Annotated in this window: 54 protein-coding genes, 1 tRNA gene and 1 pseudogene; 39 read left to right on the top strand and 17 right to left on the bottom strand. The window is 65.1% G+C overall.

Annotation, left to right across the window (positions count from 1 at the left end):
* Positions 1–287: 287 nt before the first annotated feature.
* From AB4083_RS20345 to AB4083_RS20330, 4 genes are read right to left on the bottom strand one after another with little or no spacing between them, the layout of a single operon-like run.
* Entirely contained in the window at positions 288–3,383 is a 3,096-nt protein-coding gene (locus AB4083_RS20345) for an error-prone DNA polymerase (RefSeq protein ID WP_441610329.1), read from the bottom strand.
* Entirely contained in the window at positions 3,380–4,792 is a 1,413-nt protein-coding gene (locus tag AB4083_RS20340) for a Y-family DNA polymerase (protein ID WP_441610328.1), read from the bottom strand. The genes AB4083_RS20345 and AB4083_RS20340 overlap by 4 nt, the downstream gene beginning before the upstream one ends.
* 4 nt (positions 4,793–4,796) lie before the next feature.
* On the bottom strand, positions 4,797–5,429 hold the full coding sequence (gene imuA / locus AB4083_RS20335; protein WP_441610327.1) for a translesion DNA synthesis-associated protein ImuA: 633 nt from the start codon (positions 5,427–5,429) through the stop codon (positions 4,797–4,799).
* Positions 5,430–5,436: 7 nt separating this feature from the next.
* A complete protein-coding gene (locus AB4083_RS20330) occupies positions 5,437–6,006 on the bottom strand; it encodes a LexA family protein (RefSeq protein WP_441610326.1) in 570 nt (189 codons plus the stop codon).
* A 167-nt stretch (positions 6,007–6,173) separates the two neighbouring features.
* Here AB4083_RS20330 and AB4083_RS20325 point away from each other — a divergent pair, with 167 nt between their 5' ends.
* From AB4083_RS20325 to chrA, 5 genes are all read left to right on the top strand, one after another.
* Positions 6,174–6,605 carry a hypothetical protein gene (locus AB4083_RS20325; RefSeq protein WP_441610325.1) on the top strand — a complete coding sequence of 144 codons (432 nt, stop codon included), beginning with the start codon at positions 6,174–6,176 and terminating at the stop codon, positions 6,603–6,605.
* Positions 6,598–6,810, top strand: a complete 213-nt coding sequence (locus AB4083_RS20320) for a helix-turn-helix transcriptional regulator (RefSeq protein WP_441610324.1) — start codon at positions 6,598–6,600, stop codon at positions 6,808–6,810. The genes AB4083_RS20325 and AB4083_RS20320 overlap by 8 nt, the downstream gene beginning before the upstream one ends.
* A gap of 251 nt (positions 6,811–7,061) precedes the next feature.
* Complete coding sequence (locus AB4083_RS20315; RefSeq protein ID WP_441610323.1) at positions 7,062–8,447, top strand: serine hydrolase domain-containing protein; 1,386 nt, start codon at positions 7,062–7,064, stop codon at positions 8,445–8,447.
* A 19-nt stretch (positions 8,448–8,466) separates the two neighbouring features.
* Positions 8,467–9,042 carry a hypothetical protein gene (locus tag AB4083_RS20310; protein ID WP_441610322.1) on the top strand — a complete coding sequence of 192 codons (576 nt, stop codon included), beginning with the start codon at positions 8,467–8,469 and terminating at the stop codon, positions 9,040–9,042.
* A 64-nt stretch (positions 9,043–9,106) separates the two neighbouring features.
* Positions 9,107–10,315, top strand: coding sequence for a chromate efflux transporter (gene chrA, locus AB4083_RS20305; protein WP_441610321.1), 1,209 nt, complete (start codon positions 9,107–9,109; stop codon positions 10,313–10,315).
* Between the two features lie 48 nt (positions 10,316–10,363).
* Here chrA and AB4083_RS20300 read toward each other — a convergent pair whose 3' ends face one another.
* The gene (locus AB4083_RS20300) at positions 10,364–10,603 is read right to left on the bottom strand and encodes a hypothetical protein (protein ID WP_441610320.1); all 240 of its coding nucleotides are present in this window, start codon (positions 10,601–10,603) and stop codon (positions 10,364–10,366) included.
* Between the two features lie 152 nt (positions 10,604–10,755).
* On the opposite strand from AB4083_RS20300, the gene AB4083_RS20295 reads away from it, so the two are divergent.
* The 3 genes from AB4083_RS20295 to AB4083_RS20285 all read left to right on the top strand — a co-directional run bounded on the left by AB4083_RS20295 (position 10,756) and on the right by AB4083_RS20285 (position 13,490).
* Positions 10,756–11,364, top strand: a complete 609-nt coding sequence (locus AB4083_RS20295; protein WP_441610319.1) for a TetR/AcrR family transcriptional regulator — start codon at positions 10,756–10,758, stop codon at positions 11,362–11,364.
* A gap of 76 nt (positions 11,365–11,440) precedes the next feature.
* Complete coding sequence (locus AB4083_RS20290) at positions 11,441–12,607, top strand: M23 family metallopeptidase (RefSeq protein ID WP_441610318.1); 1,167 nt, start codon at positions 11,441–11,443, stop codon at positions 12,605–12,607.
* Positions 12,608–13,193: 586 nt separating this feature from the next.
* Complete coding sequence (locus tag AB4083_RS20285) at positions 13,194–13,490, top strand: hypothetical protein (RefSeq protein ID WP_441610317.1); 297 nt, start codon at positions 13,194–13,196, stop codon at positions 13,488–13,490.
* 440 nt (positions 13,491–13,930) lie between these two features.
* Here the strand turns inward: AB4083_RS20285 and AB4083_RS20280 are convergent, their stop codons facing one another.
* Positions 13,931–14,866 carry an alpha/beta fold hydrolase gene (locus tag AB4083_RS20280; protein ID WP_441610316.1) on the bottom strand — a complete coding sequence of 312 codons (936 nt, stop codon included), beginning with the start codon at positions 14,864–14,866 and terminating at the stop codon, positions 13,931–13,933.
* Positions 14,867–15,241: 375 nt separating this feature from the next.
* Here AB4083_RS20280 and AB4083_RS20275 point away from each other — a divergent pair, with 375 nt between their 5' ends.
* The gene (locus AB4083_RS20275; RefSeq protein WP_441610315.1) at positions 15,242–15,517 is read left to right on the top strand and encodes a hypothetical protein; all 276 of its coding nucleotides are present in this window, start codon (positions 15,242–15,244) and stop codon (positions 15,515–15,517) included.
* A 210-nt stretch (positions 15,518–15,727) separates the two neighbouring features.
* On the top strand, positions 15,728–16,417 hold the full coding sequence (locus AB4083_RS20270) for a hypothetical protein (protein WP_441610314.1): 690 nt from the start codon (positions 15,728–15,730) through the stop codon (positions 16,415–16,417).
* A gap of 61 nt (positions 16,418–16,478) precedes the next feature.
* Here the strand turns inward: AB4083_RS20270 and AB4083_RS20265 are convergent, their stop codons facing one another.
* The gene (locus tag AB4083_RS20265) at positions 16,479–17,171 is read right to left on the bottom strand and encodes an alpha/beta hydrolase (protein ID WP_441610313.1); all 693 of its coding nucleotides are present in this window, start codon (positions 17,169–17,171) and stop codon (positions 16,479–16,481) included.
* 316 nt (positions 17,172–17,487) lie between these two features.
* Between AB4083_RS20265 and AB4083_RS20260 the strand changes: the two genes are divergently transcribed.
* Entirely contained in the window at positions 17,488–17,925 is a 438-nt protein-coding gene (locus AB4083_RS20260) for a hypothetical protein (protein WP_441610312.1), read from the top strand.
* Positions 17,926–18,180: 255 nt separating this feature from the next.
* Entirely contained in the window at positions 18,181–18,939 is a 759-nt protein-coding gene (locus AB4083_RS20255) for a hypothetical protein (protein ID WP_441610311.1), read from the top strand.
* Positions 18,940–19,091: 152 nt separating this feature from the next.
* On the opposite strand, the gene AB4083_RS20250 is transcribed toward AB4083_RS20255, so the two are convergent.
* Both AB4083_RS20250 and AB4083_RS20245 read right to left on the bottom strand, forming a co-directional pair.
* Complete coding sequence (locus AB4083_RS20250) at positions 19,092–19,802, bottom strand: rRNA pseudouridine synthase (RefSeq protein ID WP_441610331.1); 711 nt, start codon at positions 19,800–19,802, stop codon at positions 19,092–19,094.
* Positions 19,803–19,983: 181 nt separating this feature from the next.
* Positions 19,984–20,913: a LysR substrate-binding domain-containing protein gene (locus AB4083_RS20245; protein WP_441610310.1), complete on the bottom strand. Its 930-nt coding sequence runs from the start codon at positions 20,911–20,913 to the stop codon at positions 19,984–19,986.
* Positions 20,914–21,042: 129 nt separating this feature from the next.
* On the opposite strand from AB4083_RS20245, the gene AB4083_RS20240 reads away from it, so the two are divergent.
* The 3 genes from AB4083_RS20240 (at position 21,043) to AB4083_RS20230 (ending at position 22,646) form a co-directional block, all read left to right on the top strand.
* Positions 21,043–21,438, top strand: coding sequence for a RidA family protein (locus AB4083_RS20240; RefSeq protein ID WP_441610309.1), 396 nt, complete (start codon positions 21,043–21,045; stop codon positions 21,436–21,438).
* 144 nt (positions 21,439–21,582) lie between these two features.
* Complete coding sequence (locus AB4083_RS20235) at positions 21,583–22,233, top strand: dihydrofolate reductase family protein (RefSeq protein WP_441610308.1); 651 nt, start codon at positions 21,583–21,585, stop codon at positions 22,231–22,233.
* Between the two features lie 50 nt (positions 22,234–22,283).
* On the top strand, positions 22,284–22,646 hold the full coding sequence (locus tag AB4083_RS20230; protein ID WP_441610307.1) for a hypothetical protein: 363 nt from the start codon (positions 22,284–22,286) through the stop codon (positions 22,644–22,646).
* An 826-nt stretch (positions 22,647–23,472) separates the two neighbouring features.
* On the opposite strand, the gene AB4083_RS20225 is transcribed toward AB4083_RS20230, so the two are convergent.
* Positions 23,473–24,366 carry an NAD(P)/FAD-dependent oxidoreductase gene (locus AB4083_RS20225; RefSeq protein ID WP_441610306.1) on the bottom strand — a complete coding sequence of 298 codons (894 nt, stop codon included), beginning with the start codon at positions 24,364–24,366 and terminating at the stop codon, positions 23,473–23,475.
* A 112-nt stretch (positions 24,367–24,478) separates the two neighbouring features.
* On the opposite strand from AB4083_RS20225, the gene AB4083_RS20220 reads away from it, so the two are divergent.
* From AB4083_RS20220 to AB4083_RS20195, 6 genes are all read left to right on the top strand, one after another.
* A complete protein-coding gene (locus tag AB4083_RS20220) occupies positions 24,479–25,129 on the top strand; it encodes a TetR/AcrR family transcriptional regulator (protein ID WP_441610305.1) in 651 nt (216 codons plus the stop codon).
* Positions 25,130–25,137: 8 nt separating this feature from the next.
* Complete coding sequence (locus AB4083_RS20215; protein ID WP_441610304.1) at positions 25,138–25,320, top strand: ATP-binding protein; 183 nt, start codon at positions 25,138–25,140, stop codon at positions 25,318–25,320.
* Positions 25,321–25,491: 171 nt separating this feature from the next.
* Positions 25,492–26,475: a tRNA dihydrouridine(20/20a) synthase DusA gene (gene dusA / locus AB4083_RS20210; protein WP_441610303.1), complete on the top strand. Its 984-nt coding sequence runs from the start codon at positions 25,492–25,494 to the stop codon at positions 26,473–26,475.
* Between the two features lie 87 nt (positions 26,476–26,562).
* Positions 26,563–26,877 carry a PepSY domain-containing protein gene (locus AB4083_RS20205; RefSeq protein WP_441610302.1) on the top strand — a complete coding sequence of 105 codons (315 nt, stop codon included), beginning with the start codon at positions 26,563–26,565 and terminating at the stop codon, positions 26,875–26,877.
* Positions 26,877–27,569, top strand: coding sequence for a response regulator transcription factor (locus tag AB4083_RS20200; RefSeq protein WP_441610301.1), 693 nt, complete (start codon positions 26,877–26,879; stop codon positions 27,567–27,569). The genes AB4083_RS20205 and AB4083_RS20200 overlap by 1 nt, the downstream gene beginning before the upstream one ends.
* Before the next feature lie 46 nt (positions 27,570–27,615).
* Positions 27,616–28,953, top strand: coding sequence for an ATP-binding protein (locus AB4083_RS20195; RefSeq protein WP_441610330.1), 1,338 nt, complete (start codon positions 27,616–27,618; stop codon positions 28,951–28,953).
* Between the two features lie 3 nt (positions 28,954–28,956).
* On the opposite strand, the gene AB4083_RS20190 is transcribed toward AB4083_RS20195, so the two are convergent.
* Positions 28,957–29,724: a zinc-dependent peptidase gene (locus AB4083_RS20190; protein ID WP_441610300.1), complete on the bottom strand. Its 768-nt coding sequence runs from the start codon at positions 29,722–29,724 to the stop codon at positions 28,957–28,959.
* 9 nt (positions 29,725–29,733) lie between these two features.
* Positions 29,734–30,051, bottom strand: coding sequence for a hypothetical protein (locus AB4083_RS20185; RefSeq protein WP_441610299.1), 318 nt, complete (start codon positions 30,049–30,051; stop codon positions 29,734–29,736).
* 240 nt (positions 30,052–30,291) lie between these two features.
* Here AB4083_RS20185 and AB4083_RS20180 point away from each other — a divergent pair, with 240 nt between their 5' ends.
* The 10 genes from AB4083_RS20180 to AB4083_RS20135 all read left to right on the top strand — a co-directional run bounded on the left by AB4083_RS20180 (position 30,292) and on the right by AB4083_RS20135 (position 39,518).
* Positions 30,292–31,263, top strand: coding sequence for a biotin--[acetyl-CoA-carboxylase] ligase (locus AB4083_RS20180; RefSeq protein ID WP_441610298.1), 972 nt, complete (start codon positions 30,292–30,294; stop codon positions 31,261–31,263).
* Positions 31,260–32,018: a type III pantothenate kinase gene (locus AB4083_RS20175; RefSeq protein WP_441610297.1), complete on the top strand. Its 759-nt coding sequence runs from the start codon at positions 31,260–31,262 to the stop codon at positions 32,016–32,018. Before AB4083_RS20180 ends, AB4083_RS20175 begins: the two co-directional genes overlap by 4 nt.
* A gap of 36 nt (positions 32,019–32,054) precedes the next feature.
* Positions 32,055–32,786: an SPOR domain-containing protein gene (locus AB4083_RS20170; protein WP_441610296.1), complete on the top strand. Its 732-nt coding sequence runs from the start codon at positions 32,055–32,057 to the stop codon at positions 32,784–32,786.
* Positions 32,787–32,827: 41 nt separating this feature from the next.
* Positions 32,828–32,903: transfer RNA gene (locus AB4083_RS20165), tRNA-Thr, on the top strand.
* A gap of 324 nt (positions 32,904–33,227) precedes the next feature.
* Complete coding sequence (locus tag AB4083_RS20160; RefSeq protein WP_441610295.1) at positions 33,228–35,390, top strand: diguanylate cyclase domain-containing protein; 2,163 nt, start codon at positions 33,228–33,230, stop codon at positions 35,388–35,390.
* 87 nt (positions 35,391–35,477) lie between these two features.
* A complete protein-coding gene (locus tag AB4083_RS20155; protein WP_441610294.1) occupies positions 35,478–36,446 on the top strand; it encodes a patatin-like phospholipase family protein in 969 nt (322 codons plus the stop codon).
* A 108-nt stretch (positions 36,447–36,554) separates the two neighbouring features.
* Positions 36,555–37,469 carry an arginase gene (gene rocF / locus AB4083_RS20150; RefSeq protein ID WP_441610293.1) on the top strand — a complete coding sequence of 305 codons (915 nt, stop codon included), beginning with the start codon at positions 36,555–36,557 and terminating at the stop codon, positions 37,467–37,469.
* A gap of 34 nt (positions 37,470–37,503) precedes the next feature.
* Positions 37,504–38,874 carry a tryptophan--tRNA ligase gene (locus tag AB4083_RS20145; protein ID WP_441610292.1) on the top strand — a complete coding sequence of 457 codons (1,371 nt, stop codon included), beginning with the start codon at positions 37,504–37,506 and terminating at the stop codon, positions 38,872–38,874.
* Between the two features lie 69 nt (positions 38,875–38,943).
* Positions 38,944–39,285, top strand: a complete 342-nt coding sequence (locus AB4083_RS20140; RefSeq protein WP_441610291.1) for a hypothetical protein — start codon at positions 38,944–38,946, stop codon at positions 39,283–39,285.
* Positions 39,286–39,323: 38 nt separating this feature from the next.
* Complete coding sequence (locus AB4083_RS20135) at positions 39,324–39,518, top strand: hypothetical protein (protein ID WP_441610290.1); 195 nt, start codon at positions 39,324–39,326, stop codon at positions 39,516–39,518.
* Between the two features lie 160 nt (positions 39,519–39,678).
* On the opposite strand, the gene AB4083_RS20130 is transcribed toward AB4083_RS20135, so the two are convergent.
* The 4 genes from AB4083_RS20130 to pdhA all read right to left on the bottom strand — a co-directional run bounded on the left by AB4083_RS20130 (position 39,679) and on the right by pdhA (position 43,799).
* Entirely contained in the window at positions 39,679–40,062 is a 384-nt protein-coding gene (locus tag AB4083_RS20130; protein ID WP_441610289.1) for a VOC family protein, read from the bottom strand.
* 113 nt (positions 40,063–40,175) lie between these two features.
* Entirely contained in the window at positions 40,176–41,561 is a 1,386-nt protein-coding gene (locus AB4083_RS20125) for a dihydrolipoamide acetyltransferase family protein (protein WP_441610288.1), read from the bottom strand.
* A 168-nt stretch (positions 41,562–41,729) separates the two neighbouring features.
* Positions 41,730–42,710, bottom strand: coding sequence for an alpha-ketoacid dehydrogenase subunit beta (locus tag AB4083_RS20120; protein WP_441610287.1), 981 nt, complete (start codon positions 42,708–42,710; stop codon positions 41,730–41,732).
* Positions 42,711–42,713: 3 nt separating this feature from the next.
* Positions 42,714–43,799 carry a pyruvate dehydrogenase (acetyl-transferring) E1 component subunit alpha gene (pdhA, locus tag AB4083_RS20115; protein ID WP_441610286.1) on the bottom strand — a complete coding sequence of 362 codons (1,086 nt, stop codon included), beginning with the start codon at positions 43,797–43,799 and terminating at the stop codon, positions 42,714–42,716.
* A gap of 221 nt (positions 43,800–44,020) precedes the next feature.
* On the opposite strand from pdhA, the gene AB4083_RS20110 reads away from it, so the two are divergent.
* Positions 44,021–44,869 (top strand): tryptophan 2,3-dioxygenase, encoded by an 849-nt coding sequence (locus AB4083_RS20110; protein WP_441610285.1) that lies wholly within the window; start codon positions 44,021–44,023, stop codon positions 44,867–44,869.
* Between the two features lie 219 nt (positions 44,870–45,088).
* Complete coding sequence (locus AB4083_RS20105) at positions 45,089–46,609, top strand: peptide MFS transporter (RefSeq protein WP_441610284.1); 1,521 nt, start codon at positions 45,089–45,091, stop codon at positions 46,607–46,609.
* A 57-nt stretch (positions 46,610–46,666) separates the two neighbouring features.
* Here the strand turns inward: AB4083_RS20105 and AB4083_RS20100 are convergent, their stop codons facing one another.
* Positions 46,667–47,170, bottom strand: coding sequence for a MarR family winged helix-turn-helix transcriptional regulator (locus tag AB4083_RS20100; RefSeq protein ID WP_441610283.1), 504 nt, complete (start codon positions 47,168–47,170; stop codon positions 46,667–46,669).
* 139 nt (positions 47,171–47,309) lie between these two features.
* Between AB4083_RS20100 and hppD the strand changes: the two genes are divergently transcribed.
* From hppD to AB4083_RS20070, 6 genes and pseudogenes are all read left to right on the top strand, one after another.
* Positions 47,310–48,404, top strand: a complete 1,095-nt coding sequence (hppD, locus tag AB4083_RS20095; RefSeq protein ID WP_441610282.1) for a 4-hydroxyphenylpyruvate dioxygenase — start codon at positions 47,310–47,312, stop codon at positions 48,402–48,404.
* Positions 48,405–48,463: 59 nt separating this feature from the next.
* Complete coding sequence (gene hmgA, locus AB4083_RS20090) at positions 48,464–49,756, top strand: homogentisate 1,2-dioxygenase (RefSeq protein ID WP_441610281.1); 1,293 nt, start codon at positions 48,464–48,466, stop codon at positions 49,754–49,756.
* 91 nt (positions 49,757–49,847) lie between these two features.
* Positions 49,848–50,834 carry a fumarylacetoacetate hydrolase family protein gene (locus AB4083_RS20085; protein WP_441610280.1) on the top strand — a complete coding sequence of 329 codons (987 nt, stop codon included), beginning with the start codon at positions 49,848–49,850 and terminating at the stop codon, positions 50,832–50,834.
* Positions 50,835–51,132: 298 nt separating this feature from the next.
* Positions 51,133–51,597, top strand: coding sequence for a low molecular weight protein-tyrosine-phosphatase (locus tag AB4083_RS20080; protein WP_441610279.1), 465 nt, complete (start codon positions 51,133–51,135; stop codon positions 51,595–51,597).
* Positions 51,594–53,795, top strand: coding sequence for a polysaccharide biosynthesis tyrosine autokinase (locus tag AB4083_RS20075; RefSeq protein WP_441610278.1), 2,202 nt, complete (start codon positions 51,594–51,596; stop codon positions 53,793–53,795). Before AB4083_RS20080 ends, AB4083_RS20075 begins: the two co-directional genes overlap by 4 nt.
* A gap of 357 nt (positions 53,796–54,152) precedes the next feature.
* Positions 54,153–54,589 (top strand): annotated as a pseudogene (locus AB4083_RS20070) (Vi polysaccharide biosynthesis UDP-N-acetylglucosamine C-6 dehydrogenase TviB); the annotation flags it as partial.

Below are 54,589 nucleotides of genomic sequence, written 5' to 3'. Positions count from 1 at the left end.
CCAACGAGATCTTCGGGCTTCTGATAGTTGGCTAACAGACTGCTAAGCAGCTCGTCGGGCACTTCGTGTTTGCGTGGACTCATGGTGTCTCCGGGTCAGATGGCAGTTTCCTGCCAATGCCCCGTTTACACAAAATCTAGGATAGGCCCATAACGCGAAAACCAAGCGATACCGCTACTGGATGATTCGCTTCGCTCACCCCTTCGGGGCCGCCCTGCGGGCGTTCTTCGCGCTACGCGCTCGTCCGGCCTACGCCGGAATGACGCCCTCGTCGCGGCACGCGGCACCTAATGAAAATCCCGCGAACGCGCATCCAACTCCCCGAGCAACGGACTCAAGTCCAACAACCGCCTCGCGATCAAATGGCAAACGCCATCCACCGTCTCCCAATACCCATCCACGCCAAGCAATCGCGCCTCCAGATAAGCGCGATGCTGCCGCTCCGCGACATGCCGCCACACCACCACATTCACCGGCCCATGCTCGTCCTCAAGCGTAATGAAGGTGACACCGCTGGCCGTCTGCGGCTGCTGTCGCTGCGTGACCAGGCCGGCGACGCGCGTGGGGGTCTTATGGCGCAGACTGATCAGTTGCCGGGAATCCAGGAAACGTTGCGCCTGCAGGCGTGAGCGCAACAGGCGTAGTGGATGCGGGCCTAGGCTCAAGCCTGTATGCGCGTAATCGGCGAGCAGGTTCTCCGCCGAGGTGGGTGGTGGCAGTGCGATCGCTTCTTCGGCGGGGCTGCTGCGGCCGAACAGCGGTAGCTGGGGTTCGACGCCGCTGACTGCCCATTTGGCGCGATGGCGATGGCCGGCCAGGCCGCGCAAGGCGCCGGCGTCGGCGAACAGGTCCTGGTGGCGGCGGTCCAGGCTGGCGCGGGTGCACAGGTCGACGATGTCGGCGAACGGTGCTTGTGCGCGTGTCTGCTCGATGCGCCGCGCCATCATTGCGGAGCAGCCGCGTACCTGGCGCAAGCCCAGGCGCAGGGCGAAGCCGCCCTTGCTGCGGGTGTCGCGTTCGAGGGTGCAGTCCCAATCGCTGTAGCGCACGTCCACCGGCAGTGCGGCGACATCGTGGCGTCTGACGTCCTGCACGATCTGGCTGGCGCTGTAGAAACCCATCGGCTGCGCATTGAGCAGGGCGCAGGCGAAGGCGGCGGGGTAGTGGCATTTCAGCCAGGCGCTGGCGTAGGCCAGTTTGGCGAAGCCGGCGGCGTGGCTCTCGGGGAAGCCGTAGCTGCCGAAGCCTTTGATCTGTTCGAAGATCTGTGCGGCGAAGGTTTCGCTGTAGCCGTTGCGGGCCATGCCTGCGAAAAGGCGGTCGCGGTGTTTCTCCATGCCGCCGTGGCGTTTCCATGCGGCCATGGCGCGACGGAGTTCGTCAGCCTGTGGGCCGGTGTAGTCAGCAGCGACCATGGCTATGCGCATGACCTGCTCCTGGAACAGCGGCACCCCAAGCGTGCGTTCGAGTACTTCTTTCAGCGCGTCCGAAGGATAGGTGACTTTTTCTTCTTTACGGCGACGGCGCAAGTAGGGATGCACCATGTCGCCCTGAATCGGTCCGGGGCGGACGATCGCCACCTGGATCACCAGGTCGTAGAAATTGTTTGGCTTCAGCCGCGGCAGCATCGACATCTGCGCGCGGCTTTCGATCTGGAACACGCCGATGGTGTCGGCCTGCTGGACCATGGTGTAGGTCGGCTCGTCGTCCAGCGGAATGGAGGCCAGATGGTGCGACACGCCTTCATGCTGCTTCATCAGATCGAAGCACTTGCGCACGCAGGTCAGCATGCCCAGCGCCAGGCAATCCACCTTCAGCAAATTCATCCGATCCAGATCGTCCTTGTCCCACTGGATGATGGTGCGATCGGGCATCGCCGCATTCTCCACCGGCACCAGTTGCGACAGTGGCGCGTCGGAGATCACGAAGCCGCCCACATGCTGCGAAAGATGCCGCGGAAAGCCACGCAATTCCTCGGTCAGCCGGACCACACGCTGCAGTAGCGGACTCTCCGGATCGAGACCGGCTTCACGCAGATGCTCGCCCTGTTCACCGCCATTGCGCCAGGCGAACACATCGCTCAACGCCGCCACCTGATCGGTCGACAGCCCCAGCGCCTTGCCCACGTCGCGCGCGGCGCTGCGGCCGCGATAGCTGATCACCGTGGCGGCCAGCGCGGTGCGCTCGCGGCCGTACTTGCGGTAGATGTACTGGATCACTTCCTCGCGCCGCTCGTGCTCGAAATCGATATCGATATCGGGCGGCTCGGGGCGGTTGTATTTGTGGTCCTTGCGGCTGGCCGACATGAAGCGCTCGGTCAGCAGCTGTGCCTCGTCCGGGCTGACGCTGGTCACGCCCAGCACGTAGCACACCACCGAGTTGGCGGCCGAGCCGCGCCCCTGGCACAGGATGTCGATGCTGCGGGCGTAACGGACGATATCTTCCACAGTAAGGAAGTAATGCTCGTATTCCAGTTCGCGGATCAGCGCCAGCTCGATCTCGATCTGCTTGCGGTTCTTCTCGGTGATCCCGTCCGGCCAGCGCCGCTGGATGCCTTCCTCGGTGAGCTTGCGCAACCACGATGCGGCCGTGTGGCCTTCCGGCACCAGTTCAGCCGGATAGCGGTACTGCAACTGGTCCATATGGAAGCTGCAGCGCTCCGCGATCCGCACCGTTTCGGCCAGCAGATGCGCCGGATAGATCTCCGCCAACGCATCGCGCGCCCGCAGATGCCGCTCTCCATTCTTGAACAGCACCGCCCCGGCTTGCGCCACGGTAAGACGATGACGGATCGCGGTCAGTGTGTCCTGCAACGCGCGGCGTCCGCGCACGTGCATATGCACGTCGCCGGCTGCAACGGCAGGAATGCCCAGTTCCGCGGCCAGTGCTTCGAGCCGGCGCAGGCGCGCGGCGTCATCCGGGCCGCGGTGCAGTTCCACCGCCAGCCACAGGCGGCCGGGGAAGCGTTCGGCCAGCCAGCGGCCGTCGGCGGCATGGGGTTCGGTGTCCGGCAGCCATAGGGCCAGCGTGCCGGGCAGGCCGTCGGCGAGATCGGCGCGGGTGAGGTGATAGGTGCCCTTGGTGGAGGCGCGGCGGCCGCGCGTGATCAGGGCGCACAGCGAGGCATAGCCCTCGCGCGTTTCGCACAGCAGCACGAAACGTAATTCGTCATTCAATTTGAATTGAGCGCCGACGATCAACGGCAGCTCGAATTCCAGCGATGCCTCGTACGCACGCACGATGCCGGCCAGCGAGCATTCGTCGGTGATCGCCAGGGCGCGGTAGCCGCAGGCCTTGGCGCGTTCGAACAGTTCGCCGGCGCTGGACGCGCCGTGCTGGAAGGTGAAGTTCGACAGGCAATGCAGTTCGGCGTAGTCGGTCATGCGAACCACCCGTGCAGCATCCAGCGTCCTTGTTCGCCGATGGCGCAGAACACCCAGGCGCGCTGGCCTTGCGCGGTTTCCACCACGTAGTAGTCGCGGCGCAGGCCGTCGCCGTCCCACCAGCCGGTTTCCAGCCGCTCGGGGCCGGCGAGGATGCGCGGCGGCGTGCCGCGCAGCGGGATCGGCGTGTCCAGCAGCCAGGTGGGGCGCGGCAGCGGCGTGGGCGTGCCGATGAATTGCGCCTGCATATCGCCGGTCTGCGCGCGCTCCGGGCGCGGGTCGGTGCTGGCGCGCAGCTTGCTCACGGCCCGGTCGCCCAGCCGCGCGCGCAGGCGTTCGCGCAATTGCTCCGCCGGCAGTGCATGCAGCGGGCGCGTGTCGAACAGATCGCGTCCGGCCGGCACGAACGGCGGCAGCTCGTGCGCCACCAGCCGCATCGCCACCACCGGTTGCGGCAGCGTGGTGCGGTCCAGGCGGCCGCGCGCGTGTTCGAACAGCATCGCCGGTTGGCGCTCGGGGGCGAGCAGGCCGATCGAGACATCGGTGGAACTGCCGTCGCGATGGATCAGCCGCAGCATGAAGCGCTGCACGCCGCCGTCGCGTCCGGCCAGGTACGCGCCGAGATCGCCGGTGAGGCGGCGCAGCGGAAACACCAGCGCTTCCACGTGTTCGATCTCGTGCGTCCATTCCATGCCCAGGTCCAGCCGGTCCGGCGGGCGATAGAACGGCAGTACTTCCTGGGTGGCGCCGGTGAGGTAATCCAGATGCGTCGTGAGTTCGTCGCCGAAGCGGCGGCGCAGGCCATCGCGCGGCGCGCGCAGTACCTGGCCCAGCGTGCGCAGGCCCATGCCGGCCAGGCTGTCGGCCGCCTGCCCGGGCAGGCGCGCCTTGCCGACGGGAACGGACAGCAGTGCGCTATGCAAGGTATCCGGCGTGGTGACCGCGAGACCATCCTGCAGGCCGGCCAGCACGTGCGCGCCGCGCGCGGTGGGCGCGAGCGCGATGTGGTGGCGGAAGCCCAGTTCGGTCAGGTCGTTGCGCAGTTGGCGTTCGAATTTCGGCCAGGGCCCGAACAGGCCGAGGCTCTTGCTGACTTCGAGCACGATCGCGCGTGGCGACAACGCCACTTCGGCGCTGTAGCGATAGGCCCAGGCGGCGAGCAGGCGATGCCAGCGTTCGGTGGCCGTGGGGTCGTACTCGACCGCATCGAAGCGCGCCAGCAAAGCCTGCGCCGCCGCAAGCCGCTGTCCAGCGCGCAAGCCTGCGGCGCGCGCGGCGGCATTGGCAGCGTAGACGGTGCGCGCCTGCGCATGGCCGGTGACCAGCACCAGCGGCTCGTCCGACGGCGGGCGTCGGCGCAGCACGCCGTCCAGCGCCAGATGCGGAAGAAGAATGCAGGCCCAGAGCATGGCTTCACCGCACGCCGTCGACGGGGAAGGGCAGTGCCTGCGCCGGCGGTTGGCCGCCGCGGCATTTGCGGATGCGCAGTTGCCGCGTCGGCGTGGTTTCCACTTCCACGCGCAGTGCCGCCGGCGAAGATTGCGCGGCGTGGCGGCGATCGCGGAACAGGAAGCCGAGCGCGCGGCCGTGATCGGCGGCGACCTGCAGGCGGCGCAGCGCGCGATCGTCGGCCTGCTGCGGCCAGGCCAGCACCGCCGCGCAACTGCCGGAGCGCAGGCATTGCTCAGCGGCCCACAGCGCATCGCGCGGCGTATCGGTACGCACGATGTCCACCCGCGCCATCGCCACGCCGCGGTTTTCCCAGCCGGCGACACAGGGCGCATAGGGCGGGGCGATCACGGCGACGATGCCGTCGGCCTGGGTCAGCCGCGCCAGCGTGGGCAATACCAATTGCAATTCGCCCACGCCATCGGCGGGCAGCAGGATCTCGCTCAGCGCATGTTCCGGCCAGCCGCCGGCCGGCAGTGCGGCGTCCAGTTCCGCCCAGCCCGTAGGCTGGCTGCCCGGTTCGGAGGTGGGGGCGGCGCGGCCGTGCCAGACCTGGCGACCGGCGAACAGCGCATCGAGGGCGACGACCTGGCCCATGTTCCGCTCAACGCAGCTGGCGCAGGCAGCGGGTGACGACGCCCCACAGCTCCAGCGTTTCGCCTTCCTTGAACACGATGGGCTTGAAGTGCGCGTTTTCCGGCAGCAGGGCGACCTTGCCGTCGACCTGGCCCAGCCGCTTGATCGACAGCTCGCCGTTGACGATGGCCACCACGATGTCGCCCTGGCGCGCCTTAAGCGCGCGGTCCACCAGCACTTCGTCGCCGTCGAAGATGCCTGCGCCGATCATCGACCAGCCGGACACGCGCACGATGAAGGTGCTCGGCTCATGCCCCGCGATGACCAGGTATTGGTTGAGATCGACTACGTCGGCCACGTCGTCGTCCGCCGGACTGGGCAGGCCCGCCGGCACGCGGCTGCTGAAAGCGGTGAGCGCCACCGTCGAGGGCAGCAGCGACAGCGGCCGCGGCGTATCCAGCGAGCTGCCTTGCCGGTAGGCGTCCAGATAGGCCAGCACGGTCGGCACCTGGCTTTCCGGTACGCGCAGGCGCTGGGTCGCTTCGCTGGTGGGGCGGCCGGCGCCGGGGCGGGAGCCACCGTGGGAGGGAGGGGACATGGCTGCGGCGGCTTGAATAGCGGGTCGGTAATCAAGATAGCACCGGCATCATCTCAGCGCTTGAGATACCTCTGTTCTGGCGATAAGAAATTTCTTTAAGTAAAAAATATTTGACATCAAGTCATGTTTGGCGGACATTGCGGCCACACCTGAAGGGGGTCGCACACATGCTTCCGAGAGAACGCTTTGCCTGGGTCTGGACCATCGCGCTGGTCGTTATCGGCGCGGCCTATTTCATCGCGGTGGCGGTGCAGCAGCAGGCGCACGCCGAACTCAGTTTCCTGACCCGCATCGCCACCCTGGCGGTGGCCCTGGGGTCGCTGGGCGTGATCGCCGGCGGCGAGCGGCTGTACGCCCGACTGGGCGGTGGCGGCCAACGCTACGAGGCGCCGGACGAGCGCGAGCGCTTCATGGATGCGCGTTCGTCCACCTTTGCTTACTACGTGCTGATGGCCGGCATGCTCGTTGTCGGTTTCTACATGCCGTTCCGCCATGCCGGCTGGGACATCGTGCACGGCGCCTTGCTGGCCGTGATCGCCGCCGAAGTCGTCCACTATGGCTCGCTCGCCCTTGCCTATCGCCGAGGCTGGCGTGCCTGAGAAGCGCCTGACCAACCACATCCGCACGCTGCGCTTCATGACCGGCGAGATGACCCAGGCGGACCTCGGCCAGCGCGTGGGCCTGACCCGGCAGACCATTGCCGCCGTCGAGGCGGGCAAGTATTCGCCGACGCTGGAGACGGCGTTCCGCATCGCCGAGGTGTTCGGCAAGCCGCTGGATGAAGTGTTCCGCTGGGAAAGCTGACGCGGCAGGGGTGACGAACGGGGCAGGCTTAAGTTCACGCGTCTGGCTACGCTCACTGGAATGCCGCTCAACGCCAGGTTTTGAATCCTTCTCCCTCCGGCGACCCGAAGGTAGTCCCCGTGGGAGAGAAGGTGGCGGCAGCCGGATGAGGGTTCGGGCGGAGTGGGGCGCCTCGCTCCGGCCGTACCCTCACCCCAACCCCTCTCCCGATGGGAGAGGGGCTAGGCCAAGCTTCGATTATGAGGGGCGATATGTTTCGTCGTAGCCTGATCGCATTCGTTCTGCTGATTGCGTCGGTGGCATCCGCATCGGACGCCAACCTCACCAACCAAACCCGCGCCGCGCTGGAACACGCGGTCCCCGCCGCCGACGGTCCGGGCGTCGTAGTGCTGATCGCCAAGGGCGACACGGTGGTATTCCGCCAAGCGCGCGGACAGGCGCAGATCGAGCTGGGCGTGCCGCTCGCCGCCGACCAGGTATTCCGCATCGCATCCATCACCAAGATCTTCACCGCCGCGACGGTGCTGAAACTGGCTGAGCAGGGAAAGCTTTCCGTCGACGATAAGTTGGCAAAGTATGTCCCCGCCATTCCTTCGGCCGATCGCATCACGCTGCGCCAATTGCTGAACCACACGGCCGGCGTTTCCAACGTCGCCAAGAATCCGCAGCCAGGTTTCATGCGGCGCGATATCGATACGGCCACCCAGGTAGCCGAGATCGCCAAGCGCGACCCCGCGTTCGAACCCGGCACTCGCTGGGCCTATTCCAACGCCGGTTACATCTTGCTCGGCGCGGTGATCGAGAAGGTAACCGGGCAGCCTTGGCATGAAGCGATGCGGCAGCTCTCGCTGGAACCGGCGGGGTTGACACATATCCGCTATGGCGATGGCGCCGCGCTGATCCCGGGACGTGTCGATGGCTACACCACCGACAATCCTGCGCATCGCGTCGAAAATGCATCCTTTATCAGTTCGAGCGTTCCGGCCGCGGCAGGCGGGCTGGTCGCCACGGCCGACGATCTGATGCGCTGGATGCGCGCGCTTGCCGGTGGGCGCGTAGTGAGCGCGAAGAGTTTCCGCGCGATGACGACACCGGCAAAGCCCCTTGAACCATCGACGCACCACTATGGTTTAGGCATGTACCTATGGCAGGTGCGAGGCAGCGAGATGGTCGGCCATACCGGCCAGATCGACGGCTTCGCGTCCGCGCTGGCCTATCTTCCGAAAGAAGACATCACCGTGGTGGTCCTCGCCAACGACGACAACTTCGATGCGCGCACGATGGCGCGGCGCCTTGCGGCCATCGCGCTGGGCAAGCCTTACGTGGATCCGGTGGGCGTGACGCCATCGGCTGAAACATTGACGGCCCTGGTGGGGGATTACCGGGTCGACGATAAGACGGTGGAGACCGTGTCGGTGAAGGATGGACGGCTATATACCCAACGCAGCCACCACAACCTCGTCCCGGTGCAGATGACGGCGGCTGGAAAGTTTTATTTCGTGCCGGACGAACTGAGCTACTTCGAGCCTGTGCGTGACAAGAGCGGCAAGGTGGTGCGGCTCGATTACTTCGATGGCGGCGATGCGCCGGCACAGCCGATGCCGAGGTTGGCAGAGGGCGTTGCGCCATCACCGTAACTCGATAAAGAGGCGTGTCATGTTGAAGCGTCTGCGGTGGTCGGTTGCGTTAATCGGTGTGCTTTCGATGGCTGATGGGTTCGCGGCCGAAGCTGGTCCGCAAGCTCCATCCGAAATGGCCGCGCTCTATCCCAGAATCGGCACCTGGCAGGTGGTCATGCGCAGCGCACCCAGCGCCAGTCTGCCCAAGGGCGGCATCGACAAGGGCGTGATGGTGATGAAGAAAGGGCCGGGCGGATTTTCCATCGTGCAGGAGTTCTCCTCGCATGGCGCCAGCGGCGATGTGGTGGGTCAGAGCTATGCGTGGTGGGATGCCAAGGCGAAGGCGTACAAGAGCGTGTGGTGCGACAACATGCAGGGCTGCGTGGACTTCACCACCACCGTTACCGGCAACTCGTGGATGGTGGAACTCAATGGCGAGGCGAGCGGCAAGAAGGTGCACACCACCATCCGCGCGACGATGAGCGCGGACCACAACAGTATTCATGAGGAAGTGGCAAACGCTTACGACGGTGGCCCGGCGCGGGTGGAGACGGTCAGCGACTACAAGCGTGTCGTGGGCCATGGCGCGGCCAGGGAAACCCATCCGCAATAGGGTTGTGGTACGAAGCCGTGCAGTTGGATAAGGGTGACGGCTATATGGGCTTGTCGGCTGAGGCATGAATACGGCTGCGAAAACTGCGCTCCCCGGAAGCGCGTGGGAAGTCGGCGCGGTCTTCCTGCGCCTGGGGCTCACCTCGTTCGGCGGACCGATCGCCCACCTGGGCTACTTCCGTCGCGAGTTCGTGCAGCGGCGCCGTTGGCTCGATGAGGAACACTTCGCGCAGCTGCTGGCGCTGTGCCAGTTCCTGCCCGGTCCGGCCAGCAGCCAGCTCGGTTTCTCGATTGGCCTGCTGCGTGCCGGTTGGGCTGGTGCGCTGGCAGCGTTCGTCGCGTTTACCTTGCCCTCGGCGCTGTTGCTGTTTGCATTCGCCGAGTTCAGTGGGCAATGGGCGGGGCCGTGGGGACAGGCGGTGGTTCATGGCCTGAAGCTGGTGGCCGTGGCGGTCGTCGCCCAGGGCGTGCTCGGCATGGCGCGCAGCTTGTGTCCCGATGTGCCGCGCGCCTTGTTGGCCGTTGCTGCCACGGCGTTGATGGTCGTCAGTACGCTTCCAGCGATGCAACTGCTGGTGGTGGCAGGCGGTGCGGTGCTTGGACCCTTGATCTGCCGGCAGGTGGTGGCGAAGCAGGGCGAGACGTTTGCGCTGGCCTATGGATCGCGCACGGGCCTGGTGCTTTTGATCGCGTACGGCGTGCTGCTGGTGGCAGCGCTGGCTCTGTCGCCTTTGCTCCCGCCCTTGGGGCAAATGGCTGGCGCCTTCTATCGAACCGGTGCGCTGGTCTTCGGCGGCGGCCACGTGGTGCTGCCGCTGCTCAAGCACGCCATCGTCGATCCCGGCTGGGTCAGCCCCGACACCTTCCTTGCCGGCTACGGCGCCGCACAGGCGGTGCCGGGGCCGATGTTCACCCTGTCCTCGTTCCTGGGTAAGCAGATGTATGGCGGGCAGGGCGGGGTAGCCGGAGCACTGATCGGCGTGCTGTCGATCTTCCTGCCGGGCTTGCTGGTGGTGTCGGGAACGCTGCCGTTCTGGCGCGCATTGGCGGCGCGCGACCAGGCGGCGCGGATGCTGGCCGGCGTCAATGCGGCGGTGGTCGGCTTGCTGGCGGCGGCGCTCTACGATCCCGTGTGGGTCAGCGCGGTGGGCAATGTCGGCGACTTCGCGATCGCCGCGGTGGGCTTCGCCGGTCTGGTGGCGATGCGTTGGCCCGCCTGGGCCGTGGTGATCTGGTGCGTGGGCGCCTCGTTGGCGCGCCATGCGATCGGCTGACGGTGGGCTTGAAGAGGCGTCCGTCCCCACGCATCGCGATTAATTAATTCAAATTACTTGATCGGTGATGCGCACATGCGCATGGGTGATGTGGAATCCGTACCTGGCGATATCGTCCAGGCATTCGCCCGAGTCGATCCCGGGCATGGCCCGCTCGCGCTCCAGCTCCGCCGATTTGATGGAATTCCATGGCGCGAACTGCGCGGGCAGGTTCGCCCCCGTCTCATCCGCCGTTACGCCGAACACGCGGCCAGGGCCGCGGAAAACATGGACCAGCATCGTGCTCACTCCCGGATTTGGTCATTCAAATTGATTTGTCATTCGCAGGCGTGCGTGCGTCGGCGAACCGGGCATGGCTACCATGGGTCTGGATGTCACGCCGTTCCTGCCGTTGGCGATATTGACTATACAGGCGTATATGTAATTTACAAGTGGCCACGATGACTACCCGTTCCTACTCCAGCCCCGTCCGCGCCGCCGCCGCCGCTGAAAAGCGCGAGCGCGTGCTTCAAGCGGCCACGCAATTTCTTCGCGAGTCGGACAGCGCAGCCAACTTTTCCCTGGACATGGTCGCCAAGCTCGCAGGCGTGACGCGCTTGACCGTGTACAACCAGTTCGGTTCGCGCCGCGGGCTGATGGAAGCGGTCTTCGACGAGATCGCATTGCGCGGCCAGATGGGCCGGTTGAGGCATGTGCGGGAACAGGCCGATCCGCGCGAAGGGCTCGACCAGCTGATCCAGATCTGCTGCGAGTTCTGGAGCAGCGACCCTGCCTTGCAACGCATCTACGACGCGATGGCGCCCGATCAGGAACTTGCGCAGGCGCTGACGGCGCGCAATGAGCGGCGCCGCCAGTTGATCGCAAGCCTGGTCGAGAAGATCGCCGGCAAGGGGACGCGCGCCCAGGTCCGCCGCGATACCGTCGATCTGATCTTTGCCCTGACCAGCTTTGCCATGTTCCGCCAGCTTGCGGACGGCCGCTCCGCCACTGAGGTCGGTGTTCTGATCCGGGCCTCCGCGCATGCAGCGCTGGATCGACTAGGGCACTGATACCCCGGGGCGCCATTGCCCATCCCGCCTGCTGCTAAGGTAGGGAATACCAATGTGCTTCAGGGGGAAGTACCGAATGATTCGCCGCTCTGCTCTTGCAGTCCTGGTCGCCTTGTCTTGTTGCATGGCGGCGGTCCATGCCGGGAAGGCGCTTGCTCCGGTCGAAGCACGGGTGCCGTTCGCTCCCGAGGGATTTACCGGTACCGATGGCGCGGTCCATCTGGCTTACGAACTGCATATCAGCAATTTCTACGGCGATACCGGCGTGCTGAAGCCCAAGGGTCTGCAGGTCTTTGCCGATGATGCGAAGACGCCGCTGCTGACGCTGGACAAGAACCAGTTGTCCCAGTTCGTCCGGCCCACGCCTGCTGAACATGTGCCGGTGTCGATCGCTCCCGGAAAGCGCGCAGTCGTCTTCGTGTGGATCACGCTGCCTGCGGGCGCGGCTGTACCGCACACGTTGCGGCACCATATCGAATTCGATACCGAGAAAAAGACCGTCACTACGCTCGATGGCGCGGCGACAAAGGTCGGTAGCCAGAAGCCGATGACGCTGGGGCCGCCCCTGCGCGGCGGTCGTTGGCTGGCGCACGAAGGGCCCGGCAACGCGCACTCGCATCACTGGGGCAGCCTGGTGGCCGTCAATGGCGACCTGACCATTCCCCAGCGTTATGCACTCGACCTGGTCGGCGTCGATGCCTCGGGACACGCAATGCGCCCGGGCATCAAGGATATGCAGAAGACGACTTACGCGGATTGGATCGGCTATGGCGCGGAGGTCATCGCCGTCGCCGATGGCGTAGTGCGCGATACCCGCGACGGCGAGCAAGAGCACAAGCCGCTCAGCCCGCAGCCCGAGCCCGCATCGCTGACGGCGGATGGTTTGTTCGGCAATTACGTCGTGCTGGAACTGCAGCCGGGCATCTTCGCTACTTATGCCCATTTGAAGAAAGGCAGCGTCAAGGTCAAGCCCGGAGACCGCATCCAGCGCGGCCAGTTATTGGGGCAGCTTGGCCAGTCCGGCAATTCGGCGGCACCGCATCTGCATTTCCAGCTATCGACCGCAGTGACGTTCGAAGGCTCGGAAGGGCTGCCCTATGTGTTCGAGAGCTTCGATTATCTCGGGCCGGAATCGGAAGCGCAGTTGTTCGGGCAGGGAGAGGCGTGGAAGGAGCCGGCAGGGGAGCAGCGGAAGCTGCAGATGCCGTTGAATGATGTGGTGGTGCGGTTCGCGAATCCGTAGCAACACGTGAAGGTGCTGACGGCGAGGCCATCGGAATTGTCTGTAAAGTGCTTAGCACACGCACAACGCGGGTGTGCGCCTACAGACAACCAAAAATCGATTTGATAGTTTGGTGGCGTTGCCTGCGGAGTGATTTCAAGACGCGTCGCAGGCAACCATGGCAGCAATGCTGTGAGAAGCGCGGGCCAAGGGTGCTACCAACACCCCTGACCCGCTGACCATCACCAACGCTACAGGAGTTGATCATGGCTGTGCCAGATCATACGAGATTCGCGCGCTCGCCGATCCCCCGGGCGGCACACCCACCGAACATTCAGGCTGTCCGGCGACATCGCGGACAGGGTTGAAGAGCCGCGGCCTTAAGAGTTTTCGCAGGTAATAAGTCCTAGCCGTGTAACCCGGCGCGTTGCCTTGCGCAACGACGAAAGCTGCTGAAGCCGCAACCCACTTCCTCAATCAAGCCGCCCGGCGCCCAGGTTTTGGGCCGTCGGTGAATCCTCGAGTCCGTAAGGTCGGCGGCACGTCGAGCAGTTGGCGGCGTGCCGTTTTACGGCGCGAGGACGCGGCGCTTAGCAAGGAGTTGCTTATGAATGACTTTGGCGATCCGTGGATCACCCGCCACGCGCATTATTTCTCCGATCCCGATGCGGGGCCGGATGCATTGTTGAACGACGCCACCGAATGGCTGCAGTACGCGTACAACGCCATCCAGCTATTGGCTGAGCTGGTCGACGAACGCGAGAACATCGACGCACAACGCCTGCCGATCATGCTGGAAGGCATCAGCGCRTTTATCGATATGGGCGCACGCTGCGCCACGCAGGCGCATGAGCGGATGCAATGGCAGCAGATACAGGATGAGACGGCGCAACCACCGGCGTAGGTTGGGGTGAGCAAAGCGACTGCGAAGGCAGGATGCCGTAGCGAACATCCGCGTAGCGGATGGCCCGAAGGGCGGGCTGCTGATGCAGCCCGTAACCCCAACAATGCAACGCGCCTGGACGTGGCCATGTTGGGGTTCGCCTGCGGCTCACCCCAACCTACGCCTGCCATCCAGCAACACCCTCCGGACCCCTCTCCCCTCCGGGGCGAGGGGCTTCAGCGGCAGCGCTTCTGAGTCCCGTTCTTCGGGCCGCTATGGCAGAAGGCTGTTCGGCCGGAAAGCTTGTACCCGCCACGGAAAGGATGCTGGATGAGTGACATCGATCAGCAAGTCCCTTCTGCGAACTTGTTCCTTTCCACCAGCATGTCCGCCGAACTGGAAGGATATTTAAACGCAAGGATCGCTGCCGGGGATTTATGCAATACCACCACCCTAATCCCTTACTTCGCCTTGGTCGGTGCCACCGGCTTGCCATCAATAAAGTTGTGGACAGCGGCAACCGTGGTTTCCGTCGCCTCTTCCATCAACCAGTGCCCCGCGTTGGGCACGACCAGCTCGGTGACATGCGTCGCGGCGTTACGCATCACGATGGCCTCATTCGGACCAAACGATTTCTCGCCGCCAACCGCCAGCACCGGCATGGTGAGTTTGGTCACCATTGCCACCTTGTTGTCTTCCGCGTCCTGACGAATAGCGCGGAACTGCAGGAACGCGTCGTGCATGGCAGCGGGCCTGGCGTAAAGATCGGCGTAATGTTGCCGCGCTGCCTCGTCGATCTTCGACGGAGTGCCGGCAAATTCGTTCCAGAACCGATCCAGGTAAATGCGCTCGCGGCCAGCAACCAGGCGTTCCATATCCGGACCGCCGAAGTCGAAATGCCACAGCGCCGGCCAGCGCACGATCTGGTCCCACGGCGGAATGCCAGGAACCGGGGCATCCATGACCACCAGGCGGTCCGTCTTGTCCGGATAGCGGGAGGCATAGGCGTACGCCACCATGGTGCCGATGTCGTGGCCCACCACGGCGGCATGGTCGATACCGAGCTTGGTCAGCACGCCGCGGATATCGGCAGCCTGCGATCGTTTGTCATAACCGTCTTCCGGATGCGACGACAAACCCATGCCGCGCAAGTCCGGCACCACGACGGTGTGGTTGCGCATCAGGTCGGCCGCCAGCGGCGCCCACATGTCACCGGTGTCGCCAAAGCCATGCAGCAGCACCACGGCCGGACCTTTGCCGCCGACGCGCACATGGATCGTGGCGCCATTGCTCTCGATATCCTGCAGGCGGAACGACGGAGGGAACGGTTGAACGCTTGCGGCGGCTGGAACGCTCGATGCTGCCAGCAGGCACGCAATCAGTAAGCGGTGAATCATGGATAGACTCCCAAGGTAGATGGTGATGAGTCGATGGTTCCCCGACGCTGGACAAAGCGGTTTGTCTTGCTCGCCCCATCCCTGGCCGCAACCACTTCGCGGTGGCCCCGGCAGTGTGGCAGGTGGCGTCGGTGACCGACGACAGGAATAGATTGCGCCGGAACGAATGCAATGACGTGCAATGAGAGCGACGGACTTGTTCGACCGCGTCGAACGAGTCGATGCACCTCTGACGGAACGGGGCGCTTATTGGTGACTTTCAGCATGTGTAGCGCTGTTGGATCGAGCCTAGCCTAAGGGCATTGCCTGTTCTGCGGACTCCGTATGAAGACCTTGAGTCGGTGCTGCCTTTCGCTGGCTGGGATGCTTTGCGCCATGCCCCTGCTGGCTCAATCGGCTTCATTCCAGTTTCTTGAAAAGCCGGGGGCGTATCCCGTCGGATTGAAAGTGGTCGAACAGTACGACAGCTCACGCAGCTTTCCTGCTTCATCTGACACTTCGAGCAAGTTGCCGGCGAAGGAAGGTCCAAGACCACTGCAGACCCTGGTCTGGTATCCGTCGCGCAGCGGCACGGGCAAGCCGATGACCGTCGGCGACTATGCCCGGCTGGCGGACGCCGAGATTCATTTCACCGCGCCCGATGAAAAGTGAAACAAATGGCGTACGCAGTTAAAAGCGTCGTTTGACATCCCTCTCTGGGCCGTTCGCGACGCCGAGCCGGCAAAGGGTCGTTATCCGGTTCTGGTCTACGCGCCCAGCGACTCGTCCATTTCCTGGGAGAACGCGGATCTGTGCGAATACCTGGCCAGCCATGGCTATGTCGCCATCGCCAGTCCGTCGATGGGCGTATCGACACGCGATATGACGGACGATCTCGACGGGATCAACGCCCAGGCGCGCGACATCTCCTTTCTGGTCTCCTACGCCAAAACGCTGCCGGACACGGATACGTCGAACGTCGCCGCTGTGAGCTGGAGCTGGGGCGGCATTTCCAGCCTGTTTGCGGCGGCGCGGGATCCCCGCATTCGCGCCCTGCTGGAGATGGACGGCAGCATGCGCTATTTCCCGGGGCTGGTGAAAAAGGCCGGCGACGTCCATCCGGAGCGGCTGACCATACCGCTGCTCTTCTTTACTTCCGAGTATCCGAATTACTTCGAAGATCTCGACAGCTCCTATGACGGCGCTCCGGCGGACCTGGTGGGACCCAACGTCCTGAACGCCTGGAAGCTGGGTGATCTGTACACCGCGAATATGGTTGGCATGGCGCACGGTGAATTCAGTTCGATGTTCCAGCGGCGCAAGAGTGCGGAACGCTTTGCGGAAGATCAGATTGCCGATTACGGCAGGGACGATGCCAACCAGGGCTACGCGTGGGTGGCCCGCTACAGCCTCAACTTCCTCGATGCCCATCTGAAGCACGATGCGGCGGCGGCAGCTTTTCTCAAAAGAACGCCCGCCGAGAACGGTGTGCCCAAGCACTTCATGGCTATTCGGTTTCGCGCCGCGCAGCAGCCATCCACTAGCCCGGTTGGGGAGAAGACAAGTCCTTAGCGCGTGCCTCTGCGGCCCATCGACCGGGTTCGATGAAATCACCGTTCATCGCATCATCCGCTCAGGAGGCAGACGATGCCGCCTCGTTGATCAGTGAAGCCACTTCCCGCGGCTGCGACGCGAGCGATGCGTGGCTCGCATCAAGCTTGATGATCTTTCGAGCGTTCATCCGTGCAGACATGTTCTGCTGGTTCTCCGGATGGATCATCCGGTCGTGATTGGAAATCTGATACCACGACGGTTTGTGCCGCCAGGCCGGATCGGTCACCGGGTTGCCAAACGTCGATGCCAGTGGGGCCTTCTGTGTCACGGCCATGACCAGGCCCTCATCGGCCGTCAGATCCTGGCAAAAGCTCTCGTGGAACTTGTCTGCTTTCAGCCATAGGTAGCCATCGCTATCCGGTGCGAGGTTCGGCGCGGCTTCGGGCGGCTTCCCCTGGGTAATGCCGCCCGGGCTTTCGCCCGCGTCCGGGGCAAAGGCCGCGATAAACACCAGCGCTTGGACATTGGCTTGGTTTCCCGCCTCGCTGATCACCGCGCCACCGTAGGAATGGCCTACGAGCACCACGGGGCCCTCGATCTGCGCAAGCATCTTCCGCGTGCGCTCCGCGTCTTCTGCGAGCGACGTCAACGGCATCTCGACCGCGTGCAGCTTGTCGTAGCCCAGGCGCTGGAGTTCAAGAATGACCTTGGCCCAATGAGCGGCGCCGCCCCAAAATCCATGAACCAGCACGACAGCAGGTTTGTTGCTCATGATTTTCTCCGCGCCTCAGTCTTATGGAAGGGGCGATGGCCTGCCTGCCGAATGCTTCGATAAGCGACACTCGTGCAGTTCGTCGATAGGTCTTCCCCAGTCGAAATACTTTCCTCGCTTGCGGGTTAATGGGTGGTGATGGCTGGAGACACGCGCATGTTGCAGTGTCGTAACACTGCGAGGCCCTTGCAGGCACCGCGGCTGACTTCCCAGACACTGAGTCATTTGCCTGACATAAGGAATTTCTAGGCTGTCGGCGCAGGCTTCGTCGTTGAGAAAGACCCAAGGGTCATGCGCTTTGTCACGAGAGGACGTCATGCCTTATTGGGAAATGCTGCTCTGGATAGTCTTCGCCGTCGTGATGACCAGCGTCACTGTGTTGAGCATTGGCGCGGTCGCCTACATTTGCCGCGAAAACAGGCTCTACTCAGCAGAAGGAAAACTCTGGTCATCGCTGGCGCATACGGGGCAGATGGCTGAAGGCGTGATCCGCAGCTTGCGCCTTCACTCCGGCAACCTCACACGTGCCGGGTCGTACGGGCAGTCCATCTGCGCCGTGGTATTTGAAATCGACTACACCGACACCACGGGCACCTCGCGCACGGTATCGATCCACACGTTCGTCGAAGAGCTGCTGGTGGCGAGCTTCCAGGAGCCGCGCAAAGCCGTTCATCTGCTCTACGACCCGGCAAGCCCGGCTACGGTCGTCATCGACCGGGAGCGCACGCCGCTGGAGTTGGCGCGCGCCTCCTGATGAATGGGCAAAGGTCTGGTTGCCTGGGCCAGGCGGAACACGCGCTTTCCATACTAGGCGGACAGTTCGAGTTCCGACCCGTCCAAAGGCCATTTGGCCGACACCGCCCGAGTCGATCCATACTTGAAGCGACGCGGCCAAATTATTCCAATGACTTGTCGAATTCCGCCCCGGCCGTTCGTCAACATCCTGAAGGCAGCCAACCGGCGCCTGTTGCAGGCCGTCCGAAATATACCCATGGTCAGGAGGAATCCCATGCAGAAGACGAAGCGGGCTATCGAAATCATGAGCTTCATGCTGCTCGCGCTGTTTGGTGCGTCGCAGCAGGCGGTATCGCAGGATGTAAAGAAACCCGAGCCGGCGCCGGCTTATCCGAAAATGGCCCCGGTCGAGCAATACCTCATGAGTCGGGACGCCGAAATAGCCTTGGCGCGAAGCGCCGCACCGGAATCCATCTCCCGTGACGCTACGGTCCTGGTGCTGGGACAAAAAGGTTATGAGACCGCAGTCGAAGGCAAAAACGGGTTTGTTTGCCTGGTGGGTCGAGGTTGGTCGGGACCCTTTGACTGGCCCGAGTTCTGGAGCCCGAAAATAAAGGCCGCCGATTGTCTGAACCCCCAGGCTGCGCGTTCGCTCGTGCCGGTCTTTCGTCTACGCGCCAAGTTGACGATGGCCGGGCGCTCCAAGGCGGAGATACAGGCGGCGGTCAAGGCCGCGTACGACAGTAAACAATTGCCTGCGCTGGAAAGCGGCGCCATGGATTACATGATGTCGAAATCGTCGTACCTGACCGACGAAGGGGGCCACAACATGCCTCATCTGATGTTCGACACCCTGGTCAAGGACGGCAAGGATTGGGGTTCTGGCGCGGACGGCTCGCCGGTTATGTCCAGTCCCTATTGGTTCTTCTCTCCGAACCCGACCAATATGAAGGGGCTGCCGCCCATTCTCGTGTTCCTGGTCGGGACTGGAACCTGGTCCGACGGAACGCCCGCGGAGATGCACGATCACTGATGCCGGGGCGGCTCGGAGTCGAGAGCATCGTTGTGTGTCAACGATCTTTTGCAGCCATCGCATCGCGATGGCTGCAATATCGTCATCGCGCGCTATTCGAAGATACCGAAGAGAAAATGCCTGCAGGGCCTATTCGGTGGCCTCTCACGAAATCAAAAGCGATCCGTGCTGGCCAGGTAACGCCACTGACCCGGCTGCAGCTTGGACATCGGAATGCGGCCGATACGGATGCGTTTCATCGCCAGCACCTTCAATCCGACCGCGTTGCACATGCGCTCGATCTTGTCGGGCGCGATCCGATTCAAGGCGAAGCGCAGGTGGGTTTCGTTCTGCCAGCTCACCTTGATCGGCGGCAGCGCGTAGTGGTCAAAGCGCAGCCCGTGGTTGAGCAAAGCAAGGCCTTTCGGCGCCAGTTCGCCCGCGACTTGAACCACGATCTCCTGCTCGATGCGATCGAAATCTTCTACCAGGCGACGCTTTACCCGCCAGTCCTGCGTAAATATCAGCAGGCCGCTGGCCTGGTCGGGCAATGACAGTGGGCATTCCAGCCGGGCGAAGTGGCGTTTCAGCAGGCGTACGCCGGAAGCGTCTTCGGCGGAGTGGCTTTCCACGCAAATCAACGCGCGGGCTTCTTCGACTGTCGCGCCGGCGGGTTTATGCAAGGCCAACGTAGCGGGTTCGGCGGGTTCGAGGTGGGCGTGAGGATCGATCTCGATGCGCTGTTCCAGCACCTTGAACTGGGGCTCCTCTACCGTGACCCCGTCCACGCGCACCCAGCCGCCTTCGATATACATCTCCGCCTCGCGCCGCGAGCATTGAGCCAGGGCGGCGACACGTTTGGCGAGGCGTACGGGTTCGGTCATCGGGGTTGGCCGTGGGTGGTGTGCGCCATTATAGGCAGACGGCCGCTTTCGACCCAAAGCGAACATAATCGGGCGTCCCCACGGCAATATGCGTGAAGTTACCTCTCGGTGTACTTCTTGGCCTTATGGTCAGCACACGTGATCGGCAAGGTGGAAACCGCCCCGAGGCTCTCCAAACGATCTATCGCGAGCCGGCCCGATGACCGACAGGCGCATGCTCCGCCATAAGCTCGACGATCCAATCGATGAAGACGCGCAGCCTGGCGCTTACATGCCGGTTCGGCGGAAACGCCAGATAGAGCGGCATGCGATCCATTTGCCAAGTCTCGAATAACGGCACCAGCTCGCCGCGGGCGACGTGCGCTTTAGCCATGTAGTGCGGCAGCCAGAGCGCGCCGAGGCCGGCGAGTCCGGCCTCGAGGTAGGCATTACCGTCGTCGACCGACAGTACATAACGCCCCTGTATCCGAATGATTTCGTTGCCGCTGCGCATGACGTAGGGGAAGGGCTTGCCATTGCGCGACCATACATAGCCGACGATGCGATGGTGCGGATCTTCCAGTTCTCGCGGGTGCGAAGGCGTGCCCATTCGCTCCAGATAGCTTGGCGCCGCATACATCGCAAGTTGAAGATCGCCGACATGTCGGGCTTTTAATGAGAGCGAGGTGAGTTCGCCGCCGCGCACGACGCAGTCGACGTGCTCGCCGATGACGTCGACCATGCGGTCGCTGACGCCCATATCCAGCTGGATATCGGGATAGCGAGCGTGGAACGCGGGCAGGGCGGGTATCAGGATCATCCGGGCCAATGGACTGGGTACATCCACCCGCAATTTGCCTCTGGGCGATGCGGTGGCTTCGGAAAGGCTGTTTTCGGCATCGTCCAGGTCGGCCAGCAGCCGGATGGCGCTCTCGTAATAGGCGGTTCCATCGGCGGTCGTGATGACCTTGCGCGTGGTGCGATTGAGCAGCCGGACGCGCAGCCGGGCTTCCAGTTGCTGTATCAGCAGGGTCACGGTGGTCTTGCTTATGCCCAGCGTTTCCGCGGCCTTGGTGAAGCTGCCGGTCTCGACGACCCGGACGAAGGCCTGCATCGCATCGAACCGGTCCATCGTCGCTCCAACTGCTGCGGGGTTGTTTGGATTCTACAAACAGTGTTGGCCGGGAGTGGCCGTTTATCGGGGCAGTGCGGCTGCCTAGAGTGTGTCTCTATCGTTCTGGATATTGATGGAGGAGGATTCATGGCAACACGCGACGTTGTTTTTCCCACGGGCCGCCGGGCGCTTTATGAGCGCAATCGCTATTCGCCGGCCATCCGCTCAAACGGTTTTCTGTTCGTATCAGGCCAGGTCGGCAGCCGCGATGACGGCTCGCCGGAGCCGGACCTGGAGCGGCAGGTTGCGCTCGCGTTCGAGCATTTGAACGAGGTACTGGCGGCGGCCGGATGCAAGTTCGAAGACGTGGTCGACGTGACGGTCTTCCTCGTCGATCCCGCATCGACTTTCGAGAAGGTCTGGAGCGTCGTACCGACCTATTGGGGCGATGCTCCGCATCCGACGCTGACGGCCGTGGGTGTCACGTGGCTTTATGGGTTCCAGTTCGAGATCAAGGTGATCGCCAAGTTGCCAGTGGAGTAGGTCGGCAAGCGCACCGGTCACGTTGCATGCCTCTTTATCGCTGGAGCAGCTAACTTACGATTGACAGGTCATTGGAACGCATCCAAGGTCCGTCACGGGCCATGAGCGCATGGCCGCATCATTCGTCCATTCGACGGAGCGTTTATGACCAGGCTTGTGGTGAGAAGCTTCGCTGTATCACTCGACGGCTACGCCGCCGGCCCCGACCAGAGCCTGGAGAACCCGCTGGGCGTGCGCGGTCCGGAACTGATGGAGTGGTTTTTCCACACGCGCACGTGGCGGTCGATGCAAGGCGCCACCGGTGGCGAAAACGGTGTCGACGAAGAGATCGCCCAGCAAGGTTTTGCCGAAGTCGGCGCATGGATCCTTGGCCGCAATATGTTCGGACCGGTGCGCGGGCCATGGCTGGATGAGAGCTGGAAGGGGTGGTGGGGCGACGAGCCGTCGTATCGCGTACCGGTGTTCGTGCTGACACATCACCCGCGCGAACCGCTGGTGATGAAGGGCGGCACCGTGTTTCATTTCGTCACTGACGGCATCGATTCCGCTGTGAAGAAGGCCGTCGCGGCGGCGAATGGCAAGGACGTGCGTGTTGGTGGCGGTGCAGCGACCGTACGGCAGCTTTTGAGCGCATCGCGTATCGACGAGATGCATCTTGCGGTACGGCCGGTGCTGCTTGGCCGTGGCGAGCCGTTATTCCAGGGGATTGATATGCACGGGCTGGGTTATCGGTGCGATAAGGTGATTGCCGGTGAGCGGGCCACGCATATGTTTCTGCGTAGAGATGCACCCTAGTAGCTTTTGGAAGCATTGAAGCGAACATGAAAGGCGTATGGATACTACTGATGGGTATGCTACTCGGCGTTGCACGTCCAGCGGGTGCCGGTGACCCGACGATCGGCAATGATCAGGCCGTGATTGTTCATTTCAAGTATGGAACGTCCGATCTCAAGCCACTTTTTGCCTTAGAAGACAAGCTTGAATCGACCATCAAGAGCGCCGGCGTTGGAGTTCTCGATGGTGACGAGCTGGCTACTGATGGTCGCGATAGCTACATCTACATGTATGGCCACAGCGCAGACAGACTGTTTGATGCAGTTAAGCCTGTTCTCTCGACATCTCCTCTCATGAAGGGAGCTCGGGTTGCCAAGCGCTACGGGCCTCCCGGCGAGACGACGCGGCAGGTAGTGATTGTTCTCGGTCAATGAGGCCGGTATTTCTGCGTTTGCGAAGCGGGGATGCAAGACGCTGAGTAGCTGCAATGGCGACCTTCGCCAGAAGATCAATCTCAACAATCCAAAACGACTAGTCCCAGGGCAGTTAGAATTCTGCCGATGCAAACCCCTGCTCCCTCCGCCTTCCGGCTCTCGGCCGCTCCCATGATGGACTGGACCGGCGAGGGCGCATAAGCCTTATAAGGCAGCGGGTTAGGGCTCTCGATCTCCTCCGTGTTGCACCATCGTTGCCCCGAAGGTTTGGGGCCCGAGTTTGAGCTGCCCGAGGCAGAGTTGCGGGCGTATGTTGAGTCGAGCCGCTAAAGGCCGTTTTCGACCCAGAGCGGACATTGGGGAATCTAATCCACGGTGGGCAAGGGAGTGCAGCAATGCTGATGGAAGGCTATTGATTTCGGTCGAGTTCGTTCCAGATCGAGCCGGGCGAAGATGACAGCGTCTGATCAGCGAATGGGGCTCAGCCACATTCTCAATCGGAACGCCCGCCTATCCTTTCGATCGGCGATGGCTTCGCGAACCTGCTCGGCCGCCGCACCCAGAAGGGCCTGCGCCAGGTCGGGGTCGTTGACGACGCGTCACAGCGTCACCGCGCCGGGCGAGCGCCGCCCGTTTCAAACCTTTGCTGTCCGTTCGAGCAGTGGCTCACGACTTGGCGCTGCATTACAGGCGCGGTGACGAGCCACACCTCCGAGTCGATCCATGCTCGCCCGGAGGATTCGAAGCTGCCCAAAGCCGTTCGAATGTCTTCCAAGCTCGCGTCTCGGATCTTCTGATCGATCTCTCCAGGATGGAATCTGTTCTCTCAAACCAGCATCGACTGCTGGGCGAAGATACCCGCTGTCGCGCCTTGCCATGATGCCGTGGTAACCGAAGGCATGAGGGGATTGGCGAGGTCGCCGGCGGCGTAGATGCCAGGCATGCTGGTTTCGCGGCGCTCGTCGACCTTGAGGACGATGCCGAGGGGCGTATCGACTGTGGCGAGGCCCAGTGATTCATGCAGGCTTGCGGACGGCTTGTTGCGCGGATGCGCGAACAAGATGTCGACCGCGACATCGGGGCCGGTATCGAGATTGACGGTGGCGCTATGGCCCCCGTGATGGGCGATCGCGGTGACCCGGCCATCGACGACAGGTATGTTGCGGCGCGCTACATCGGCCAGGATATCAGGCGGAATGTCGTGACCATCGGCGAAGAGGGTCAGCCTGTCGGTCCAATCGTGGAACAGCCTGACCTGGTTGTGCGACTGCGGACCGGACCACATGAGGCCCCAATGCTGGCCGGCGACTTCAAAGCCGTCGCAATAGGGGCAGGGCACGATGGAGGTTCCCCAGCCTTCGGCAAAGCCCGGAACATCAGGAATCTGGTCGGCGATGCCATAGCTCAGGATCAGGCGGCGCGCTTTAAGGCTTTCACCATCGGCAGTGAGTACGGAGAAATCGTCGATGGCGCCGGAGATGCTGTCGGCCCGGGCATTGACCAGCCTGATCGTGGGATAGCGCGCCAGCTGCTGTCGCGCCTCGGCAAGGATATCCAGCGGTGACTTGTGGTCGTGGCCGAGCAGCCCATGCGAATGGCCGGCGAAGCGGTTGCGCGGCAGACCGGTATCGAGAACGGTGACCTCGCGTCGGGCGCGACCGAGCTGCAAGGCGGCGGCGAGACCGGCAAAGCTGCCGCCGATGATGATGACGTCATCCATGGTGATGGACTCCGTGTCTGGATGAGGGTTAGGTTCGGATTGGCTTGTACATTTAGATACTTCGCAGTATCGTAATTTGAGAATTACGATACTGTAAAGGACTGTAATTTCCGTGACCGAAAACAGCCAGAGTCGGCGCGGCCGGCCCGCCAACGAGGCCCTTGGCCAAACGATCGTCGACGCCGCGCGCGAACTCTTTGTGGAGTTGGGTTTTCAAGCGACGACATTGGACAAGGTCGCCCAGCGAGCGAAGATATCCAAGCTCAGCATCTATCGGCACTTCGAGAACAAAGAGGCGCTGTTCAGCGCAGCCATCGCGGCCGGCTGCCATCAGTTATTTGCACCACAGACCCTTCTTGAAGGCCTCGAAGGTTCTGTCGAAGATCGGCTGATGGCGGTGGGATCATTACTGCTTCGCACGCTGTTGAGATCAGACGTCCGTAGCGTCGAAGCCATGGTCATGGCCGACAAGACGAATCAAAAGTCGTTAAGCAAGCTCCATTACGAAGCCGGGCCCGCCCATGTCATCGCCCAAATCGAGGCCCTGTTGCGCCAGTTGCACGTGAAGTCAGTCCTGAACGTGCCCGATCCTCTCCGGTCTGCCCGCTTGTTTGCCGCGCTTTTCAAAGGATCCGATCTTCTGATTATCGCGCGCTTCGATCAGGCGAAAGCAGAGGACGACAACGAAATCGAATCCTATTGCCGGTCGGCCGCCGCCATGTTCATCGCCGCGCACGGTGGCGACGACCACGCGGGGAGATGAGCATTTGATTGCTCCGGGCAACTTGGCCGGAAGCGACGTCTATAGGGTTGTTCCGGGTCGGGTCACGCCAGGAACTACTTCACCTCATTAAAGATCGCTGCGATACACGCTCGATGATCACCACGACTCAGTTGCCCATTGAAAAGTGGCAAAGCTATATCGGCGAGGGTGGCCATGGCGGGCGATGTTAGCCTGTGTTTAGGGGGCATGTGGGCCAACTCTTGCTATTGTCCCATTGCAGATATTAGTTACTGTAGAGCGCGATTTAATGTCCGCCTCTGACCCACAGCGGACATTGCGCAAGACACCATAGGCGTGCCACGTAACTTCCTCGCGTTGAGCATGCGGGTAGAATATTCGCCATGCATGCCATCAATAAAAATGACTTCCGTCTATCGACTGCGCCGATGATGGACTGGACCGACCGCCACTGCCGCTACTTCCACCGCCTGCTCTCCCCCCACGCCCGGCTCTACACCGAAATGGTGACCAGCGCCGCGCTGGTGCGCGGCAAGCAGCTCCGGTTGCTGGAGCACAGCCAGCAGGAACACCCGGTGGCGCTGCAGCTCGGCGGCAGCGATCCGACGGAACTGGCGGAGGCGGCGCGCCATGGCGCTACGGCGGGCTACGACGAGATCAACCTCAACGTCGGCTGCCCCTCCGATCGCGTGCAATCCGGCAAATTCGGCGCCTGCCTGATGCGGGAACCCGCGTTGGTGGGCGATTGCGTGAAAGCCATGCGCGACGCGGTCGATATCCCGGTCACGGTGAAATGCCGCATCGGCGTGGACGACCAGGACGAATACGCCGACCTGCAGCACTTCACCGAGACGATGATCGCCGCCGGCGTGGAAATCCTGGTGGTGCATGCGCGCAAGGCCTGGCTGCAGGGTCTGAGTCCGAAGGAGAATCGCGAGATCCCGCCGCTGGATTACGAGCGCGTCTACCGGCTCAAGCGCGAATTCCCGCAGTTGGTCATCGTCATCAACGGCGGCATCACCACCGCCGAGCAGGTGCAGGCTCATCTGGGGCAGGTCGATGGGGTGATGCTCGGCCGCGCGGCTTACCACGATCCGTACGTGCTGGCCCGGGTCGAGGCCGCCCTCTACGGCCAGCCGCTGCCGGACCGCGACGATGTCCTGCGCCACATGCGCCCCTACATCGAAGCCGAGCTGGCCCGCGGCACTGCTCTCAAGCACATCACCCGCCACCTGCTCGGCCTCTACCAGGGCGAGCCGGGCGCCCGAGGCTTCCGCCGGCTGCTCAGCGAGGAAGGGCATCTGCCCGGTGCGGGCTGGGAGTTGCTGGAGCGGGCCATGCTGCCCAGGCGGGCTGTAGCGGCGTGACAGCGGGGGGCGATCGGGTCAGTATTCAGGCCCGGTTCCATAGTCTGAACGAGGATAGCCACCGTTCCCCGGGCTTTTGTTGGCGATATGAAGACAATCCTGCGCATTTCGGCTCTTTTGTTGCTCCTGGCGACCGCTTCCGTGGCCGCGCAGGCGCAGGAGCCGTCCATGACGCTCGAGCAGGCGGTCAATCAGGTGCAGCAGGAAACCGGGGGCAAGATCCTGTCGGCCAGCACCGTGCGGCGCGGCCGTAATGCGTTCGAACACCGGATCAAGGTGCTCACGCCGTCCGGGCACGTGCGGGTCGTCACTGTGAACACGGAAGCGGGCAAGGCCCCGGCTTCCGCGGATTCCACCAAGAACCCGGCCGGCGACGGCGAGGGCAATAAGGAGAAACACTGATGCGCATCCTTCTGGTAGAGGACGAGGCGCCTCTGCGCGAAACACTCGCCGCGCGCCTGAAGCGCGACGGTTTTGCCGTCGACGCGGCACAGGACGGCGAAGAGGGTCTCTACCTCGGCCGCGAAGTGCCGTTCGACCTGGCCATCATCGACCTGGGCCTGCCGAAGATGTCCGGCATGGACCTGGTCAAGGCGCTGCGCGAGGTCGGCCAGCGCTATCCGATCCTGATCCTCACCGCACGCGGCAGTTGGCAGGACAAGGTCGAGGGCCTCAAGCACGGCGCCGACGATTACCTGGTCAAGCCGTTCCACGTGGAAGAGCTGCTGGCGCGCATCAACGCGCTGGTGCGCCGCGCCAGCGGCTGGTCCAAGCCGGTGCTGGCCTGCGGCCCGATCAAGCTCGATACCACCGCGCAGACGGTGTCGGTGGAAGGCAAGCTGGTGGACCTCACCAGCTATGAGTACAAGGTGCTGGAATACCTGATGCTGCACGCGGGCGAGCTGGTCTCCAAGGCCGACCTGACCGAGCACATCTACCAGCAGGACTTCGACCGCGACTCCAATGTGCTGGAGGTCTTCATCGGCCGTCTGCGCAGGAAGCTCGATCCGGAAGGTCACCTCAAGCCCATCGAGACGGTACGTGGACGCGGATACCGCTTTGCCATCCCCCGCAGCGAAAACGAAGGCGAATGATCCCGAGCAGCCGCGCCGCCCGTTCTCACTGGCGGCGCGTGCGGCGCTGGCCACCGGCTTCGTGCTGGCGGCCTTTCTCGGTGTCGTAGGCCTTACGCTCTCGCGCTCCAGCGCCGAGACCGCGCTGAAGGAATTGCAGGACCGCCTGCAGAATTACGTCGTCGCTTACCTGGCCGGCACCGAAGTGGGTCGCTCCGGCAAGGTGCTGCTGCCCGATACACCGCCCGATCCGCGCTTTTCCCAGCCGGGTTCGGGCCTGTATGCGCTGGCGCTGGGCGAGAACGGCGCCAAGCTGGAATCGCCCTCGGCGATCGGTCGCGACTTCGCCTTTTTGAAGCGGCTGGAGCCGGGGCAGAGCCAGTTCGTCGGCCCGATCGAAACGCGCATGGGCCGGCTTTATTACTACGCGTACGGCGTGGCGCTGGACACCTCCGAGAAGAAGTCGGTGAAGCTCACCTTCATGGTGGCGCAGGCCGAGGACCAGCTCGAAGGCCAGAACGCGGTGTTCCGGCGCAGCCTGATCTTCTGGCTGGCCACGCTGGGCGTGATGCTGATCCTGCTGCAGTTGCTGCTGCTGCGCTGGAGCCTCACGCCGCTGCGCAAGGTGGCCAGCGACATGAGCCGCGTCGAACGCGGCGAAGCGGAGGAGCTGGACAGCCGCTACCCGCTCGAACTCACCGGCCTGACCGAACGCATCAACGCATTCATCGACAGCGAGCGCGAACAGCGCACGCGTTACCGCAACACGCTGGCCGATCTCGCGCACAGCCTGAAGACGCCGCTGGCGGTGATCCGCTCGCGGCTGGAAATCACCGACGGCAACGTGTCGCCGATGCGCAGCGACGTGATCGACCAGGTGCGCCGCATGGACGAACTGGTCGCTTACCAGCTCGCCCGCGCCGCCACCACCGGGCGGCAGACGTTTGCGTCGGCCATTCCCATCGCCGGCCACGCGGAAGACCTGGTGCAGAGCCTGGAAAAGGTCTACGCCGCGAAGAACGTGCTGTGCGAGTTCGATATCGAGGAAGGTGCCGCCTTCCATGGCGAACAGGGCGACCTGCTCGAACTGTTGGGCAACCTGCTGGAGAACGCCTTCAAGTGGGCCGGCCACCGCGTGTTGCTGGTGGTGAAGGTGGAGCCGGTCGCCGGCCGCCAGCGCCCGGGCCTGTGGTTGAGCGTGGAAGACGACGGTCCCGGCATCGACGACGACAAGATCGAGAAGGTGCTCCAGCGCGGCGTGCGCGGCGACGAGCGCGTACAGGGCCATGGCATCGGCCTGTCGATCGTGCAGGACATCATCAAGGCTTATCGCGGCGAGCTGGCGGTGGACCGTTCGCCGGAATTCAACGGCGCGCGCTTCAGCGTGAGGTTGCCGCCGAGCTGACGCTCAGTACGGCGCCGGCGACGGACCGTAATAGGCATCCAGTAACGCGGCCACGGTCGCGTCGGCCCGCTTCAGCACGCCCGGCTGCGACCAGTGCAGCTCGCTGGTCACCGCGAAGAATTCATCGGGGCCTTCTGCCGCGTAGGGATCGATCAAGGTGTCGCGGCCGCGCGCTACGTCGTCGGAGAGATGGTCGTAGGCGCGCTGGAACGCCACGATCCAGTCGCGCCGGCTGATTTCCTCCGGCAGCGGCGGTACGCCATCGGGCGCGCCGTCGAGCATGTCGAACTTGTGCGCCATCTCGTGCACGACCACGTTGTAGCCGTCCCACGGCTGCTCCAGGTCGAGCTGCACGTCGGCCAGGGACAGGATCAGCGGGCCGCGTTCCCAGGCTTCGCCGATCAGCACGTCGTCGGCCTCGCTGACCACGCCGCTGTGCTCGTCGTGATGGCTGCGGCGCACCTTGAACTCGCCGGGATAGACCAGGATCTCGCGCCAGCCGCGCAGCGCGCCGCTGCCCTGGCGCAGGGCGGGCAGGCAGGCCTGCAGGGCGATCAGCAGGCGCAGCCGGTCGTCCAGCTCGGCGCCGGCGAGCGGGTGGAAGCGTTTGCGGGCGAGGAAATAGGCGACGAGGCGGTGCAGTTCGCGCTGGCGGTCGTCATCCAGGCGGCGCGCCAGGGGGCACGAGGAGAGGGTGCGGCGCCACAAAACGTCGGGAATTGCCGGCGGGTCGAAGCGCGACAGCCACTGTCGCCACCAGGCCCCCGCCACCGGAACGGCTTACTGGATGGAGCCCGGCAGCAGCGACTGCCAGCCCAGGCTGATGCGACGGCTGCGCTGCGTGCCGTTGGAACCGGTGCTGCTGCCCGTGGGGCAGTTCTCGCTGGAGGAGCCGGAAGCCGGAGCGTTCTGGATGCTGCTGTCGTGCGGCACGCCAAGGCCATCGGTGCCGTTGTTGCTGACCTCGTGGGTCACGGCGCTGTCGACGCCGGGGCGCTGCAGGCCGCCCAGTTCCTGGCTATCGGCGTCCATAGCCGATGCGGCACCGATGCCGCTGGCGCCCAGTACACACGCGAACAGGAACTGTCTGATGTACATGGCGGCTCAACCCCTTGATCCGCAAGCCAAGGGTCGGATCCTCGCAGAATCATCCCTAGGACGCCAGTGCCAGGCTTTGTCGAGCCGGGGCGCGCCAGTCCCACAAGTACTAGGCGTGGCGGGGCGCCGCCGGCTACTCGGCATCCGGTCCACGCTCTAAGATGCCGCCATGCATGCGATTGACCCATCTCTGGCGAGGCTTGCCCTGCGCCGGTTTCACCACGCCGGCGGGCAGCCCTGATGCAGGCGCGCGAACTGCTGGCGCTGCTGGCGCCAGGCGAGCCGCTGTCGGGTGAGCGCCTGGCCGAACAGGGTGGGGTGACCCGCGCCGCCATCTGGAAGCAGATCGAGGCCCTGCGCTCGCGCGGCGTGCCGATCGAGGCGCGCGGCGCCGCCGGTTACCGGCTGCCGTGGCCGCTGCAGATGCTGGACGCCAAGCGCATCCGCGCCGCCGTGCCGGCGCCGTGGCGCAAGCGGCTGGGTGAGCTGGAGGTGCATTGGGAGCTGGATTCCACCTCCAGCGAACTGCAGCGCCGCGGTGCCGGCCTGCCCGACCTGAGCGTGGTGATCGCCGAAACGCAAAGCGCCGGCCGCGGCCGCCGTGGCCGCGCCTGGCTGTCGCCGCCCGGGCTCAATCTCTATCTGTCCTGCCTGAAGCGCTTCGACGGGGGCTTCGCCACGCTGTCGGGGCTGTCGCTGGCGGTGGGGGTGATCCTGCTGCGTGCGCTGGAATCGCTGGGCATCGCTGAGGCCGGGCTGAAATGGCCGAACGATGCGCTGGCGCGCGGCGGCAAGCTGGCCGGCATCCTGGTCGAGCTCAGTGGCGAGTACCAGGGGCCGTGCGCGGCGGTGATCGGCATCGGCCTCAACCTGCGGCTGACCGACGCATTGCGCGAGCAGGCCGGCCAGCCCGCCTGCGATCTGGCCACGCTGGCCGGCGGCGAACTGCCCGAGCGCAACGAGGTGGCCGCCGCGTTGATCGCGGCGCTGGCCGAAGGGCTGACCCGGTTCGAGCGCGAAGGTTTTGCCGGCTTCGTCGCGGACTACGCTTCGCGCGACTTGCTGCTGGACGCGCCGCTGCGCGTGCAAGGCGCACAAGGCGTGCTCGAAGGCGTCGGCGCCGGCGTGGACGAACGCGGCGCCCTGCTGGTGCAGACCGCCGACGGCCTGCAGCGCATCGACAGCGCCGACGTGACGGTGCGCCGCGCATGAAGCTGCTGCTGGACCTGGGCAATACCCGCCTGAAATGGGCCGTGCGCGAAGGTGCGCAGTGGCGCGCGCGCGGCGCGGTCAGCTGGGATAGCGACATCGCGACTGCCTTGCGCGAGGCCTGGGGCGAACTGCCCGCGGTGGACGATGTGGTGGGCGCCTCGGTGGTCGACGCCGCGCGCGAAGCCGCCGTCGCCGACGCCGTACGCGCTGGCTGCGCACAGGACACGTTCTGGCTGCGCACCCCGGCTGCGGCCTGCGGCGTGCGCAATGCCTACGACGAACCGCAACGCCTGGGCGTGGACCGTTTCCTCGCCATGGTCGCCGCCTACGACGCCGGCCATGCGCCGTGCATCCTGGCCGGTGTCGGCACCGCGTTGACCTTGGACGCGCTTGCCGCCGACGGCCGCCACCTCGGCGGCCTGATCGCCCCCGGGCCGCAGTTGATGCAGCAGTCGCTGGTCGGCGCCACCGTGCGGGTGCGCCCGGAGCGCCCCGGCGAAGTGCTGGACGCGGCCGCCAATACCGCCGACGCGGTGGCCTCCGGTTGCTGGCAGGCTGCGGCCGCGCTGATCGAGCGCTTCGTCCGGCGCATGAGCCATTCATTGGGTGGCAACCCCGCTTTGCGGCTGGGCGGCGGCGATGCCGCGGCGCTGCTGCCCCTGCTGGAAGCTCCCGCCGAACTGGCGGAAGACGGCGTGCTCCACGGTCTGGCCGTGTGGGCGAATGCGCATCCGGCTGCCACACGCGCTCTCTAGAATGGCGCGTTGCCGTTTCCTCACCTGGGTCGTTGCATGGTTCTGCGCCTGCTGTTCGTACTGCTGATCGCGCTCAATATCGCCGTGGGCGCGTGGCTGTGGCTGGGTCAGGACGACACCCATGGCCGCAGCGCCGCCGATCCGGAGGTGCCCACCCTGCGCCTGCTGGCCGAGCGTCCGGCGCCGCCGGCCAGTGCACCGGAGGCAGCGGCGACCGTGCAGGCGCCCGTGGCCGCCGCAACGCCCGCGAGCAGCGCCGCCAAGGCACCGGCGCAGACCACGCTGGCGCCGACGCCGTCGCGCTCCAACACCTACACCTGCATCTCGATCGGCCCGTTCGCCGCGCCGGTGGATCTGCACAACGCCCGCAACGCGCTCACCGCGCAGGCCGCGCGCATGCGCTCGCGCCAGGAACAGACCACGCAGACGCGCGGCTGGTGGGTCTACCTGCCGGCCAGCGCCAGCCGCGACCAGGCGTTGGCGCAGGCACGCCGGCTCAGCGCGGCCAATATCGCCGACTACTTCGTGGTCGGCTCCGGTGGCCAGCCCAACACCATCTCGCTGGGCCTGTTCAAGGACCCGGCGAACGCGCGCAAGCGCCGCGACGAAGTGGTCGCCGCCGGCTTCCCCGCGCAGATGACCGAGCGCACCGAGACCGTGCCCGAATACTGGCTCGACCTCGCCGTCACCGACGGCGCGCACTTCGACTGGCACAGCCGCCTGCGCAACGCCACCGGCATCGGCTCGCACAGCACTGGATGTTTCTGAGCGCGCCGGCTCGGAGCGACCTGCTAGACTGCGCCTCCTTCGCCGGCATAGCTCAGTTGGTAGAGCAACCGCCTTGTAAGCGGTAGGTCGTCTGTTCGAGTCAGACTGTCGGCACCATCCCGCGATTTTTCTCATCAGCTTCCGACAGTGAATCCTTCTCCTCTCGGCGACCCGAAGGTAGTCCCCGTGGGAGAGAAGGTGGCGGCAGCCGGATGAGGGTTCGGCCGAAGTGAAGCACACCACTTCGCCCGTACCCTCACCCCAACCCCTCTCTCCCACGGGGACTACCTTCGGGTCGCCGACGGGAAAGGGGCTCACGCCGCGGCATTCCGGAGCTTGTCTCTCCGTCGAGATTCAAAGCCCAGTCCACATTTTTTTCAGCGCTCGCTCGCTATATAAGCAAGCGCACGGACTCAGCACGCCTCTCCTCAAGGAATTGCGATGCAGCTGCGGATCGACTCGAACCTGCGCTGGACGCGCTGGGCTGAAGCCTCGGCGCTGTTTGCCGCGGTGCTCGTGGCCACGGCGTACTCGCTGCTGCTCACGCGCCATACCGGCAGCAACGTCACCATGTGGATCGCCAATGGCGTGGTGGTCGGCGCCTTGCTGCGCGTCGGCAACCAGCGCTGGCCGCTGTATCTGGCCGCCGCGTTCGCCGGCTATTTCAGCGGGAAGATGCTGCTGGGCGATCCGTTCCTCTCCAGCGTGCTGCTGGGCCTGGTCAACGGTATCGAGGTGACCATCGTGGCGAGCGGCGTGCGCCGCAGCTTCCCGCGCATCCAGGACGACACGCCGTTCCTGCGCCTGGGCCAGGTGGCGATGCTGTCGACGCTGGCGGCCTCGCTGGTGTCGGCGCTGCTGGCCGCGTTCATGCTCTATGCCACGGCCAATACCGATTTCTGGAGCAGCTTCGACTGGTGGTTCCGCTCGCATCTGCTGGGCATGGTGATCGTGGCCACGCTCACCCTGGTCGTGCTGGTGCAGGGCTGGCGCGTGTTCGGGCAACCGGGTTATCGGCTGGTGCTGCTGCGCGATCTGCTGCTGCTTGGCGCGACGACGGCCGCGGTGTTCGCGCAGTCGCGCTATCCGCTGCTGTTCGTGGTGTTCGCGCCGCTGTTCTACGTGGTGATCCGCCATCGCTTCCCGGGCCTGGTGATCGGCGTGGCCCTGGTCACGCTGATCGTCAATATCGCCATCGCGATGAGCGGCGGCCCGCTGGGCCTGATTCCCGGCTCCAGCGCGGTCGAGCGCTCGCTGCTGGGGCAGGTGTTCCTCGGCACGGTATGCCTGGTGGCGGTGCCGATCGCGCTGGCCCAGGCCGACCGCCGCCGGCTGGCGCGGCGCGTGCGCGACAGCGAAGTGCGCTATCGCCTGCTCGCCGACTACGCCAGCGACCTGGTGATGCGCATCGCGCGCGACGGCACGCGGCGCTACGTGTCGCCGTCGATCAAGGACCTGCTCGGTTGGGAGGTCGGCGAGTTCACCGTGCCGCGCCCTGAGCTGATCCATCCGGACGATCGCGAGCGCGTGGCCGACGCGGTAGAGCAACTGTGGGCCAGTGGCCGGATGTCGCTGACCCGCTACCGCCTGCGCCACAAGAAGGGCTACTACGTGTGGATCGAAGCGCTGGTGCGCGCGGTGCCCAGCCCGGAGCACGCCGGCGAGCTGGAACTGATCTACACCGGCCGCGACGTCACCGAAAGCATCGTCGCCGAGCAGGCGCTGGCCGACAGCGAGGCGCGCCTGCGCAGCATCACCGACAAGGTGCCGGCGCTGATCACCCATGTGGGCACGGACGAGCGCTACATCTTCGTCAGCGGCTATGCGCGCGAGATCACCGGGCAGGAGCCGGAGCTGATGATCGGACGCACCGTGCGCGAAACGCGCGGTGCCGGCTTGTACGGCCTGCTCAAGCCGCACATCGCCGTGGCGCTGCAGGGCCGGGAAACCACCTTCGAGTACGAGCTGGAGCGCGACGGCCGCTATTTCTATCTGCAGACCACTTATCTGCCGGCCACTTCGGTCACCGGCGAGAGCATCGGCTTCTATGCGCTGACCACCGACGTCACCCGCATCAAGCTGGCCGAGCAGAAGCTGTCCTTCCTGGCCCACTACGACACCCTGACCAACCTGGCCAACCGCCGCTATTTCACCGAATGCGCGCAGGCTGCGCTCGAGCGCGCGGCGGTGACGCGCGCGCCGATGCTGCTGATGCTGATCGACGTGGACTACTTCAAGCAGATCAACGACGGCCACGGGCATGCCTCGGGCGACGCGGTGCTGCGCGAGGTGGCGCGGCGGCTGAAGGCGTCGGTGCGCAAGTCCGACCTGGTGGCGCGGCTGGGCGGCGACGAGTTCGTGATCCTGTGCGACGACGTGGACGCCACCTACGCGGCGGAAAGCATGGCCAACAAGGTGATCGCCTCGATGGCCCCGCCGGTGTCGCTGGATGCGGCGCGGCTGAAGGTCACGCTGAGCGTGGGCGCGGCGCTGTGCCGCGATACCGCCTCGCTCGACGAACTGGTGCAGAAGGCCGATGAGGCGCTGTACGAGGCGAAGGAAGCGGGGCGCGCGTGTTATCGCCTGGCGGTCGAAGGTCTGTAGTTGAAGGACTGTAAGCAAGGCTTCACTTGACCCCCGCGCGAACGCCCGGGAAGATCGCGTGATGCGACGCAGCAATCGTCCCGCCCCATGCTCGCCTTGAAACTCGCCCTGCAAGGCGGCGGTGCGCATGGCGCATTCACCTGGGGTGCGCTGTGCCGCCTGCTGGAACTGCCCGGCCTGGCGGTGACCGCGATCAGCGGCACCAGCAGCGGCGCGATGAACGCCGCGGCGTTCGCGCAAGGCTGGGCACGCGACGGCGCGGCGGGTGCGCGCGCTTCGCTCGATGCGTTCTGGCTGGGCCTGGCCGGTCGCAATGCGGTGGCCGACTGGTGGCATGCGCAGTCGCGGCTGTTCGGCGATGCCCTGCCGTGGCCGCAGCCGCCGGTGTCCGGCACCAGCGGTGGCGTCAATCCGCTGCGCCCGCTGGTGCAGGAGTTCTTCGACGAAGACACGCTGCGCCACGGCCCGGTGGCGCTGTACGTGGCCGCCACGCGCATGCGCGACGGCGCCCTGGAAGTGTTTTCCGGCGCGCGCCTGAGCCACGACGCCTTGCTCGCCTCGGCCAGCCTGCCGCCGTGGTTTCCGCCCACCGAGATCGACGGCGAGGCGTACTGGGACGGCGGTTTCGCCGGCAACCCCGCGCTGGAACCGCTGCTGCGCCTCGGCGGCGACGACCTGCTGTGCGTGCTGCTGCAGCCGCAATTGCGCCAGAGCATGCCGCGCAACGCACGCGAGGTCCTGATGCTGTCGGCCGAGCTGTCTTTCGGCGCCGCGTTCGCGCGCGAGCTGCGCGATCTCGGCGCGGCGCGCGCGCAGGCCGCCGCGCATCTATGGCCCAACGCCGGCGAGCGGAAACTGCGCGAGCTGCGCCTGCACGTGCTGGCGCCGGACGAAGGCCTGGCCGCGCTCGGCCACTCCGCCGCGGACACCCGCACCAGCCAGCTGCGCGCCCTGCACGACCTGGGCCGGGAGACCGCCGAACGCTGGCTGGCGCGCCATGCGGCGGACCTGGGGCGGCGCGGCAGCTTCGCCCTGGACCTCGGCGCCGGCGTTTGAAGCGGTTTTTGCCCCGGGGAACCGGCGCAGGCGTTCTTGTAGACTTGGGCGATGCCGCCGCCAGCGCGCGGATGTGCATCCCTTAAGACTTTGAACGACCGAGGAAGCATGGGTAATCAGGCTGTATCGCTGATCGGTGCACCCACCGATATCGGAGCGGGGCACCGCGGTGCCTCGATGGGCCCCGAGGCTCTGCGCGTGGCCAATCTGCAGGCGCGGCTGAAGGCGCGCGGCATCGACGTGGTCGACCGCGGCAATCTGCAGGGTCCGCTGAATCCGTGGGAGCCGCCGCGCGAGGGCTACCGTCACCTGTCCGCCGTGGTGGAGTGGAACCGCGCGGTGTACGAGGCGATCTACGCCGAACTCGGCCTGGGCCGGCTGCCGGTGATGCTCGGCGGCGACCACTGCCTGGCGATCGGCTCGATCACCGCCGTCGCCCGCCACTGCCGCGAGCGCAACCAGAAGCTGCGCGTGCTGTGGCTGGACGCGCACGCCGACTTCAACACCGCCCAGATCACGCCCTCCGGCAATATCCACGGCATGCCGGTGGCCTGCCTGTGCGGCATGGGTCCGTCCGAACTGACCGGGCTGGGCGGCAGCAAGCCGGCCACCTCGCCGGAAGTGTTCCGCCAGATCGGCATCCGCTCCGTCGACGAAGGCGAGAAGCGCCTGGTGCGCGAGGCGCGCGTGAGCATCTTCGACATGCGCCAGATCGACGAATCCGGCATGAAGCGGGTGATGGAAGAAGCGCTGGAAGGCGTCGACGCCGACACCCACCTGCACGTGAGCTTCGATGTGGACTTCCTCGATCCGGCGATCGCGCCGGGCGTCGGCACCACGGTGCGCGGCGGCCCGAACTACCGCGAGGCGCAGCTGTGCATGGAGATGATCGCCGACACCGGCCGCCTCGCCTCGCTCGACATCGTGGAACTCAACCCGGCCTTCGACAAGCGCAACCAGACCGCCAAGCTGGCGGTGGACCTGGTCGAATCGCTGTTCGGCAAATCCACGCTGATCCGTTGATCCGCGACACCCAACAGAGCCAAGCAGAAGACCCATGCGAACCCGTGTACTGACCGGCATCACCACCACCGGCACGCCGCACCTGGGCAACTACGTCGGTGCGATCCGCCCCGCCGTGGCCGCCAGCCTCCGTCCGGAAGTGGATGCGTTCTACTTCATGGCCGACTACCACGCGCTGATCAAGAGCGACGACCCGGCGCGGATCGAACGCTCGCGCCTGGAAATCGCTGCGACGTGGCTGGCTGCCGGACTGGAACCGGATCGCGTCACCTTCTATCGCCAGTCGGATATCCCGGAGATTCCGGAACTGACCTGGTTCCTCACCTGCGTCACCGCCAAGGGCCTGCTCAACCGTGCACACGCCTACAAGGCGGCGGTGGACAAGAACACCGAAGCGGGCGAGGACGCCGATGCGGGCGTCACCGCCGGCCTGTACATGTATCCGGTGCTGATGGCGGCGGACATCCTGGCCTTCAACGCGCACAAGGTGCCGGTGGGGCGCGACCAGATCCAGCACATCGAGATGGCGCGCGATATCGCGCAGCGCTTCAACCACATCTACGGCCACGAGCATTTCGTGCTGCCGGAAGTGGTGATCGAGGAACAGGTCGCCACGCTGCCGGGCCTGGACGGCCGCAAGATGTCCAAGAGCTACGACAACACCATCCCGCTGTTCGCCGGCGGCCAGAAGCATCTGCGCGACAGCATCATGCGCATCGTCACCGACTCGCGCCTGCCGGGCGAGGCGAAGGATCCGGACAGCTCCTCGCTGTTCACCATCTTCCGCGCCTTCGCCACCGAAGCCGAAGCCAGCGCCTTCCACCAGGCGCTGCTGGACGGCATCGGCTGGGGCGAGGCCAAGCAGGTGCTGTTCGAGCGCATCGAGGCCGACGTGGCGCCGATGCGCGAGCGCTACGACGAGCTGATGTCCAGGCCCGAGCGGATCGAAGCGATCCTGCAGGAAGGCGCACTGAAAGCCCGCGCCATCGCCGCGCCGAAGATCGCCGCGCTGCGCGACGCGATCGGCCTGCGCTCGGGCGTCGCGGTGGCGGCGGCACCTGCGCCGGCCGCCGGCAAGGCCGAGGGCCGTGCGGGCAAATTGCCGCGCTTCGCCAGTTTCCGCGAGGCCGATGGTAGTTTCCGTTTCCGCCTGTTCTCCGCTGAAGGCGAAGAGCTGCTGCTGTCCAGGCCGTTCGCCGATCCGAAGGCGGCCGGCACCTACCAGAAGAAGCTGAAAGGCCCGGGCGCGACGTCGGCCGTGCTGCAAGTGCAGCCGCGCGCGCTGCATCTGGAACTGGACGGCGAGTTCGTCGGCAGCACGCCCGAATACGGCGACGAGCCGGCCCGCGACAGTGCGCTGGCGCGTTTGCGCGAGGCGCTGGACCAGCTTTCCGTGCTGGAGTGACGGTGCCCGCGAAGAGTGAGCATGCGGTCGTGCGGAGGCGCTGAACCGTTTCCTGGAGTGACCTGACCGATGCGTTACCTCGCGATCCTGCTGCTGGCGCCCTGGCTGTTGATCCTGGCCTGGGCCTATTGGGCCTACCCGAAGAGCCTGCCGCGCACCAAGGCGCGGCGGGGGTTCGATCTGCTGGCGGTGATCCTGGCGGCGGTGGCGGCGGGATGGGCCGCGCTGGCGGGATTCGAGGCGGCGGTGGTGCCGTCCGTCGGACAGTTCGGACCGCCGAGCGGGGCGATCTGGCAGCAGGTGTTGCCGGCGTTGTATGGGTACGGCGCTTGTGTGGCAGTGTTGTTGGTGGGGTTGGTGGTGCGCGCACTCGCATGGGGGCGCAGGAAACCCAAGGCAGTCCCACATTAGGATTTCTTCGATGTGGTGATGGAGGACAATCGGCTGCTATGCACACCGTCACCTCTATTCACAGCAAGCAGGATTATGAGGACGTGCTCCGCGAGGCCTCTTCCTACTTCGAAAACGAACCTGAGCCCGGCTTTGTCGAAGGCCAGCGCTTCGAGATGCTGATGTCGCTCATCGAAGACTATGAGGTATCAGAATTCGATAGCGCGAGCGCGCACAAAGCTGCACAGACGTAGAGCCCCTCTCCCTCCGGGAGAGGGGTTGGGGTGAGGGTGCGGGCGGAGTGGTGCGCGTCGCTCCGCCCGTACCCTCATCCGGCTGCCGCCACCTTCTCTCCCACGGGGACTACCTTCGGGTCGCCGGAGGGAGATGGATTTCAGTCCCGGGCGGTGCGGATCACCCCCACTTGTTCAAATGCGGCCCGAACTGCTCGCGCTGCTTCTTCACCACGCAGAAGCGATGCCCGCTCGGCGCGAGCATCACCCACCAGCGTCCATGCACGCATTCGACGCGCTTCGCGCCGAGCTGTTCCAGGCGGGTTGCTTCCGCTTCCAGGTCGTCGGTTTCGAGATCCAGATGCACGCGGCTTTCGTGCGCCACGCGCTGCAGCAGGATGATCGGTTCGTCGGCCAGCGTGGCGAGCTCGGCGTACTTGCCGTCGCCGTCCTGGTCGTAGCTGACGATGGGTTTGCCCAGGGCCTGGCTCCAGAAATCGACGGCTTGCTTGAGGTCGGCGGACTGGCAATCGAGGACCAGGGTGCTGAGGCGGCTGTGGTGCATGGCGCGATCTCCGGCTGAGGAAACACGCCGCACTATAGGCGCGGCGAGGTGAGCGCACGCGCAAAAAAAGAAAGGCGCCTCGCGGCGCCTTTCTTTTGTTCCGTGCGACTGCCTCAGTTCGGCAGCGACAGATCGTCGAGCAGCGCCTTGAGGAAGCGCGCGGCTTCGCCGCCGGTGGCGGCGCGGTGGTCGAAGGTGAGGCTGATCGGCATGCGGCGATGCACTTCGATGCCGCCCATCACCGCAACCACGTCGTGGCACAGCTTGCCGGCGCCGATGATGGCGACTGTCGGCGGCACCACCACCGGGGTGGCGTAGCGGCCGGCGAACATGCCGAAGTTGGACAGGCTGATGGTGTAGCCGCTCAGTTCCGAGGCCGGAATGGAGCGGTCTTCCACCTGCGTGCGCAGGCGCTTGATCGCCGCGCGCACGCCGGCGCCGTCCAGCACGTCGGCATTGCGCAGGGCCGGCACGAACAGGCCGTCGTCGGTGTCCACGGCGATGCCGATGTCCACGTGCGGATGCAGGGTGCGGGTGAGGTTCTTGCCGTCGAACCAGGCATTGAGCGCCGGCACGGTCTTGCATGCGGCGACGATGGAGCGGATCAGGCGGGCGGTGATGTCCTGCTTGCCGATCCAGGCGTGCAGGTCGGCATCGTCCACCAGGGTGGTCGGCACCACGTTGGCGTGGGCCTCGGCCATCACGCGCGCCATATTGCGGCGCACGCCCTTGAGCTGTTCCGGCTGGCCGCTGGCCTGCACGCTCGGCGGCGCGGTGCGCACCGGTTTGCCGGCGAGCGACACGGCCGTGCGCGACGGCGCCGCGCCCGGCTCCGGCAGTTCCGGCGCCAGGTGGCGGCCGGCCGAGGCCGCTACCGCACGCGCCGGCGCGGCGCCCAGCGGGGCGGAGCCGTTGGCGGCGGCGGTCTTCACGTCCTGCAGGGTGACCACGCCGTCGGCGCCGGTGGCGCGCACGCGGGTGAGATCGACCTTGAGCTTCTTGGCCAGCGCACGCACTGCCGGCACGGCCTTCACGCCGCCGGCGCTGCTGACCTGCTCCACGTGCACGGTGTTGCCGCTGACCATGGCGCCGACCACGGTGCCTTCGTCTTCGCGCGCGCCGTCGGTTTCGACTTCGCCGCCTTCGTCGGAGGCGACCACCTTGGCGGCGTTGTCCGGCGCGGGGCTGCCCACGCTCTTCTTCGGGCCGTGGTGGTGGCCGGTGGCTTCGGCCTCGGCGCGCTGCTTGGCGTTCGGATCGGGCTCGAAATCGGCCAGCGCGGAGCCGGTCTCGATGATGTCGCCCGCCGCGCCGTACAGCTTCTTCACCGTGCCGGTGTAGGGCGAGGGCACATCGACCACCGCCTTGGCGGTTTCCATCGAGCACAGCGGTGCGTCGAGCTTGATGTAGTCGCCTTCCTTCACGTGCCACTCGACGATGGTGGCGTCGGGCAGGCCTTCGCCGAGGTCGGGCAGGTGGAATGTCTTGATGTCGGCCATGAGTCGGTTCCGGTAATCAGGCTTGTTTTTCAGCTCGTCATCCCGGCGCAGGCCGGGATCCAGTAGCGGAGAGGCACGATTGTCGCGAAAAGGTTTTGTGTGCTTCGCACTGCGTATTTCACTGGATTCCGGCCTACGCCGGAATGACGCTTCGTAGAAGTGTTGAGATTACGAGGCAGCCAGCGCACGCTTGGCCGCTTCGACCACGCGCTCGGTGCTGGGCATGTACTTCATTTCCAGGCGGAACAGCGGAATGTGGGTGTCGTAGCCGGTGACGCGTTCGACCGGCGCCAGCAGGTCGTACAGGCATTCCTCGGCGACGCGCGCGGCGATTTCCGCGCCGAAGCCGGCGGTCTTGGGGGCCTCGTGCACGATCACGCAGCGGCCGGTCTTCTGCACCGATTCGGCGATGGTGTCGAAGTCCAGCGGGGTCAGCGTGGCCACGTCGATCACTTCGGCGCTGATGCCTGCGGCGGCCAGTTCGTCGGCGGCCTCCAGGGCCTCCTTCACCTGCGCGCCCCAGGTCACGATGGTGACGTCGGTGCCGTCGCGCAGCACGAAGCACACGTCCAGCGGCAGTGCCTCGCCGTCGTCCGGCACTTCTTCCTTGTACTGGCGGTAGATGCGCTTGGGCTCGAAGAACATCACCGGATCCGGATCGCGGATCGCCGCCAGCAGCAGGCCGTAGGCGCGCGCCGGCGAGGAGGGCATCACCACACGCAGGCCGGGGATGTTGGTGAACAGGTGTTCGTTCGCTTCGGAGTGATGCTCCGGCGCGCGGATGCCGCCGCCCCACGGGGCGCGCCACACGGCCGGCACGGTGATGCGGCCGCGGGTGCGGTTGCGCATGCGTGCGGCGTGGCAGGCGATCTGCTCCATCATCGGATAGATGAAGCCTTCGAACTGCGCCTCGGCCACCGGCTTCATGCCCTGCGCGGCCATGCCGACGGTGACGCCGGCGATGGTGGTCTCGTCCAGCGGGGTGTCCAGCACGCGCAGCTCGCCGAACTTTTCCTGCAGGCCCTGGGTGGCGCGGAATACGCCGCCGTTGACGCCGACGTCCTCGCCCAGCACCACGACGCTCGGGTCGTGCGCCATTTCATAGGCGAGCGCCTGGGTGACGGCTTCGATAAGAGTGATCTGTGCCATGGCTTAGTGGGCCTTCTTGTCGAGCGAGAGAGCAAGGTCGCGTTGCTTGGCGAGGTCCGCCGGCACTTCGGCAAAGGTGTAGTCGAACATTGCGGTGACGGGCTGGGTCTTGGTCTCGAGGTAGGCGTCGACCTCGTTGTCCATCCACTCGTCGCATTCGGCCTTCCAGGCTTCTTCCTTGGCGTCGTCCCACACGCCCTTGGCCACCAGCCAGGCGCGCAGGCGCTTCATCGGCTCCTTGGCCCAGGCGTCCTTCACTTCCTGCTCGCCGCGGTAGCGGCGGGCGTCGTCGGCGGTGGTGTGGTCGGACAGGCGATAGGTGACCAGCTCCAGCACGCTGCCGCCCTGGCCGTTGCGGGCCCGGTCCAGCGCGTCTTCCATCGCCTTGCGCACGGCGATGATGTCGTTGCCATCGACCTGGATCGAGAACAGGCCCGCGGCGATGCCCTTCTGCGCCAGCGTGGGTGCGCCGGACTGGATCTTGCGCGGGACCGAGATCGCCCACTGGTTGTTGACGATCACCGCCACCAGCGGCAGGTTCTGCGCGCCGGCGATATTGATGGCGCCGTAGAAGTCGCCCTTGGACGAGCCGCCGTCGCCGATGGTGCACACCGCCACGCGCTTCTCGTTGCGGATCTTGAAGGCCAGCGCGGAACCGGCGGCATGCAGGCACTGCGTGGCGATCGGCACCGACCAGGCGAAGTCGTGGCGCGCCGGTTCCTTCTGGTAGTCGTTGCCGCGCTCGTCGCCGCCCCAGTACATGTACACCTCGCGCGGCTGCACGCCGCGGTACAGCTGCGCGCCGTATTCGCGGTAGCTGGGGGCGAACACGTCTTCGGGCTTCATCGCGCTGCCGATGCCCACGTGCGCGGCCTCGTGGCCCAGGCAACTGGCATAGGTGCCGAGCTTGCCGGTGCGCTGCAGCGCCACCGACTTGGCGTCGAACACGCGGGTGGACAGCATCAGCTTGTACAGCTCGACCATATGGTCGAGATCCTTGGCGAAGGCAGGCAGGTCGTCACGGACCTGGTTGCCCTCGGCATCGAGATACTGCAGGTATTCGATTTCGAACTTGGCGGCGATGGACACGACTCGCTCCGGGAGTGAGTTAAAGACGAAAACGGGTGAGGGAGTTGCAGGCCGGCGGCGACCCATCCAGTGGGGTCAAGCGCGCATACAGGGCCCTGACAAGACCGTAATTGAAGCAGGGCGGCATGTTGCGCCGCAAGGCACGGTGCAGCATGTAGGGCCGGTAGGGGGCTTGCGTTAAACCCAGGTAACATGCCTGCTTTTCCCGTGATCGGAACGTCATGACCGACAATCGGCGCGACCTGGAAGCCGGTATCGAGACCGACCTGCAGGGCCGGCTCACCTACGGGGGCTACCTGCGGCTGGACGCGCTGCTGTCCGCCCAGCAGCCGCTGAGCCAGCCGCCGCATCACGACGAGATGCTCTTCATCGTGCAGCACCAGGTGGCGGAGCTGTGGATGAAGCTGATCATTCACGAGTTGAAGGCGGCAATCGATCATCTGCACCGGGATCACATCGATCCCTGCCTGAAAATTCTCGCCCGGGTCAAACACGTGCAGCGCCAGCTGTACGAACAGTGGGGCGTGCTGGAAACGCTCACCCCCTCGGAATACCTGGAATTCCGCGACATTCTGGGCTCTTCTTCGGGTTTCCAGTCGCTGCAGTACCGGCAGATCGAATTCCTGCTCGGCAACAAGAACGAGCAGATGCTCGCGGTGTTCGCGTACGACCCCGAGGCCCAGGCCGCGCTGCGCGCGGTGCTGGAGGCGCCCGGCCTGTACGACGAATTCCTGGCCTATCTCGCCCGCCGCGGCCACGCCGTGCCGGCCGAGCTGCTGACGCGCGACCTGACCCAGCCGCACCAGCGCAACGAAGGCCTGCTGCCGGTGTTCAAGCGCATCTACGAGAACCGCGCGGAGTTCTGGCCCGAGTACCACATGTGCGAGCAGCTGGTGGACGTCGAAGGCCAGTTCCAGCAGTGGCGCTTCCGCCATATGAAGACGGTGGAGCGGATCATCGGCCACCGGCGCGGCACGGGCGGTTCGTCCGGCGTGGCCTTCCTCAAAAAGGCGCTGGAATTGGAGTTTTTCCCCGAATTGCTGGACGTGCGCACGGTGCTGGGCACCTGAGCCGAGGCGAGCTGGTCTGAAAAAGCGGGAAAGCCGCTTTTTTCGCGACGCGCACTTTCGGATCATGTCTTGTCCGGCTTTTCGCAAGATGCTGCGCCGCATTTGACGCCACGGCTCCGGCCCGGTTACATGTCGCGAGTTTTGAATTTCCGATCTGTACGCGATGTGCAGATCAGTACATTTTTTCCAGCACGACATGCCTGCACAACAGGGGATCGCATGACCGATACCACTACGGCTTCTCAAACGTCGGCGGCGCCGACGGTGCCCGACTACCCCCAGACCATGGGTCATCCGCGTCCGCTGTGGATGCTGTTCATGACCGAGTTCTGGGAGCGCTTCGCCTTCTACGGCATGCGTTGGGCGCTCACCCTGTACATCGTGGCGGAGTTCTTCGGCGGCAGCCCCACCGGCCAGGCCTTCGCCAGCCGCACCTACGGCGCCTACCTGGCCCTGGTCTACGCGGCGGCGGTGTTCGGCGGCTACGTGGCGGACAAGGTGATCGGCTACCAGCGCTCGATCCTGGTCGGCGCGGTGGTGATGTCGGCCGGCCTGTTCATGATCATGCTGCCCAACCAGGACATCTTCCTGCTGGGCCTGTCCACGGTCATCGTCGGCAACGGCCTGTTCAAGCCGAACATCTCCTCGATGGTGGGCCAGCTCTATGGCGTGGGCGACCCGCGCCGCGACCGCGGCTTCACCCTGTTCTACATGGGCATCAATGCCGGCGCGCTGGCCTCGCCGCTGCTCACCGGCTGGCTGGCCAGCTACTTCACCGACACCCCGATGCAGCAGAACTACAAGCTGGTGTTCCTGGCTTCGGGCATCGGCATGCTGATCAGCCTGCTGTGGTTCTGGATCGGCCGCCGCCAGTTGAAGGGCGTGGGCCGTCCGCTGCCGGAGCAGGCCAACCGCATGCGCGTGGTCTACGTGCTGATCGGCTGCGTGATCGCGGTGCCGCTGGTTTATCTGGTGATGGCCAAGGCCGGCGCGGTGGTGCTGCAGTGGCTGCTCAGCGCGCTGTTCGTGGGCCTGTGCGTGCTGCTGATGATCGACGGCGTGCGCGAGGGCAAGGTGCAGCGCGACCGCGTGATCGCGATGCTGGTGATCTTCGTCTTCAACGTGCTGTTCTGGATGTTCTACGAACAGGCCGGCAGCTCGTTCAACTTCCTCGCCGAGAACATCGTCGACCGCAAGATGTTCGGCGGCTGGGAGTTCCCGGTGGGCTGGTTCCAGTCCGTCGCGCCGCTGGCCCTGGTGCTGCTGGCGCCGCTGATGTCGGTCCTGTGGGGCTGGCTGGACCAGCGCAAGCTGGAGCCGTCGATCCCGCGCAAGTTCGGCTTCGGCCTGCTCGGCAATGCGGTGGCCTTCGTGGCGCTGATGTATGCGCTGTCCAGCCTGGTGGACGACAAGGGCCTGATTCCGTTCTGGCCGCTGGTGGTGGTCTACGTGCTGCAGACGGTGGGCGAGCTGTGCCTGTCGCCGATCGGCCTGTCGATGGTGACCAAGCTGGCGCCCAGCCGCCTGGTCGGCCTGGCCATGGGCGGCTGGTTCCTGTCCACCGGCATCGGCAACAACCTGTCGGGCATCTTCGCCGGCCACGTCAGCGGCAAGACCGGCATGACGGTGGCCTCGGCGCTGAGCGGCTTCACCTTCAGTTTCTGGCTGCTGGGCATCGCGGCGGTGATCCTGCTGGGCGTGGCACCGCTGATCAACCGCTTGATGCACGGGGTGAAGTAACGCCCAGGCGTGGGCTAGCTGCCATGCAAAGAGGCGACCCATCGGCCGCCTCTTTTTTTATGCCGCGGTCGCCTCGGCACCGCTTTCCCGCTGCCCGCTGCGCGGCGGCACCGGCGGCCCCAACAGCTTGTCCAGGATGCGCGACAGCCAGGCCTGTTCGTCCGCGTCGAGCTTGGCCAGCACCTCGCGCTCGCGCGCCCGCGCCATCGGGGCGACCACGTCGTGCACCTCCCAGCCGGCTTCGCTCAGGCTGAGCACGGAGCGGCGCTTGTCGCCCTCGTGGGTGCCGCGGTTGACCCGGCCGGCTTCGACCAGGCGGGCCAGGGCGCGGCTGACCGCGACCTTGTCCATGGCGGTGCGCTCGGCCACTTCGCGGGCCGAAAGGCCTTCGAAACGGGCCAGCACGGCCATCACCCGCCATTCGGTGACGCTGAGGTCGAAGCGCGCCTGGTAGTCGTCGGCGATGGCCTGGCTGACCGTGTTGGACAGGATCGACAGGCGGTAGGGCAGGAAGCGTTCCAGCTCCAGCGGGGCGTGGTCGGGGCGTTGGTCTGCGGGCACTGCTGCACCACTCCTTGCAAATGGTTTCACATGTAACTATAACGCTCAGGTCATACCGGCGGTCGCATCCTTTCAGTGATGTCGCGACCGGCGGAGCGAACCACCATCGCCCCAGGCATTCCGACCCAGGAGATTCACCATGAGCGCGCAGCCCAATCTTGGCATGCAGGTGACCACTTTCGAGAACCCGATGGGCATCGACGGCTTCGAATTCGTCGAATTCGCCGCCCCCGCGGGCCGCGGCGCCGAGCTGCACGAGCTGTTCGGCCGCATGGGCTTCACCGCCGTGCTCAAGCACAAGACCCGCGCCATCACGGTGTACCGCCAGGGCGGGGTGAACTTCCTGGTCAACGAGGACCCGGACTCCTTCGCCGCCGCCTTCGCCGCCGAGCACGGCCCCTGCGCCGCCGGCTTCGCCATCCGCTTCAAGCAGCCCTCGCCCGAGGTGTACACCAAGGTGCTGGCCAATGGCGGCGAGCCGGTGGGCGAGCAGGAAGCGAGCAAGGCGGTGAACGCCCCGGTGGTGAAGGGCATCGGCGACTGCATGCTGTACCTGATCGACCGCTACGGTAACCAGGGCAGCATCTACGACGGCGACTACGCGCCGATCCCGGGCGTCGAGCAGAACCCCGCCGGCTTCGGCCTGACCTTCATCGACCACCTCACGCACAACCTCTACTTCGGCAACATGCAGAAGTGGTCCGACTATTACGAGCGCCTGTTCAACTTCCGCGAGATCCGCTACTTCGACATCAAGGGCGCCAAGACCGGCCTGGTGTCCAAGGCGATGACCGCGCCGGACGGCATCGTGCGCATCCCGCTCAACGAGTCGAGCGATCCGAAGTCGCAGATCAACGAATACCTCGACGCGTACCACGGCGAAGGCATCCAGCACATCGCCTGCTTCACCGACGATATCTACACCACCGTCGAGGCGATGCGCGCCAAGGGCGTGAGCTTCCTCGACACGCCGGACGCGTACTTCGAAGTGATCGACCTGCGCATCCCCGACCACGGCGAAGACGTGCCGCGCCTGGCCAGGAACAAGATCCTGATCGACGCCGACCCGGAGACCAAGCAGCGCAAGCTGCTGCAGATCTTCACCCAGAACAACATCGGCCCGATCTTCTTCGAGATCATCCAGCGCAAGGGCAACGAGGGCTTCGGCGAAGGCAACTTCCAGGCCCTGTTCGAGTCGATCGAACGCGACCAGATGCGCCGCGGCGTGCTGTGAGCTTTAGCCCCTCTCCCTCCGGGAGAGGGGAATACTCGGACAAGCAACGGGTGCGATCGATGGAAACGAAGGGCTACCAATCCGGCTTCGGCAACGAATTCGCTACCGAAGCCGTCGCCGGCGTGCTGCCGCACGGCCAGAACTCGCCGCAGCGCGTGGCGCATGGTTTGTATGCGGAGCAGCTGACCGGCAGCGCGTTCACCGCGCCGCGCCACAGCAACCGGCGCAGCTGGTTGTATCGGATCCGGCCGGCGTCGATGCACCGGCCGTTCGAGCCGCTGGCGCACGAGCATTTCCATAACCGTTTCGACGAAGCCCCGGCCACGCCGAACCAGCTGCGCTGGGACCCGTGGCCGCTGCCGGCGCAGCCGGCCGACTTCGTCGATGGCCTGGTCACCCTGGCCGGCAATGGTGGTGCCGGCGAGCAGGCCGGCTGCGGCATTCATATCTATGCGGCGAACCGCTCCATGCAGGGGCGTTTCTTCTACGACGCAGACGGCGAGTTGCTGCTGGTGCCCCAGCAGGGGCGCCTGCGCCTGTGCACTGAGCTGGGCGTGCTCGACGTGGCGCCGCTGGAGATCGCGGTGATCCCGCGCGGCGTGCGCTTCCGCGTGGAGCTGCCGGACGGCGAGGCGCGCGGCTATGTGTGCGAGAACTTCGGCGCGCTGCTGCGCCTGCCGGATCTGGGCCCCATCGGCGCCAACTCGATGGCGCTGCCGCGCGACTTCCTCACGCCGCATGCCTCGTACGAAGACGTCGAGGGCGACTTCGAGCTGATCGCGAAATTCCAGGGCTCGCTGTGGAGCGCGAAGATCGACCACTCGCCGCTGGACGTGGTGGCCTGGCATGGCAACTACGCGCCGTACAAGTACGACCTCACCACCTACAACACGGTCGGTACGATCAGCGTCGACCATCCGGACCCGTCGATCTTCACCGTGCTGACCGCGCCCAGCGACACGCCCGGCACGGCCAACGTCGACTTCGTGATCTTCCCGCCGCGCTGGCTGGTGGCCGAGCACACCTTCCGCCCGCCGTATTTCCACCGCAACGTGGCGAGCGAGTTCATGGGCCTGATCCAGGGTGCCTACGACGCCAAGGCCGGCGGCTTCGTGCCGGGCGGCGCCAGCCTGCACAACTGCATGAGCGGCCACGGCCCGGACGCGGCGAGCTTCGAGAAGGCATCCAACGCCGACGTGAGCAAGCCCGATCACCTTACCGGCACCATGGCCTTCATGTTCGAGACGCGCAAGGTGATCCGGCCGACCCGGCAGGCACTGGACGCGCCGCAGCTGCAGGCCGATTACTACGAGTGCTGGCAGGGCATCCGCAAGCACTTCAAGGCAAGCTGATCCCGCGCGCCGCCAGGCGCGCATGGGCATCGACCCCCTCATCGATTATGTTGAACGCTGCCGCTGAAGGCGCAGCGATCGGAGCGAAGGCATGAAACTGGGCAGTCTCAAGGAAGGCGGGCGCGACGGCACCCTGATCGTGGTGAGCCGCGATCTGTCGCGCGCCGTCAAGGCCAGCGGCATCGCCGCGACGCTGCAGGCGGCGCTGGACGACTGGTCCAACGTGGCGCCGCGCCTCAACGCGCTGTACGGCGAACTGCAGGCCGGCACCGCAGCGGGCGCGTTCGCGCTCGACGTCGCCGCGATGGCCGCCCCGTTGCCGCGCGCCTATGAATTCGTCGACGGCAGCGCCTACCTGCCGCACGTCGAGCGCGTGCGCCGCGCGCGCGGCGCCGAGGTGCCGGAATCGTTCTACGTCGACCCGTTGATGTACCAGGCCACCAGCGCGGGCTTCCTGGCGCCGCGCGATCCGGTGCGAGTGCCCAGCGAGGAATACGGCATCGACCTCGAAGCCGAAGTGGTGGTGATCACCGACGACGTGCCGATGGCGGCGACGCCGGCCCAGGCCGCGGAACACATCCAGCTGGTCGGCCTGATCAACGACGTCTCGCTGCGCGGCCTGATCCCCAATGAGCTGGCCAAGGGCTTCGGCTTCCTGCAGTCCAAGCCGCGCTCGGCGCTGTCGCCGGTGTTCGTGACGCCGGACGAACTCGGCGATGCATGGCACGGCGACAAGCTGCATCTGCCAATGCGCACCTGGATCAACGGCAGCTGGTTCGGCGCCGCCGAATGCGGCGTCGACATGCAGTTCGATTTCGCGCAGCTGGTCGCCCACGCGGCGAAGACGCGTCCGCTCACCGCCGGCACCATCGTCGGTTCAGGCACCATCGCCAACGAAGACACCAGCAAGGGTGCGTCCTGCCTGGCCGAGCAGCGCACCGTCGAAACCTTGCGCGACGGCAAGCCGAGCACGCCGTTCCTGAAGTACGGCGATGTGATCCGCATCGACGTCACCGATCGCGACGATGCATCGATCTTCGGCGCGATCGAGCAACTTATTGCGTCGCCATCGTCCTGATACGGCGACACGTCCGCGCCATCGACCGGACACAGAACCTTCACATAAGAGCCTGCATTGCGGGCTCTTTTCATGTGTGCTGCATGTTTAGGAATTGTAGACGTTCACAGCTCGACCCCTAACGTGGGCTGTACGAGTGTGCGTTATTCGCGACGCGAATCTCGCCATCGCATCGGAACATTCTCTACTATCGACCTGGTTTTCGTCCGGCAGACATGGTTTGACGAAACAGGGGGATGTCGGTTTCAGGTTCGCGTGTACGCGGCCTCCACATCTTTTTGCAGAGTCAGGCAACGCTGTGTTCCAACGTATCCTGCTTGTGTGTGTGGGCAACATTTGTCGTAGCCCCACCGCCGAATACTTGCTGAGGGATCGCTTGCGCGATGCCTCGCTTGAGATATCGAGCGCCGGCCTCGGCGCGCTCGAAGACCATCCCATGGACGCCACTGCGGCAACGCTCCTCACCGAGCACGGCATCGATGCGAGCGCGCATCGCGGACGCCAGCTGCAGCCGTCGATGCTGCGCGAGATCGATCTCGTGCTGGTGATGGAGAAAAGCCACGCCGCCCGCCTTGCCCGTCTCGCGCCCGAGGCCAGTGGCAAGGTGTTGTTGCTCGGCAAGTGGTTAGGTGAAAAGGAGATTCCAGACCCGTACGGGCAGTCGCGCCCGGCCTTCGAGCACGTCTACGGACTGATCGACCAGGCCATCGCGCGCTGGCAGCCATATCTGACCCCCTCCTTCTCCAGAGCGGCTTCCTCATGACCGATCCCCGCGCCGTCACGCAGCGAAACGACGAAGAACTCGACCTGGGTGCGATTCTTGGCACCCTGGTCGACAACAAATGGCTGATCTTCGCCATCACCGGCCTGTTCCTGGCCTGCAGCCTCGCCTATGCGCTGCTCGCCACGCCGATCTACCAGGCCGATGCGATGGTGCAGGTGGAGCAGAAGGTGCCCGAACTGCCCGGCATCAGTGCGCTCAGCCAGACGCTCGGCGCTTCCAACTCGCAGGCGAATACGGAAATCGCGCTGATCACCTCGCGTGCGGTGATCGGCAAGGCGGTCGACGATCTGAAGCTCGACATCAATGTGTCGGCGCGGCATTTCCCGCTGATCGGCACCGGCATCGCGCGGCGCTTCGCCACCGCCAATCCAGGCGAGCTGGCCAGCCCGCTGCTGGGTTTCAGCCGCTATGACTGGGGTGGCGCGAAGCTCGAACTGCAGCGCATCGAAGTGCCGGACGATCTGCTCGGCAAGACCATGACGCTGATCGCCGGCGAGAACGGCGCGTACACGTTGTTCAGTCCCGGCGGCGACGAACTGCTGCAAGGTGCGCCTGGCCAGATCGCCACCGGCCATGGCGTGACCTTCCAGGTCGGCTCGCTCAAGGCTAATCCCGGCACCCGCTTCGACGTGCGGCGCGAACGCGCGCTCACCACCATCAACCAGTTGCAGACCGCGATCCAGGCCACCGAGAAGGGCAAGGACTCCGGCATCATCGGCCTGTCCTACCAGAACGCCAGCCCGAAGCTCGCGGTCTCGCTGCTGGATCGGGTCAGCGAGTGGTATGTCCGCCAGAACGTGGAATGGAACGCGGCCGAAGCGGCCAACAGCCTGAAGTTCGTGCAGGAACAGCTGCCCAAGGTGCGGCAGGACCTGGACCGTGCGCAGGCCGCGCTCAATGCCTTCCAGATCCAGGCCAAGTCGGTCGACATCACCATGCAGACCAAGGCGCTGCTGGACCAGAGCGTCGCGGTCGAGGCCAATATCCAGCAGCTGCGCATGCAGCAGGCCGATATCGAGCGGCGTTTCACCCCGGCGCATCCGGCCTATCGCGCACTGATGCAGCAGATCGGCCAGCTGGAGCAGCAGAAGAACGAAACCGACAAGCAGGTCGGCGTGCTGCCCGACACGCAGCAGGAACTGCTCAAGCTCACCCGCGACGTCGAAGTCAGCAACCAGACCTATACCGGCCTGCTCAACCAGGCGCAGCAGCTGGATATCGCGCGCGCCGGCAAGGTCGGCAATGTGCATGTCGTCGACAACGCGCAGGTCGACGTCACCAGCCCGGTGAAGCCGAAGAAGGTGCTGGTGGTGTTCGGCGGCACCTTTGTCGGCGCCTTCCTCGCTTTCGGCCTGGTGTTCGTGCGGCAGATGCTCAACCGCGGCGTGGAAGAGCCGTCGGTGATCGAGCAGCTCGGCCTGCCGGTGTACGCCTCGGTGCCGGTCAGCCCGACCGAGCACGAGATCGGCTTGTCCGATCATGCGCGCGGCGACGGCAGACATCATCTGCTGGCGATCAGCTCGCCGGCCGATCTCGCTACCGAAGCCTTGCGCAGCCTGCGCACCAGCCTGCATTTCGCCCGGATGGAAGCGAAGAACAATGTGCTGATGATCTCCGGCTCCAGTCCGGAAGCCGGCAAGACCTTCGTCTCCGGCAACCTCGCCGCGGTGATGGCACAGGCGGGGCAGCGCGTGCTGGTGATCGATGGCGACATGCGCAAGGGCACGTTGCACAAGGTGATGGGCGGGCGCCCGAACAACGGCCTGTCCGAGCTCATTTCCGGCCAGATCGACATGGCTGCCGCGATCCGTCCGCTGGCTTCGCTGGAGAACCTGCACTACATCGCGCGCGGCAAGATTCCGCCGAACCCGTCCGAGCTGCTGATGAACAAGCGCTTCAGCGAGTTGATGGACGAACTGATGCCGCGCTACGACCTGATTTTGATCGATACGCCGCCGATCCTGGCGGTCACCGATGCCTCGATCATCGGCCATATGGCCGGCACCTGCCTGCTGGTGGTGCGCTTCGGCCTCAATCAGGCGCGCGAAATCGCCCTGGCGCGTCAACGCTTTGCGCAGAACGGCGTGGAGATCAAGGGTGCCATCTTCAACGCGGTCGAGCGCCGCAGCAGTGGCTACTACTCGTACGGCTACTACGAATACAAGAACGGCACGTAAGCGGCGGTCGCGCGAGTGGCGCCACGCCGGTGGTCTCGCTCGCGCATGAATGGCGGTAAGGCGTGCGCCGGCCGTCAATAAGATCGAATCTGCGATGCGCGTTGTGAATTTAGCCGTCACGCTTCATAAGCGTGTCAAGAGCGCAGGCGAACATCCAGACGTTTGGACGGCTAAACGTTGATGCGTATCGCTGTATTTGAAACGCGTCGCGCGTCATTCGCCGTGCTTCAGGTGTGAGTAAAGAAGCGCTTGCCACAGTAGGTGGCTCTTGTGTTCGCAGCCGAGCCGCGAGGCTCTCCCATTCACGGTCCATCGACACAGGCTAAGACGCCGGACCGCCACTATCTGGAAGATCGGATGCAGCAAGTGATCAATGCCAAGATTGCCGTCATCGGCCTGGGCTACGTCGGCCTCCCCCTGGCCGTGGAATTCGGCAAGAAGTACGACACGGTGGGTTTCGATATCCGCGACGCGCGGGTGGAAGAACTGCGCGGCGGGAAAGATGCAACGCTGGAAGTGGATGCCGAGGAACTGCAGTCCGCCACGCGCTTGCGCTACAGCCACGCGCTGGAAGATCTGCGCGACCGCAACGTCTATATCGTGACGGTGCCGACGCCGATCGATGCGGCGAAGCGGCCGGATCTGGGGCCGCTGGTAAAGGCCAGCCAGATGCTGGCGACGGTACTCAAGCGCGGCGATATGGTGGTGTACGAGTCCACCGTCTATCCCGGCTGCACCGAGGAAGTGTGCGTGCCGTTGCTGGAGGCGGGCTCGGGCCTGAAGTTCAACCAGGA

The sequence above is a fragment of the Dyella sp. 2RAB6 genome, from assembly GCF_052115385.1.
In the GTDB taxonomy this organism is placed as follows: Bacteria; Pseudomonadota; Gammaproteobacteria; order Xanthomonadales; family Rhodanobacteraceae; genus Dyella_D.
The sequence above is the reverse complement of the archived record's forward strand: the minus strand, read 5'-3'. Positions and strand labels throughout refer to the sequence as shown.

Coding starts and splice junctions, on each gene's coding strand:
- AB4083_RS20345 (WP_441610329.1), bottom strand. CDS start 3,383: ATGACCGACTACGCCGAACTGCATTGCCTGTCGAACTTCACCTTCCAG.
- AB4083_RS20340 (WP_441610328.1), bottom strand. CDS start 4,792: ATGCTCTGGGCCTGCATTCTTCTTCCGCATCTGGCGCTGGACGGCGTG.
- imuA (WP_441610327.1), bottom strand. CDS start 5,429: ATGGGCCAGGTCGTCGCCCTCGATGCGCTGTTCGCCGGTCGCCAGGTC.
- AB4083_RS20330 (WP_441610326.1), bottom strand. CDS start 6,006: ATGTCCCCTCCCTCCCACGGTGGCTCCCGCCCCGGCGCCGGCCGCCCC.
- AB4083_RS20325 (WP_441610325.1), top strand. CDS start 6,174: ATGCTTCCGAGAGAACGCTTTGCCTGGGTCTGGACCATCGCGCTGGTC.
- AB4083_RS20315 (WP_441610323.1), top strand. CDS start 7,062: ATGTTTCGTCGTAGCCTGATCGCATTCGTTCTGCTGATTGCGTCGGTG.
- AB4083_RS20310 (WP_441610322.1), top strand. CDS start 8,467: ATGTTGAAGCGTCTGCGGTGGTCGGTTGCGTTAATCGGTGTGCTTTCG.
- chrA (WP_441610321.1), top strand. CDS start 9,107: ATGAATACGGCTGCGAAAACTGCGCTCCCCGGAAGCGCGTGGGAAGTC.
- AB4083_RS20295 (WP_441610319.1), top strand. CDS start 10,756: ATGACTACCCGTTCCTACTCCAGCCCCGTCCGCGCCGCCGCCGCCGCT.
- AB4083_RS20290 (WP_441610318.1), top strand. CDS start 11,441: ATGATTCGCCGCTCTGCTCTTGCAGTCCTGGTCGCCTTGTCTTGTTGC.
- AB4083_RS20280 (WP_441610316.1), bottom strand. CDS start 14,866: ATGATTCACCGCTTACTGATTGCGTGCCTGCTGGCAGCATCGAGCGTT.
- AB4083_RS20275 (WP_441610315.1), top strand. CDS start 15,242: ATGCCCCTGCTGGCTCAATCGGCTTCATTCCAGTTTCTTGAAAAGCCG.
- AB4083_RS20270 (WP_441610314.1), top strand. CDS start 15,728: ATGACGGACGATCTCGACGGGATCAACGCCCAGGCGCGCGACATCTCC.
- AB4083_RS20265 (WP_441610313.1), bottom strand. CDS start 17,171: ATGAGCAACAAACCTGCTGTCGTGCTGGTTCATGGATTTTGGGGCGGC.
- AB4083_RS20260 (WP_441610312.1), top strand. CDS start 17,488: ATGCCTTATTGGGAAATGCTGCTCTGGATAGTCTTCGCCGTCGTGATG.
- AB4083_RS20255 (WP_441610311.1), top strand. CDS start 18,181: ATGCAGAAGACGAAGCGGGCTATCGAAATCATGAGCTTCATGCTGCTC.
- AB4083_RS20250 (WP_441610331.1), bottom strand. CDS start 19,802: ATGACCGAACCCGTACGCCTCGCCAAACGTGTCGCCGCCCTGGCTCAA.
- AB4083_RS20245 (WP_441610310.1), bottom strand. CDS start 20,913: ATGGACCGGTTCGATGCGATGCAGGCCTTCGTCCGGGTCGTCGAGACC.
- AB4083_RS20240 (WP_441610309.1), top strand. CDS start 21,043: ATGGCAACACGCGACGTTGTTTTTCCCACGGGCCGCCGGGCGCTTTAT.
- AB4083_RS20235 (WP_441610308.1), top strand. CDS start 21,583: ATGACCAGGCTTGTGGTGAGAAGCTTCGCTGTATCACTCGACGGCTAC.
- AB4083_RS20230 (WP_441610307.1), top strand. CDS start 22,284: ATGGGTATGCTACTCGGCGTTGCACGTCCAGCGGGTGCCGGTGACCCG.
- AB4083_RS20225 (WP_441610306.1), bottom strand. CDS start 24,366: ATGGATGACGTCATCATCATCGGCGGCAGCTTTGCCGGTCTCGCCGCC.
- dusA (WP_441610303.1), top strand. CDS start 25,492: ATGCATGCCATCAATAAAAATGACTTCCGTCTATCGACTGCGCCGATG.
- AB4083_RS20205 (WP_441610302.1), top strand. CDS start 26,563: ATGAAGACAATCCTGCGCATTTCGGCTCTTTTGTTGCTCCTGGCGACC.
- AB4083_RS20200 (WP_441610301.1), top strand. CDS start 26,877: ATGCGCATCCTTCTGGTAGAGGACGAGGCGCCTCTGCGCGAAACACTC.
- AB4083_RS20185 (WP_441610299.1), bottom strand. CDS start 30,051: ATGTACATCAGACAGTTCCTGTTCGCGTGTGTACTGGGCGCCAGCGGC.
- AB4083_RS20180 (WP_441610298.1), top strand. CDS start 30,292: ATGCAGGCGCGCGAACTGCTGGCGCTGCTGGCGCCAGGCGAGCCGCTG.
- AB4083_RS20175 (WP_441610297.1), top strand. CDS start 31,260: ATGAAGCTGCTGCTGGACCTGGGCAATACCCGCCTGAAATGGGCCGTG.
- AB4083_RS20170 (WP_441610296.1), top strand. CDS start 32,055: ATGGTTCTGCGCCTGCTGTTCGTACTGCTGATCGCGCTCAATATCGCC.
- AB4083_RS20160 (WP_441610295.1), top strand. CDS start 33,228: ATGCAGCTGCGGATCGACTCGAACCTGCGCTGGACGCGCTGGGCTGAA.
- AB4083_RS20155 (WP_441610294.1), top strand. CDS start 35,478: ATGCTCGCCTTGAAACTCGCCCTGCAAGGCGGCGGTGCGCATGGCGCA.
- rocF (WP_441610293.1), top strand. CDS start 36,555: ATGGGTAATCAGGCTGTATCGCTGATCGGTGCACCCACCGATATCGGA.
- AB4083_RS20145 (WP_441610292.1), top strand. CDS start 37,504: ATGCGAACCCGTGTACTGACCGGCATCACCACCACCGGCACGCCGCAC.
- AB4083_RS20140 (WP_441610291.1), top strand. CDS start 38,944: ATGCGTTACCTCGCGATCCTGCTGCTGGCGCCCTGGCTGTTGATCCTG.
- AB4083_RS20135 (WP_441610290.1), top strand. CDS start 39,324: ATGCACACCGTCACCTCTATTCACAGCAAGCAGGATTATGAGGACGTG.
- AB4083_RS20130 (WP_441610289.1), bottom strand. CDS start 40,062: ATGCACCACAGCCGCCTCAGCACCCTGGTCCTCGATTGCCAGTCCGCC.
- AB4083_RS20125 (WP_441610288.1), bottom strand. CDS start 41,561: ATGGCCGACATCAAGACATTCCACCTGCCCGACCTCGGCGAAGGCCTG.
- AB4083_RS20120 (WP_441610287.1), bottom strand. CDS start 42,710: ATGGCACAGATCACTCTTATCGAAGCCGTCACCCAGGCGCTCGCCTAT.
- AB4083_RS20110 (WP_441610285.1), top strand. CDS start 44,021: ATGACCGACAATCGGCGCGACCTGGAAGCCGGTATCGAGACCGACCTG.
- AB4083_RS20105 (WP_441610284.1), top strand. CDS start 45,089: ATGACCGATACCACTACGGCTTCTCAAACGTCGGCGGCGCCGACGGTG.
- hppD (WP_441610282.1), top strand. CDS start 47,310: ATGAGCGCGCAGCCCAATCTTGGCATGCAGGTGACCACTTTCGAGAAC.
- hmgA (WP_441610281.1), top strand. CDS start 48,464: ATGGAAACGAAGGGCTACCAATCCGGCTTCGGCAACGAATTCGCTACC.
- AB4083_RS20085 (WP_441610280.1), top strand. CDS start 49,848: ATGAAACTGGGCAGTCTCAAGGAAGGCGGGCGCGACGGCACCCTGATC.
- AB4083_RS20075 (WP_441610278.1), top strand. CDS start 51,594: ATGACCGATCCCCGCGCCGTCACGCAGCGAAACGACGAAGAACTCGAC.